Raw genomic sequence first — 55,144 nt, forward strand, 5'->3', positions numbered from 1 at the left:
GGCGCCAGCGAACAGGCAGCTTCCGCCGAAGAGGCTTCCGCCTCGATGGAGCAGATGGCGGCCAACATCAAGCAGAACGCCGACAACGCCGCCCAGACTGAAAAGATCGCCCGCCAGTCGGCCAAGGATGCCGAGATGAGCGGCGAAGCGGTGTCGCGTGCCGTACAGGCGATGCGGACCATCGCCGAAAAGATCGGCATCGTCCAGGAAATCGCCCGCCAGACCGATCTTTTGGCGCTCAACGCCGCCGTCGAAGCGGCACGTGCTGGCGAACACGGCAAGGGTTTTGCGGTCGTCGCTTCGGAAGTGCGCAAGCTTGCCGAACGCAGCCAGTCGGCCGCCGCCGAAATCAGCTCGATGTCCGGCGATACGGTCAAGGCCGCCCAGGATGCCGGCGACATGCTCGGCCGGCTGGTGCCTGACATCCGCAAGACCGCCGAGCTGGTTTCCGAAATCAGTGCCGCCTGCCGCGAGCAGGATATCGGCGCCTCGCAGATCAACGAGGCGATCCAGCAGCTCGACCGAGTGACCCAGCAGAATGCCGGCGCTTCCGAGGAGATGTCGGCAACTTCCGAGGAACTCGCCTCCCAGGCCGAAGAACTGCAGGCGTCGATCGCCTTCTTCAAGATCGACACGGCAGGTGACCGCCAATCCCGCACGCCGGCTGCAAAGGTGACTGTCCGCAGTTCGGCTCCCATCGCCGGCCGCAAGCTCGGCGCCCGGAAACCGGCGGCCAATAGCGTCGCCGGCCAGCAGGCACGGGCAAAGGGTTTCGCTCTCGATCTCTCCATGGGCGGTCCCGATGATGGGGACGCCGAATTCAAGGAAAGCGCCTGATCATGGCTCCAACACCTCTGGAAGCGCAATTCGTGACCTTCAGCCTCGGCGAGGAGATTTTTGCCGTGCCGGTCGAGGTGGTGCGGGAAATCCTCGACTATGCGGAAGCTTTCAAGATTCCGAACGGTCCCGACTACCTGCTCGGCCTGCGCGACGTGCGCGGGCAGGGCGTGCCGACGATCGACCTTCGATTGAAGCTCGGCATGACGAAGACCGAGCCGACGCCGCATACGCGGGTGCTCGTCCTCGACGTGCCGATGGAAAACCGGCTGCTCACCCTCGGCCTCGTCGCCGATCGTGTCTTCGAGGTCACGCCGTTCCGGCGTGACCAAATCGAGACGGCGCCCGACATCGGCGTGCGCTGGCGCTCGGACTATATTGCCGGCGTCGTTCGCCGTGAAAACGGCTTCGTCGTCATCATCGATCTCGCGCGGCTCTTGTCGCGCGAGGACACCTCGGCACTGCAATCGGCCGCCTGACCGCGCGTCAACCCGGAGTACTGCTTTCTATGAGTATGGCAGCGGTGGAAACCCAATTGCCGGGCGACCGGATCAGCAAGCGCAATTTCGAAAAGCTTGCCCGGTTCATCTATGATTATAGCGGCATCAAGATGCCGCCGACCAAGCTGACGATGCTCGAAGGGCGGCTGAGACGCCGCCTTCGCGCAACCAACCATTCGACCTTCGACGATTATTGCGACTTCCTGTTCCACCACGACGGCCTCGCCCAGGAAACGATCTACCTGATCGACGTGGTGACGACGAACAAAACCGACTTCTTCCGCGAAGCCAAGCACTTCGACTACCTGCAGAGCGCGGCGCTGCCGGCGATCGCCAGCAGCGGCGTTCGCACCATCCGCACCTGGAGTTCGGCCTGCTCGACGGGGGCGGAACCCTATACGATGGCGATGGTGCTGGCGGAGTTCACCGAAGGCCGCAACGACGTTTCCTACAGCGTGCTGGCGACCGATCTTTCCACCGACGTGCTGCAGACGGCGCGCCGGGGCATCTATCCGGAAGATCTCATCGCGCCGGTGCCGCGCGATCTGCAGCGCAAATATGTGCTGACGGCCAAGCAGCCGGATCGGCGGGAGGTGCGCATCACGCCGAAACTGCGCAGCAGGATCGGCTTTGCGCGGATGAATCTGATGGACGAGAAATATTCGATCGGGGAGCCGATGCACGTCATCTTCTGCCGCAACGTGCTAATCTACTTCGACAAGCAGACTCAGGCGGGCGTGCTCAACCGCCTCTGCGATTGCCTGGCGAAGGGAGGGTACATGTTCATCGGTCATTCCGAATCGATCACCGGCTTCGATCTGCCGTTGAAGCAGGTCTCCAATACGGTATTTCAGCGTATCTAGTGCTTGTCGATTTTTCCGGGCAATCCCGGGAAAACCGCTTCGCACTTTTCCTGGAATTGCTCTAGGAGCATTCATGGCCAAGAAAATCCGCGTTCTCATCATCGACGATTCCGCCAGCATCCGTCAGACGCTGACGCATGTGCTGGAGCAGGATCCCGATATCGAGATCATGGCGGTGGCTTCCGATCCCTTCGCGGCAGCACGCAAGCTGCTGGAGGAGACCCCCGATGTCATCACGCTCGACGTGGAGATGCCGCGCATGGACGGCATCACTTTCCTGCGCAAGCTGATGGCGCAGCGGCCGATACCCGTGGTGATGTGCTCGTCGCTGACGGAGGCAGGTTCGCAAACGCTAATCCAGGCGCTGGAGGCGGGCGCCGTCGACGTCATTCTGAAATCGAAGATCGGGGCCGCCGACAGTCTTTCCGACGATGCGATGCGCATTCGCGAGATCGTCAAGAGTGCCTCACATGCACGGCTTCCCACTGTCCGCCGCGCCGCCGGAACCATCCGTTCGGCCTCGGCCGACGGGCCGACCAAGAAGCTGACGGCGGATGTCATGCTGCCGCCGCCGACGGGGCGGGCCATGGCGAAGACGACCGAGATGGTCGTCTGCGTCGGCGCCTCCACCGGCGGCACGGAGGCACTGCGCGAATTTCTAGAGGAATTGCCGGCCAATGCGCCCGGCATGGTGATCGTCCAGCATATGCCGGAAAGATTCACCGACGCCTTTGCCAAGCGGCTGAACGGGCTCTGCGAGGTCGAGGTCAAGGAGGCCGTCGACGGCGACCCGGTGCTGCGCGGGCACGTGCTGATTGCGCCCGGCGACAAGCACATGCTGCTCGAACGCCAGGGCGCACGCTACTATGTGAGCGTGAAGACCGGGCCGCTGGTGTCGCGCCACCGGCCTTCGGTCGACGTGCTCTTCCGTTCGGCAGCGCGCTCGGCCGGCTCGAACGCCATGGGGATCATCATGACAGGCATGGGCGACGACGGTGCGCTGGGCATGCTGGAGATGCATCAGGCCGGCGCCTACACGGTGGCGCAGGACGAGGCGAGTTCAATCGTGTTCGGCATGCCGAAAGAGGCGATCGCCAAGGGCGGCGTCGACCGCATCCTGCCGCTCGACCAGATGGCGCGTGAAGTGATGATGACGCAGCAAAAGTTCTGAGGCTGTTTATCCTGATCCGACCGGAATAAATGCCGGTTTCCGGTGCCGCAGGGCAGCCATGCATGCGTCCCCTTGAAATTTCCCCGATTTTGTGGTCTTGAGGCCGCCAATCTTTGCAGCGCTGTCTGTCATGCATGTTCAGGGACACTTCCCGCCCCTGGCAGCGCGCACCTCGTATCAGTCCCAAGGAAAATGCGCCGATGGCCCGTTCAGCTCTTCTCAATGTCATGGTTCAGGCTGCCCTCAAGGCAGGAAAATCGCTGGGACGTGATTTCGGCGAAGTGCAGAACCTGCAGGTTTCGGTAAAGGGGCCCGGCGACTTCGTTTCCAGTGCCGACCGCAAGGCCGAGAAGATCGTCAGGGAAGAGTTGTTGAAGGCCCGTCCGACCTATGGATTCCTCGGCGAGGAAAGCGAAGAGATCAAGGGAACGGACGGAGCACATCGCTGGATCGTCGATCCGCTCGACGGCACGACGAACTTCCTGCACGGCATCCCGGCCTTCGCCGTCTCGATCGCGCTCGAACGCAACGGCGAGATCGTAGCGGCTGTCGTCTTCAATCCGGCGACCGACGAGCTCTATACCGCCGAGCGCGGCGGCGGCGCCTTCCTCAACGACCGGCGCCTGCGCGTCGCGGCCCGTCGCGTGCTGTCGGATTGCGTCATCGGCTGCGGCGTGCCGGCGCTCGGCAAGCGCAATCACGGCAAGTTCCTGGTCGAGCTTCGCCACGTGATGGGCGAAGTGGCGGGCATTCGCCGCCTGGGCTCGCCGACGCTCGATCTTGCCTATGTTGCGGCCGGGCGTTTCGACGGTTTCTGGGAGGCGGAACTTGCTCCCTGGGACATGGCGGCCGGCATCCTGCTCATCCGCGAAGCCGGCGGTTTCGCCACCGATTGGGACGGCGGCACGGCCATTCTGGAGAGCGGCGCGATCGTCGCCGGCAACGAAGCCATCCACAAGGCCCTGGTCGAGGTTATCAAGCGGCCGATCCCGGCCAAGTGAGCGGGTAAAAAACCGGCTGTTGTAAAGTCACGGTTTTCGCCCCGGCATACTTCAATTCGGCACAATGTTGATCTAGTCTCCGCCAGCAATGAGTTCGGAGGCAGCTGAACCTATGGAAAATGTGAATGTGGCGGAGATCGGCTCCACCGAAAAGACGCCGGGCGGTTATGCCTACAGGCTCTCAAGCCCGATGCCGTTCCTCTGGACGATGCTGCTGTTCCTCGTCATCGTCGGCTTTATCGCCGCCATCCTCTTCCGGCAGACGCAGACCGCCTTCATGCACAATCCGGGCCTCAACGGCCTGATCGTCGGCGTTCTCGCAGTCGGAATCATTCTTGTTTTCAACCATGTACTGGCGCTTCGCCCCGAAGTGCGCTGGTTCAACTCGTTTCGGGCCGCCGGTAGCGCCGACAAGGTCAACCGCAATCCGCGGCTGCTGGCGCCGATGCGGGCGCTGATCGGCAGCCGCAAGACCTCCCTGGCGCTGTCGACAACGGCGCTGCGCTCGATCCTCGATTCGATCGCCACCCGCCTCGACGAATCGCGCGACGTTTCTCGCTACCTGATCGGCCTGCTGGTCTTCCTCGGCCTGCTCGGGACGTTCTGGGGCCTCATCGGCACGATCGGTTCGATCAGCATCGTCATCCAGTCGCTCGATGCCGGCTCGAACGGCACGGGGGACGTGCTCTCGGCGCTGAAGGAAGGGCTTTCCACGCCGCTTTCGGGCATGGGTCAGGCGTTCTCCTCCTCGCTGCTCGGCCTTTCCGGTTCACTCATTCTCGGCTTCCTCGACCTGCAGGCCGGGCGCGCGCAGAACCGCTTCTACATGGAGCTGGAAAACTGGCTCTCCTCGGTCACAGATGTCGGCTCCGACCTTGCGCCTGCCCTCGACGCAGTTGCCGGCGCTTCCTCGGACGATATGCGCGCGCTTTCCGATTATCTGCGCAAGGTTTCGGAAGAGGGCGGCAGCGGCACTCAGCGCTCCGTCGCTGCGATGGCGAGCCTTGCCGAAGGCATTCAAGGTCTGGTCAAAAACATGCGCAACGAGCAGCAGATGCTGCGCGACTGGATCGAGGCGCAGCAGGACGAGGCGAAGGCAATGCGCCGGACGCTCGACAGGCTCGCCGAACGTATCGGTGCGCAGGAGCGCGCAGGCGAGCGGGGCGAGCGTTTGCGCGACCGCGCCAGCCAGGCAGAAACGAGCGAGGGCAAGTAGGCCATGGCTCTTGCCCGCAACCGGCGCCGCGAGCGCACGGTGGATTACTGGCCGGGCTTCGTCGATGCGCTGTCGACGCTGCTCATCTCGATCATGTTCCTGCTGACGGTCTTCGTCGTCGGGCAGTTCATCCTCAGCCGCGAGATCACCGGCCGGGATGAGGTGCTCAATCGCCTCAACAGCCAGATCAATGAACTGACCCAGCTTCTCGCGCTCGAAAAGGGCAGCAACCAGGACCTTCAGGATTCGGTTGCCAACCTGCAGGCCTCGCTTGCCGGTGCCGAGAGCGAACGTTCGCGGCTGCAGGCCTTGCTGAGCGCCGGCTCCGGCGGCCAGGATGCGGCGCAGAAGCGGATCGGCGCGATGACGCAGGAGCTTGACGAGCAGAAGCAGGTGAGCGAGCGGGCGCTCAGCCAAGTCGAGTTACTGAATCAGCAGATCGCCGCACTTCGCAGCCAGATCGCCGCCGTCGAAGCAGCCCTTCAGGCGTCGGAGGAGAAAGACCGGGTCTCGCAGACGAAGATCGCCGATCTCGGCAGTCGCCTGAACGTTGCGCTCGCCGCCCGTGTACAGGAGCTGAACCGCTATCGCTCCGACTTCTTCGGTCGCCTGCGCGAGATCCTTTCCGACCGCGAGAATATCCGCATCGTCGGCGACCGTTTCGTCTTCCAGTCGGAAGTGCTGTTTCCCTCGGGCGGCGCCGATCTCAATCCGGAGGGGCAGACGGAGATGGCAAAGCTTGCCGCCGCCCTTCTCGATCTCGCCAAGGAAATTCCGCCGGAGATCAACTGGGTGCTGCGCGTCGACGGCCATACCGACAATGTGCCGCTCGCCGGAACAGGCCGCTATCGCGACAATTGGGAACTCTCCTCGGCGCGCGCGATTTCCGTCGTCAAGTTCCTGATCGGCCAGGGTGTGCCGGCCGACCGGCTCGTTGCCGCCGGCTTCGGCGAATTCCAGCCGATCGCGCCGGGCGATACGCCGGATGCGCGCTCCACCAACCGTCGCATCGAACTGAAGCTGACCGAGAAATGATCAGCCTTGCGTCGCCTGCCGCGCCTTCTTCAGCCGGCCGGTGAGGAAGTCACGCACGGCGGGACTGTCGCTGAGACCGATTGCCGCGATGTAGGCGTCGGCCGCGGTATCGTCACCGGCCTCAGCCAGAAGAAAGGCGCGCACCGCCCAGTAGGGTTGGTAGCTTGCGACCGCGCGGGCATCGAGCTGGTCGAGCCGCTCCAGGCCGGCGGCGGCGCTCGAGGCCCTGCCGATCACCGCAGCCTGGCTCACTCGCGCACCCAGCGTCGGCTTCATCATCACCAGCGCCGCATAGAGTGTTGCCAACGCCTGCCAGTCGGTCTTTCCCGACAGCCGGCGAGCGGCATGCACGGACTGGATCGCCGCCTGGCACTGGAGGGGGCCGAAACGCTCGAAACCTCCGGCCTTTCGCAGCAGCGCATCGGCTTCCGCCATCATGATCACATTCCAGGCCGCCGTATCCTGCTCGTCCAGCGGCACATATCGGCCATCGCTGTCGCGCCGGGCGCTGCGGCGGGATTCGCAGTGAAGCATCAGGGAAAGAAGACCGATCGCCTCCGGTTCGTCCGGCAGTACCGCAAGAAGCGCGCGGCCGAGCCAGATCGCCTCGCCGGCGAGCGAATGGTGCTCTTTCTCGCCGTCGAGACCGTCCCATCCGAGGCCGTAGGCGGCGTAGATCGCCGAAAGCACGGCCGCGAGCCGTTGCGGCAGTGCAGGGCGAGGCGGGATGGCGAAGGGAATGCCGGCATCACGGATCTTTACCTTGGCCCGTACCAACCGCTGGCTCATCGCCTCCGGCGAAACGACGAAGGCCCGTGCGATGGTTTTCGCTTCGATGCCGAGAACGGTCTGCAGCATCAGCGCGGTATGGACGGAGCTGTCGATGGCCGGATGAGTGCAGGCAAACAGCAGTTTCAGCCGCTCGTCGGGAAAGACGGCTGTGCCGGCCTCGTTCATGCGTTCCTCCGCTTCTTCGAAGGCGAGCGATATCGTCATTTGCGCCTTGGCCGCGACGGTGCGATGGCGGGCGGCCTGCATGAGATTGCGCCGCGCGGCCACCAGCAGCCAGGCTTCCGGATTGTCCGGAACGCCGCGCTCCGGCCAGACGCGAAGAGCCGAAGCCAGCGCTTCCGACAATGCGTCTTCCGCCGCCGGCACATCACGCGAGCGGGCGGCGAGGAAGGCGATCAGCTTGCCGTAGGATTGACGCGCCACCTGTTCGGCGACGCGTCCGGCGTCGGGCGGCATCGCACCTCACATCTGCAGGCGCGGGCGCACCTCGACCGAACCCTTGTCGGAGATCGGCACGCGGGTCGCCCATTCGAGTGCGGTATCGATGTCGGGAACTTCGATCAGATAAAAGCCGCCGAGCTGCTCCTTGCCTTCCGGATAGGGGCCGTCCTGAACATCGTGATCCTCGCCTTTGCGGCGTATGACCGTGCCGGTCTCGGGCGCTGTCAGCCCGGCGCCGCCGGTCATGATCCCCGCCTGGGCAAGCGCCTTGCTGTAGGCGACCCAGCCGTCGCGATAGGCGGGGTCGTCACGGCGGGCGAAATCCTCGGGGGCTTCGCGAATGATGAGAGCATATTGCATGGAAAACTCCTGATCTCGTTGTTGGCGTTGATCCAGGCATCCCGATATAGGGAACCAATATTCCATAGTGACGCCCGGCGGAGCGGTTCGGCCGTTCCGAGACAATGAGGCGCGGCCAGCGATCTTTTCGACATGGCCTTCAAAAAATATGCGAAAAAAAGAAATGGCGCCAAGGTCACAAGCAAACGCTTCGGGCTCAAGGCCGATGGCGCTTGGAGGCGCGGGCAGGGCGGCGCTTCGCGCCGCCACTGCTGCTGATCAGGATTCGGCCTTCGTCTGATCGACGACTTCGGCACTGGGCGTGTTCTTCTTGATGGATTCGATGGCGCTCAAGGCGGAGGCCTTCGCCTTGTAGCCCTCGGACGAGAACATGGATTCCCCGTTCGAGGCCTTGAAGCGGAAGCGGAACTCGCCGGCCTTATCCTTATAAACTTCGAATTTATACATGGATGTCTCCCGAAACGCTGAATTGCAACCATCAGCTTAGTGGAGGCTAGACCAAAATGGTGAGCTTTTCCACTGCCTTAATTAGAATTCGATTGCTTAGCGTCCAATTGTCACCACTCTGATTGGACGCAAGCGAAGGGATGGCAAGCGATTGCCTGCTCGTCTCACTCCATCTGGATGTTGGCGCCCTTGACCACCGGTCCCCATTTGGCGAGCTCGGCCTTGACGTGGGTGGCAAGTTGCTCCGGCGTCGAGCCGACGATGGTGGCGCTGAATTCCTTCATGCGCTCAGCAACGGCCGGGTCGGCGAGCGCCTTTTTGGCCGAGGCGTTGAGGCGCATCACCACCTCGTTCGGCGTTTTGGCCGGAGCGAAAAGCGCGTTCCAGGTATAGGTTTCATAGCCCGGAATGCCTGACTCGGCGATTGTGGGCACATCGGGGAAGGAGGGCGCGCGTTCGGCTGTCGTCACCGCCAGCGCCCTGAGGGTGCCGGCCTTAATGTGGCTGGACGAGGAAGGAAGATTGTCGAACATGATCGGCACTTGGTTGCCGATGACGTCGTTCAATGCCGGGCCGGCGCCCTTATAGGGAATGTGCTGCATGGCGACGCCGGCCATCGACTTGAAAAGTTCGCCGGACAAATGCAGCGGCGTGCCGTTGCCGGACGAGGCGTAGCTGTATTTGTCGGGCTCGGCCTTCAGCAGCGCGATCAGCTCCTGGACGGTCTTTACAGGCAATTCCGGATTGACGACCAGCACGTTCGGCACGACGACAAGCAGCGAGACCGGGGCGAAATCCTTCTCCGGATCGTAAGGGGTCGATTTGAGGATCAGCGGATTGAGCGCGTGGGTCGCGACCGTGCCCATCAGGATGGTGTAGCCGTCCGGTTCGGCGCGGGCGACGTTACCGGCGCCGAGATTGCCGCCGGCGCCGGCGACGTTCTGGACGATCACCTGCTGGCCGAGATCCTCCGACATCTTCTGCGCGACGATGCGGGCAACGACGTCGGTCGAGCCGCCGGCCGCGAAGGGCACGACCATGGTGATCGCGCGGTCGGGAAAATCCGCAGCCGTGGCAGACATGGCGAGACCAAGCGTTGCGGTCAGGCCAAGAGCGAGCGCAAGGCCCGTGCGTCGCGTCATATCGGAAAGCGCCATTCCTATCTCCTCCCAAGAATGTCAACGGCAATATCCCCACCCCGGGGAATGAAGAGGGTAGGGCGGGAGGTGCGAAAGACAACCGCAGGAAGGGCAGTCGGGCTCAGACTTTAGTCGCGGTTTGCAGGAGAAGCGCCGCCGGCTATTTCGCGGCGGCGAGCACGTCTTCATTGGCGGCATCGAATTGCAGCTTCGCCAGCCGTGCGTAGATGCCGCCGTGGCGAATCAGGCTCTGATGCGTACCCTCCTCGACGACACGGCCCTGATCCATGACGAGGATGCGGTCGGCTTTCAATACGGTTGCCAGGCGATGGGCGATGACAAGCGTCGTGCGGCCGTCCACCAGCCCGTCGAGTGCCTTCTGCACCAGCGTCTCGCTTTCGGCGTCAAGTGCGGAGGTCGCTTCGTCGAGCAGCAGCACGGGCGCATTTTTCAGGATGGCGCGGGCAATGGCGATGCGCTGACGCTGGCCACCTGAGAGTGTGATGCCGCGCTCGCCGACCTCGGTCTCGTACCCTTGATCCAACCGCGTGATGAATTCATCCGCCTGGGCGGCACGGGCTGCGGCGCGGACCTCGTCGCGCGAGGCGCCGGGACGGCCGAAGGCGATGTTGTCATGGATGGAGGCGGCAAAGATAGTGACGTCCTGCGGCACGATAGCGATGCGCTGGCGCAACTCGTCCGGCGTCGTCAGCTGCGCGTCGACATCGTCGATCTTCACGCTGCCCTGCTGCGGATCGTAGAAGCGTAAGAGCAGCGAGAAGACGGTGCTCTTGCCGGCACCGGAAGGGCCGACGATGGCCACGGTCTCACCCGGCGTGATGGCGAAGCTCAAGCCATGCAGGGCCGACTTGCCGGGACGCGAGGGATAGGCGAAATGCACATCGGAAAATTCGACGCGGCCACGGCCGGGCGAAGGCAGAGACTGCGGGCTGGCGGGGGCTGATATCGGCGAGACCTCGTCGAGAAGCTCGGTCAGCCGGTCGGCGGCGCCGGCTGCCTGGGAGAGTTCGCCCCAGACCTCCGACAGCGCGCCCAGCGAACCGGCTGATATGACGGCGTAGAGCAGGAACTGGCCGAGCGTGCCGGCCGAAAGCGTGCCGGCAAGCACGCTGTGGGCGCCGACCCAGAGCACGGCGACGACGCTGCCGAAGATCAGCGTGATAGCGATCCCCGTCAGCAGCGCGCGCGAGCGGATGGCGGCGCGGGCCGCGTCATAGGCGGATTCGACGGCGGTGCCGTAGCGTGCCGCTGCCGCGTCCTCGCCATTGAAAGCCTGGACCGTGCGTGTGGCAGCGACCGTCTCGTTGGCGAAAGCGGAGGCTTCGGCGAGCGTGTCCTGAGCGGCGCGCGAGCGCTTGCGCACCGAGCGGCCGAAGGCGACGAGCGGGAAGACGATCAGCGGGATCGCACCGATGACGAGGCTCGAAAGCTTCGGCGAGGTGACGATCATCATGCCCATGGCGCCGAGACAGAGGATGAGGTTCCTGAGCGCCACCGAGGCGGTGGCGCCGACGGCGGATTTGATCTGCGTGGTATCGGCGGTCAGGCGCGAGACGATCTCGCCGGACTGGTTGACGTCGAAGAAGGAGGGCGACAGCCGGGTCACATGGGCAAAGACGTCGCGGCGCAGATCGGCGACAATGCGCTCGCCGATGGTGATGACGAAATAATAACGCATCGCACTTGCGACCGCGAGCACGATGGCCATGACCATCAGCATGGCGAAATAGCTGTTGATGAAACGGCCGTCGGACTGGGTGAAGCCGTGATCGATCATACGGCGCACGGCAAGCGGCAGTGTCAGCGAGGTGATGGCGGCAAGCGCCAGCGATATCAGCGCCCCGGCCACCATGCCGCGATAGCGCATGACATATGGTGTCAGTCTGCCGAGCGGCCGCAACGACCGCCTTTTGTTTTCCTCAGCCCGTGCCTGCTCTGCCAAATCGTCTCCGATCACCCGCAGGACCCGCGCAATGCGGCCTGTTGGCTCTTGTTATCTAGGCGTCCTTCATGTATAGGCACGCCATCCTAATGGGAAGCCGTAGCCATCACGACTGCGGCTTCATTTATTCAATCGGTTCGGTGGCCGCAACTGGATGCGGCAAATTGAACTCCGGTATCGCAGGAAGATTGTTATGAAGGCAGGCATCCATCCCGACTATCACATGATCAAGGTGGTCATGACCGATGGCACCGAATACGAAACCCGCTCGACCTGGGGTTCGGAGGGTGCTGTCATGAACCTCGAAATCGATTCCAAGTCGCATCCGGCCTGGACCGGCGGCAACCAGCAGCTCATGGACCGCGGTGGCCGTGTCTCCAAGTTCAACAAGCGTTTCGGCGGCCTCGGCCTCTAATCGCTTCTGCTCGACGGAATTCGAAGAGAGCCCGGTTTCACCGGGCTTTTTTGCGTGCTGCGCCCAGCATGGGCGCGCGACCAGATGGTTCGGGAATAGCGGCGTTCAGCGACAAACAAAAAACCGGCCGCGTGAGACGCAGCCGGTTTATATGGAATGCCCGAGGGCCGATCAGTTGTTGCCGAAGGCGGTCTGCAGCAGGGAAAGCTGGGCCTGGACGCTGTTCTGATTATCATGAACGATCACGGCTTCGGACGGGCGATAGATTTCGCGGTCGAGCAAGGCGATACGATTCTGCAGGCGCAACGAGCGTTCGACGAGGTCGCGGAAAGATTCCGGCAGGTCGCCCCAGCCGGGCGCGGCGCGGTCGACGTTGAAGCCGTCGAGGCGGACCTTGTTCTTTTCGGCCAGTACCTGATCGCGAGACATTTCGCCATTGTTGACGGCGCGCTGCAGCAGCAGCCAGGAGGCCATCTGCATCAGGCGGGTGGTGAGACGCATCGATTCCGCGGCGTAGAGGACCGAAGCCATCCGCGGCAGAACCTTGGAAGCGGCGCGACCCTGGCCATCCAGATAGGCGGCAGTTTCTTCGACCAGCGACATGCCTTCCGCATAAAGTGCCTTGAACTGCGAGGATGCAGCGGCGCGGCCCGCAAAACTGATCGTGTTCAATCCAACTTCCGACATCGCAATAGTCCCTGTTGCACGCAGCTACTTATAATTCAGGTAACGCCGACCCAGACGGAAAAGTTTCCTGTGCCGGTCTTTATGACTTTAAGATGGTATCATTAGCCCAAATGCGCAAGCCGTTTCTTAAGAAAGGGTTAATCTCCACAGTTTCGTGGAAAGGCGCCGGTGATGGGAAAAAGAAGAGCCGCAAAAGCGGCTCTCAAGGTAAAACAGGGAGAAAAATCAGACCAATTCACCGCTTGGAAAACTGTCTGAAATCCAGAGAAAATCTGGATGAGTACAGTAATATCTTATAAAGCTTAATATTTTATTAACATTGTGCCGGATTAAGACTTGAGGCTGGCTCATTTTGTAAGCCTATAGCCTTGTTTTCAGGCGTTTTTAGCAGCAGCTTAGGAGCGGAAGAAGTTTTCCGCCGCCTGCCGCCCGGAGGCTTTGCGAGCGGCTTCGGCTTCGAGTCTTGCGATCTCCGTCTTCAGCAATTCCACTCGCGCCTTCAGCTCATCCACCGAAAGCATGGAGAGATCAGCGCCGATCTCGTGGGCGAGTTTTTTCTGCGGCCGGTCGTCGTCGATGAAGCTCATGGTTCGTCCTCCGTTTGCTGTTCTGGCGTTCTTTAGGCAATTCCCGGCAAAACCGCTTCGCGCTTTGCCTGGGAAAACCGCTTCGCGCTTTGCCTGGAATTGCTCTAGCCGAACTTTACAGCAGGATCGCCGCTTTCGGGAGACTTCCCGGTTTCAGCAGCTTTGCCGGCTTCAGGAGGTTTGGGGCCGCGATCGGCAAGTGACATGCTTTGCGGCGTCAGCATCGGCGAGGTGCCGGTCGGGATCGTTGTATAGGCGTCGCGATCGCTGACCGGGACGGCGGCGCGGATGCGACTCCTGATGATGGCGTAAACGGTGATCAGCACGTGGGCGACTGATGTAACGAGGAAGAGCGCATGCGGGGTGATCACCGACATGACGGGGCCTCCGATCGTCGGGCCGATCACCGTGCCGATGCCGTAGAGCAGCAGCAGGCCACCGGAGACCTTGACGAAATCCTCCGCCGCGGCGAAGTCGTTCGCATGGGCGACGGCGATCGGATAGAGCGTGTTTGCCACTGCGCCGTAGAGAACGACGAGCCCGATCAGCAAGGCCGGAGACGTCGGGTGGAGCAGGAAGATCAGCAAGCCGGCAACGGCTGCTATCGCCGACATTGCGGCGAGCACGTAGCGCCGGTCTATCCGGTCAGAAAGCCGGCCGGCCGGCAGCTGCATCAACGCACCGGCGAAGATGGTGGCGCTCATCATGACGGCGATGCTGGTGTCGGAGAGGCCGGCGCCGGCGCCGAAGACGGCGCCGAGCGTGCCATAGGCACCGTTGGCGATGCCGACGAGCAGGATGCCGAGGCAGGAGACCGGCGAATTGCGGTAAAGCGCCGGCAGGTCGAGGCGCACCGCCTTCAGCGGCTGCGGCGAAGCGGCGGTCGAAAGCGTCGTCGGCAGCATGGCGATGCAATAGAAAATGCCGCAGATCATGAACAGCACCGGCGTGCGCACATCCTCGAGCGGTATCATCATCTGGCCGCCGACGACACCGAGCAGCGTGATGCCGATATAGAGCGAGAAGATCGCGCCACGGCTCTCATTGCTGGCGCGCTCGTTCAGCCAGCTTTCGATGATCATCGAGGTGCCGGCGGTCGAGAAGCCGGTGACGGCGCGCAGGACCACCCACCAGACCGGATGGATGATGATGCCGCTGACCAGCGCGATGATGGCGATAATGGAGATGAAGCCGGAGAAGGCTCTGACATGGCCGACGCGGCGCACCAGTTTCGGCGCCACCAGGCAGCCGATGACGAAACCTCCGGCCCATGAGGTGCCGAGCAGACCGAGCGTCGTCGTGGCGTAACCTTCGAGATTGCCGCGCACGGGGAGCAGGATGCCCTGCAGACCGTTGCCCATGAAAAGAAAGAGCGTGCCAAAGAGCAACGCGGCGACGGACAGCAGGTTTCTCTTCATTTCCCTAGACTCGGTCTCAGTGATTTTGGCATGGACATAAGGCACGACCTGCGTCAGCCCAGCCTCAAGATGATTGATTGTGCCCCGGAATGCCTTTACGGCGTGTGGATATCCTGTGTTGGCGCCTAAAAATGTCCGTCCTGTGACATTCCAGAAAAACGGAAAAATAAAGCATGACAAAGCTGATAGCCTTGTTGCTCATCCTTGCGATGGCGATACAGGTGATCAAGCCGCTCGGGCTTCCGGGCCTCAGGCGGCGGGTGGATTTCTGGAAGATCGCGCTGATCGCTTTCGCCATCTGGGCATTGGCCCTGCTTTCGCGCGATTTCCTGATGTAAGCCCCGGACTCAAGCCTCGATGCGGCTGTCAGTCCCGCAGGATGATTTCACCGCGCATGACCGAAACGGAGCTTCCCGAGATCATGACATCGGTGACGATGCCGCCGGATTTTGCGACGTCGAGGGTGATGACGCTGCGGCGACCCATTTCGACGCCCTGTTCAATCGTGATGCGGACGTTCATATCGGCGTCCGGCGCCAGCGTGACGAGATAGGCGCCGAGAGCTGCCGAAGCACTGCCGGTTGCCGGATCCTCAGGTACGTTGTCGAGCGGCGCGAACATGCGGGCGCGGATCGTCCATGGATTTTCAGCTGTTCTGGCGTAAACGAAGAGCGAGAAGTCGTGGCCGCTCGTCGTCTGGCGGCCGGCGGCGGCCTGGAACCCGGCAAGGTTCGGACGGGCGGCGGAGAGCGCCTCGAGCCCGCTCAATTCGGCAATGGCGAAATTCAGGCCGACGGAGGCAAAGACCGGGGCATGGGTGGTTGCGACGATGGCGTCGGGTTCGAGCGTAATGCAGCGGGCGATGGTTTCCTTGGCAATGGCATCGCCGATCGTCAGCGGCTGCGGCGCGCGGATGGCGGTGGCTGCGATCGTTCCGCCGCTGCGTCTCAGCTCGATTTCGACGATGCCGGCTTCTTCCTCGAAGCGCAGCGTGTCGCCGACCGGCTTGCCGAAGATTTCCGCCTGCTGGCCGAGTACATAGGCGGTGCCGACATTCGGATGGCCGGCAAAGGGGATCTCCATCGTCGGAGTGAAGATGCGCACGCGGGCGGAATTTTCGGGATTTTCAGGCGGCAGGACGAAGGTGACTTCGGAATAGTTGAACTCGGTGGCGATCTTCTGCATCGCCGCATCGCTGAGACCGCGCGCATCAGAAATGACGGCAAGCGGGTTGCCCTCGAAGCGGGTGGAGGTGAAGACATCGACGGTGACGTAGGAGAGGGTGTTCATCGCGGCTCCTGTTGTGGCGGCCGCTATGAATAATCACGGATTTTGACGGGACGAAGCGGTTTCTTGTCGCCGTGACAATGAGGGGGGATGTGTGTTTGGCGCTGATTTCTCCAGAGGGGCGTTGGCGGAGGAAAGCATCTCCCCAGGTTCCCTCATTCCTGTGCTCGTCACAGGAATCCAGCCACGGCGCGTCCGCGCCGTGAATGACTTCTCATACAAGGGCAGTTTCCCGCGCCCAAAGACTTGGGCGCACTGGATTCCTGTGACAGGCACAGGAATGAGGGAGGCGAAGGAACCGGACAGGAGCGGCAACGTTGTGGTTGCCGCTCCGCCCGCAATTTCAAGCCCGAAAACTCAAGCGGCCTTTTCCAGGTCTTTCTTCCAGCTGCCCTTGGCGGCGAGGCTGTTCATCTCGGCGCGGTGGGTGAATTCGCGCTGGCCGGCGGCGACGTTTTCCGGCTTGCCGTTCCAGGCCTTGAGCGCGCTGTCCTGCAGGGCGCGGCCGTAGGAGAAGGTGACGAACCAGGGCAGATCGGCCGTGGCGTTGATGGCGGAAAGGTGTGCGCTCGCTTCTTCGGTCGACTGGCCGCCGGAGAGGAAGGCGATGCCGGGAACTGCTGACGGAACCGTGCGCTTCAGAACCTGCACGGTGCGTTCGGCAACTTCCGCGACTGAGGCCTTGCGAGCGTTCTTGCCGTCGATGACCATATTCGGCTTCAGGATCATGCCTTCGAGGCTGACGCGGGCATCGGCCAGTTCTTCAAAAACGATGCGCAGCGTGGATTCGGTCACTTCGGCGCAGCGGTCGATATTGTGGTCGCCCGGCTTGCCGTCCATCAGGCATTCCGGCTCGACGATCGGAACGATCTTGGCCTCCTGGCAGAGGGCGGCATAGCGGGCAAGCGCCTGAGCGTTGGCGCGGACCGAGCCGCGGGTCGGCAGCGACGACGAGATGGCGATGACGCCGCGCCACTTGGCGAAACGGGCGCCGGCTTCATAATAGCGGGCAAGGCGTTCGCCGAGGCCATCGAGGCCTTCGGTGATGGTTTCGCCCGGATATTTGGCCATAGGCTTGGCGCCGGTATCGACCTTGATGCCGGGAATGGATCCGGCAGCGCGGATGATGTCGACGAAAGGCGTGCCGTCGGCAGCCTTCTGGAACAGCGTCTCTTCGTAGAGGATGACGCCGGAGATATATTTCTTCATCGCCTCGTCGGAGCGGAAGAGCATCTCGCGGTAGTCGCGGCGGCTCGTTTCCGTCGATTCGAGGTTGATCGTGTCGAAACGCTTCTTGATGGTGGAGGTCGATTCATCTGCGGCAAGCAGTCCCCGGCCGCCCGCAACCATCTGCACTGCAATGTCTTCCAATCGTTCGCTCATCTCGTTCTCTCCACAGCATGAAACATCGGCGGTTTAAGAATATAGGACGGCGATAACAGAAGTTTATAGAGAGGAAAATGGAAGGCTAAGTCACTGAAACGATTGAAATCAATTCAATCGTTTGAAAAAATGGGATTTTTTCCGGCTCTTGAGCAAATGACCGCGGAAGCGCCTTGGCTCCCGCGATCTATCCACATGTAAAACCTGTCAAATCGGGTTTTGGTGCTATCGGCCGGCGTTAAGGACGGCGACGCCCGGAAGCTCCTTGCCTTCCATCCATTCGAGGAAAGCGCCGCCGGCGGTGGAGACATAGCTGAAATCGTCGGCAACGCCGGCATGGTTCAGTGCCGAGACAGTGTCGCCGCCGCCGGCAACGGAAGTGAGCTTGCCGGCCGCAGTGCGCTCTGCGGCGTATTTCGCGGCAGCGACGGTGGCGGCATCGAAGGGTTCGATCTCGAAGGCGCCGAGCGGGCCGTTCCAGACGAGGGTCGAAGCGCGCTCGATCCAGGCGTTGATGGCTTCGACCGATTTCGTCCCGACATCGAGCACCATGGCATCGGCCGGAATGGCGTTGATATCGACCGTCTCGTTGGCGGCACCCGCCTTGAATTCGCGGGCAACGACGCCGTCTTCCGGCAGGATGATGGCGCAGCCTGATGTCGCGGCCTCGATCATGATCTGCTTGGCGGTTTCGGCGAGATCATGCTCGCAGAGCGACTTGCCGACATTGGTGCCGCGGGCGGCGATGAAGGTATTGGCCATGCCGCCGCCGATGACGAGCGCATCGACCTTCTTCACGAGGTTCATCAGGAGGTCGATCTTGGTCGAGACCTTGGCGCCGCCGACGATCGCGACAACCGGGCGGGCGGGATCGCCGAGGCCCTTTTCCAGCGCTTCCAGCTCGGCCTGCATGGTGCGGCCGGCATAGGCCGGCAGGTGGTGGGCAAGGCCTTCCGTCGAGGCATGGGCGCGATGGGCGGCGGAGAAGGCGTCATTGACATAAATATCGCCGTTGGCGGCAAGCGCCTTGGTGAAATCGGGATCGTTCTTTTCCTCGCCCTTGTGGAAGCGGGTGTTTTCCAGAAGCAGGATATCGCCGTCATTCATCGCCGCGACGGCGGAGGCGGCGGCCTCGCCGATGCAGTCGGAAGCCGTCAGCACCGCATGATCGAACACTTCCTCGACGGAAGGGGCGATCAGCGACAGCGACAGATCCGGCGAGGGGCCGTCTTTCGGCCGGCCGAAATGGGCCAGCAGGATGACCTTGGCACCCTTGCCTGATAGTTCGAGGATCGTCGGGGCCACACGCTCGATGCGCGTCGTATCGGTGACCTTGCCGTCCTTTACGGGCACGTTGAGGTCGACGCGGACGAGAACGCGCTTGCCGCGGATGTCGTTGAGATCGTCGATGGTCTTGAAAGAAGGCATGGGCAGATCCAGTCTTGGTTGGCGGAAGTTGCGCCGACCATAGCAAGGATCATTCGAGACGCAAGGCGTTCAGCGGCCGTTTTCGCGTGTGCGTTCCTGGTGCCCGGCCGCTGTTTTCGGAGCGGCTTCGGAAGCCTTGGTTTCGCGGTTCCGGCGTCCCTTCAGCCGGTCGCGGATGCGCTGGATGATGTCCTTGAGATTGATGAAGATCGGCAGTGTGATCGCCGGTTCGACCGCTTCGAGCGACATGCCGACGGAGGTGATGTGGTCATGCTCATCGAGATCGCGGACGATGAGGATGATCGAGCCGAGGCGGACGCGGTCGGCATAGTCGGCCTTGCCGCCAAGGCGTTGCCGCATCAGCTCGGCGATTGTCAGGCCCTTTTCGGATTCGTTCAGCAGGCCGGGGCCATAGGCGGCATCGAGGTCGGCGGCGGGGCGGGCGGGGGAGAGCGCGAAGGCACCGAAGAACTCGGCATCGTCTTCATCCACCGGCGCACGGCTGGCGAAGAGCCGGTCGAGCAGGCGGGAGTAACTCGGCACGATGAAGAGATAGACGAGATCGTGCTCCCGCAGCCGCCCGGCATATTGATAGCGCATCGATTTGCCGTCGCGAATGACGAGCGAGGGTGTCGCCCAGCGCGGAATGCGCTCGCCGCGCAGCACCGGGCTGTCCTTGATGACGCGGTAGGAAAGCAATTCGTGGTTGGCGGCCCCCGGCAGGTCGACCTCGACCTTGTCGACGGCGCCGATGCGCGGCGGGATGATCAGTCCGAGCTTTTTGGCGACGGGCTTGATCGTCCAGCCCTGCACGAGCAGGGAGACGAGCACGATGATGAAGGCGGTGTTGAAATAGATCTGGCCGTTTTCCAGCTTGCCGAGGATCGGCATGATCGCCAGCAGGATGGAGACTGCGCCGCGCAGACCGACCCAGGCGACGAAGCCGATTTCCTGCTGCGTATAATCGAAGGGAAGCAGCGACAGCCAGACGGCCAAGGGCCGGGCGACGAAGATCAGGAAGAGGGCTAGCAGGATGGCCGGGACGATGATTGCAGGGAATTGCGACGGTGTGGCGAGCAGGCCGAGCACCAGGAACATGATGATCTGCGCCAGCCACGTCATGCCGTCCTGGAAGCGCTTGATGGTGCCGATCGCCTGCATCTTCCGATTTCCGGCATAGATGCCGGCGACATAGACGGCGAGGAAACCGCTGCCGCCGACAGCACCGGTGAAGGAGAAGACGAGAAGGGCAAGCGCCAGCACGAAGATCGGCGTCAGGCCGCGATCGGTATCTAGCTTGCTGACGATCAGCACGATCATCATGCCGCCGAGCAGGCCGAGAATGACGCCGAGGCCCATCTGCTGCACGAACATGGCCAGCATGCCGATATTGATGCCGGCATAGCGCTCGCCGCTCGCCAGCACCTCGACAAGAGCGATGGTGAGGAAGATCGCCATCGGATCGTTGGTGCCGGATTCGACCTCCAGCGTCGAGCGCACTTTGTCGCGGATGTTGATGCCACCAATGCGCAGCAGGAAGAAGACGGCGGCGGCATCGGTCGATGCGACGATCGAACCGAGCAGCAGGCCTTCCAGCCAGGTGAAGTTCAAAAGCCATGTGGCGGCGAAGGCAAAGAGCGAGGCAGTGATCAGCACGCCGACCGAAGACATCGCCAGAGAGGGTACGGCCGCCAGCCGGAAGGCCTGCATCGGCGTGCCGAAGCCGGAATCGAACAGGATGACGGCCAGTGCGATGGAACCGAGAATATAGGCAAGGTAGTTGTTGCTGAACTCGATGCCGAGGCCGTCGACGCCGGCAGCAAGGCCGATCATCAGGAAAAGCAGCAGCAGGGGGGCGCCGAAGCGAAAGGCGAGCAGGCTTGAAAAAGCGGCAAGAAGCACGAGCGCCGTCGAGACCAGCACCACGATATAGAACGCTTCCATGCCCACCCCTTTCCAACGACTGCTTCGCGAATATAGCCACCCCGGGCCGATCCGCTTTAATTCCAAACTCTCCCTCGCGCGCAGCGGCCTAACAGTAAACGGCAAAACGCCGGAGAAGGGTAGGCCTTGCGGCTTAACCTCGTCGCGTTGCTGCATCATGCTGCTGAACGGCTGCCGGACGGCCAGCCGAATTGGAATGCTACGGGAGAAATTCTCTATAAAGAATGTATAGGAAAATCAGGCGAGAGCAGGGCAAAAGAGAAAGGCACGAATTTTTCCTGCCGGTCTCTGCAAAGGGCAACAGGATAAGACAGGCTCCTGCGTTCACGCGGCCCGTCTAACCTTGTCCAATGACCAGGAATGGATTGCAGGTGGAGGGTTTCTGCCGGCAGCGGCCGGCCGTCGCTCTGCTATCCCAACACGGCCCGAAGTATGACGATGGCGAGAAACGAGAGGCCGATGAAGGCGGCAGCCCGGATGACGAGACGATTAGCCTTTGCCAGAACGGCAGGTCTGACGTCCCGCTTGGGGTGAAACCGCTGCCGCCGCTTGAGGGTGGTGTGGGACAAGCGTTTTTGTGCCTCTGCCATTATCACCTCCGCCTGGATCATGTCAGCCATTGTGCCGTGCTGTGCATTTCCTCAGCTTATCACGGTTGGTCAGCAGATTGCCAACCGTGATTCCATCCTTGCCGAATGATGCAGATCGACTGTCAGTCCTCGGCGTCCTCGCCCTCGTCGGTCAGATCCTCGACCGGGACCAGAAAAACGACGAACTCGTCGTCGATGGTCCGTTCGGGATCGTCGTCGAATTTATAGGCGTGCTCGACCTCGCTTGCTTCCTCAGCGGTCGCCTTGCGCAGGCTGAGCGCCGCCTTGCGGTCCCATAGGGGCTTGCCTTCGGACTCGAGGATGGTCAGGTCGTCGCGAAAATCTTCCGCTTCGAAGAAATGCGTCGCTTCCTCGGCGTTTTTCGAGCGAAAGCTGGCGACGGCGCGGCCGGCGATTTCAACGGTAAAGTAATCCATCTATTCCTCTTCATCTCCCCGGGTGTCGATGCGGTTCCCAGGGGTATCAACGATGCCACGACCGGCTTCGGGGGCCTATAACAAAACGGCCCGGTTTCCCGGGCCGCTTGCGATAGTCACTCGTCGGGCTCTTAGATGAGCTTGGCGAAGGCCACAGCCGTGTCGGACATGCGGCTGGAGAAGCCCCACTCGTTGTCGTACCAGGAGAGCACGCGCACGAAGTTGCCTTCCATGACCTTCGTCTGATCGGTTGCGAAGATCGAGGAGTGGCTGTCGTGGTTGAAGTCGCGCGAGACCAGCGGTTCGTCGGTGTAGCCGAGGACGCCCTTCAGCTTGCCGTTGGCAGCAGCCTTGATGGCTTCGTTGATTTCGCCGACAGTGGTCGCCTTCTTGGCGACGAACTTGAAGTCGACGACCGAGACGTTCGGCGTGGGAACGCGGATCGAGGTGCCGTCGAGCTTACCCTTCAGGTGCGGCAGAACGAGGCCGACGGCCTTGGCAGCGCCCGTCGAGGTCGGGATCATCGAAAGGGCGGCGGCGCGGGCGCGATACAGGTCCTTGTGCATCGTGTCGAGCGTCGGCTGGTCGCCGGTGTAGGAGTGAATCGTCGTCATGAAGCCGTGGTCGATGCCGACGGCGTCGTCGAGAACCTTCACGACCGGCACCAGGCAGTTGGTGGTGCAGGAGGCGTTGGAGATGACCATGTGCTCCTTGGTGAGCTGGTCATGGTTGACGCCGAAAACGACCGTCAGGTCAGCGCCGTCGGCGGGAGCCGAGACGATGACGCGCTTGGCGCCGGCGGTCAGGTGGGCGGCGGCCTTGTCGCGGGCGGTGAAGATGCCCGTGCATTCCATGGCGATGTCGACACCGAGCTCGCGGTGCGGAAGCGTTGCCGGATCCTTGATCGCCGTGACCTTGATCGGCTTGCCGCCGCCGACGATGATCGTGTCGCCCTCGACCTTCACATCGGCCGGGAACTTGCCGTGGATCGAGTCGTAACGCAGCAGATGGGCGTTGGTCTCGACCGGGCCGAGGTCGTTGATGGCGACGACTTCGATGTCGGTGCGGCCAGCTTCGACGATAGCGCGCAGGACGTTGCGGCCGATGCGACCGAAACCATTAATGGCAACCTTGACTGTCATGTTCATTCACTCCCGATAGAATAGGGCCCGATAGGCCGGGCCTGGAATTGAGGAGATGGAGAGCGCCTCAAGGCGCTCTCATTAAAGCTTTGCTTCCGCGGCTGCAACGACGGCGTCTGCGGTGATGCCGAAATGCTTGTAAACGTCCTTCACCGGACCCGAAGCGCCGAAACCCTTCATGCCGATGAAAGTGCCTTCCGGCCCGATGAAGGCATCCCAGCCTTCGCGGACGGCGGCTTCGACGGCGATCTTGACCGGCGAGTTGCCGAGGATTTCCTTGCGATAGGCGTCCGGCTGCTCGAAGAACAGTTCCGTGCAGGGAACCGATACGACGCGGACGCTCACGCCCTTGGCTTCAAGGGCTGTGCGGGCGGCGACGGCGATTTCGACTTCCGAGCCGGAGGCGAAGATCGTCACCTTGGCGTCGGCATTGCCGGCGAGCGTATAGGCGCCCTGTTCGCAGAGGTTCTTTTCGCTGTATTCGGTGCGGGCCGGGCTGAGGTTCTGGCGCGTCAGAGCAAGGCCGGAAGGACGGTTGTGCGTCTTGACGGCGATCTGCCAGCATTCCGCCGTTTCCGTGGCGTCGGCCGGGCGGAAGACCAGCAGGTTCGGGATGGCGCGCAGGCCGGCGAGCTGTTCGACGGGCTGGTGCGTCGGGCCGTCTTCGCCGACGCCGATCGAGTCATGCGTCAGAACGTGGATGACGCGGATGCCCATCAGCGCGGCAAGGCGGATCGGCGGGCGGCAATAATCCGAGAAGATCAGGAAGCCGCCGCTATAGGGGATGAGGCCGCCATGCAGCGCGATGCCGTTCATGGCAGAGGCCATGCCGTGTTCGCGGATGCCCCAATGCATGTAACGACCGGCGAAATCCGTCGGCGTGATCGAATGCATCTGGCTGGTCTTGGTGTTGTTCGACGGCGTCAGGTCGGCGGAGCCGCCGAGCGTTTCCGGCAGGAAACCGTTGATCACCTCGAGCGCGTCTTCCGAAGCCTTGCGGGTGGCAAGCGTCGGCTTGGTCTCGGCGAGCTTCTTCTTATAGGCGCTGATCGCGGCGTCGAAGCCTTCCGGCAGTTCGCCCGCCATGCGGCGGCTGAATTCGGCCCTGGCCGGAGCATTGGCGAGGCCGTCTTCCCATGCCTTGACGAGATCGACGGAGCGGGCGCCGGCCGCACGCCAGCTGTCCAAGACGTCCGACGGGATGACGAAGGCTTCGGACTCCCAGTTCAGCGCCTTGCGGGTGGCTGCAATTTCCTCGGCGCCGAGCGGGTTGCCGTGGACCTTATGAGTGCCCTGCTTGTTCGGGGCACCGAAGCCGATGATCGTCTTGCAAGCGATGAAGGTCGGGCGGTCGGACTTGTGGGCGGCTTCGATTGCGGCGGCAATGGCAGCTTGGTCGTGACCGTCGATCTCGATGGTGTTCCAATGAACGGCCTTGAAGCGGGCGATCTGATCGGTGGAATCCGACAGAGACACGGCGCCGTCGATGGTGATCGAGTTGTTGTCCCAGAACAGGATCAGCTTGTTCAGCTTCAGGTGGCCGGCGAGCGCGATGGCTTCATGGCTGATGCCCTCCATCAGGCAGCCGTCGCCGCAGATCGCATAGGTATAGTGATCCTGAAGCTCGGAGCCGAACTCTTCACGCAGCTTGCGTTCGGCGATCGCCATGCCGACGGAATTGGCAATGCCCTGGCCGAGCGGACCGGTCGTTGTTTCGATGCCGGTGGCGTGACCGTATTCCGGGTGGCCGGCGGTCTTCGAACCGAGTTGACGGAACTGCTTCAGGTCTTCGACCGTCATGTCGGGATAGCCGGTCAAATAGAGCAGCGAATAGAGCAACATCGAGCCGTGGCCGGCCGAGAGCACGAAGCGATCGCGGTTCGGCCAGTGCGGCTTCTTCGGATCGAACTTCAGATATTTGGTGAACAGGACCGTCGCCACGTCAGCCATGCCCATCGGCATGCCCGGGTGACCGGAGTTCGCCTTTTCGACGGCGTCCATGGCGAGAAAACGGATCGCATTCGCCATCCGGTCATGTTGTTCGGGAGAGGTCATGGCTTTTCCGCAAGTTCCGGGTGTCGGGGGGATGGCCTCGAGCCTCCAAGACCATCGAGTGAAAGCGGCAGACACATAGCAGTTGGGGCTGGCAAGTCAATAAATGGGACGCCAAATCCGGGCGGGGTAGGGCGATTTTTGACATTTGATCGCGCGATTGTACAAATGACAAATCTGCTGTGGCTGATGTCTGTAGGATGCTCATCCACAGGATAGGCCGGCAGAGAGGTAACAGGGTTTATTGACGGGCCGTTTGCGAGCGGCATATCCTCTTGAAATCACAGGATCGGCGCCGCGTGTCGATTCGCGGGTCCTGCGCGGGAATCGGGAAGGCATGATGCCCATAGGCAAAACCATGGAAGCAGCGCTGAACGAGCTGAGACAGGCGATTTCGAGCCTCGAAAACGCCGTCGACATGCGTATCGAGCGGCAGCGCGAGCAGGGCGAGATCGAAGGCGAGGTGCGGCGCGTGCACGCCGACCGCTCCCGGCTGGCCCAGGAGCTCGACCAGGCTGAATTCCGCGCCAACCGGCTGGAAGAGGTCAATCGCGAGGTGTCGCGGCGGCTGGTGACGGCCATGGAAACGATCCGCGCGGTTCTGGATCGCTGATAAGAAAGAACTTGGTATGGCGCAGGTGACGGTAACGATCGACGGCAAGGCCTATCGCATGGCCTGCGAGGAAGGGCAGGAGGACCACCTGACCGATCTCGCCACCCGTTTCGACCACTATGTCGGCCATCTCAAGGGGCAGTTCGGGGAAATCGGCGATCTGAGGATCACGGTCATGGCCGGTATCATGATCATGGATGAGATTGCCGAGCTGACGCGCCGGATCGCCGGGCTGGAATCCGAACTCGAGTCTTTGCGCGGTAACCGCGACACGGTGCTTGCGGCAACCGCCCGCACCGAAGAAAATCTGGCGGCGGCACTCAGTGAGGTTTCGAGCCGCATTCGCGGCATTACCGACAAGCTGAACGGTCGGCCCGCCCCCGAACTCAATTGATCTCAATTAAATAAGAACGACCTGCCGCCGCCACTGGCGCGCCGGCGCAAACGACCTTATATATCGCGATGCGGTCTGCGCCTCTCGACAGGAACCACAATCCCTGGGGCCATACTCGATCCAAAGGGAGCTGTCCCTGTCCGGGCTCGTGGGCCTGGACACACGGTGCCCACCTACGTTTGTAGGCACCCAGGATCGTAAACATCCATCGGTGGTCGTGGATCGCACCTTTCCTTTTTCGTTGACGAAGACGACGGCTCCGGAGGCGGGCGCGGCTTTGCGCGTCCGCCTTCTTTCAGCATATCGGTTGCTTTCAGGGGTTACTTCTTCAAGCCGGGGAGGGTGATCTGGAAGACCTGGAACATGGTGTCGACATCGGCACCGCCGTCCGCCTTGTAGGCGGCGCCCACCTGGAAACCGTCCTGCGTCAGGAAGTCGTTGTCATTGGCGACGAACAGGAAGTAGTCGTCCGGCAGGTTCGGGTTGAGAACGCTTGCAAGGCCCATGGCTTCCCATTTTTCCGACAGATTGTTCCTGTCGTTCGGCGCGCCATTGTGCAGGCCGAAGCGGGCAAGGTCGGCCTTGTCGTTGAGGTCGATGAGTGGCGTCAGCGTCGCTGGCGTCAGCGACGGGTCGACGACGCCCTTCGGCGCGATCGGCTTGCCGGCATCGAAATCGCTGCCGGCAATATCGGTCGCATCGGAAAGATCGACGATGTTGATCTTGCGATAGAGCGAGGTATCGCCCTTCAGACCCTGACCGTTGCCGCTGTCACGGGCGAGCATCAGGAAAGTCTTGTCGGAAAGGGCGACGATTTCGCTCTGTGCGGCGATCGTGGTCTTGCTCTTGGCGTCCTTGAAGACCTGCAGCGGCAGGACATATTCGTGCACCAGTTTCAGGTGATCCGGATCGGCGGCGTCATAGATCAGGGCGCGGGTATTCTGACGGGTGGAGCTGGAATCGCCGCCGTCCTGGCGGGCGGCCGACTGCAGCACTGCGATGATGAACTTGCCATCCGGCGTCATCGCCATGCCTTCCAGACCCTGATTGTTCTGGCGGCCGGTCTCCGGGTCCTTCGGGTCCGGAGCGGATGCGCCGGGGCCGGGATTGTTGGAGGCGAAGCTCAGCGCGCCCTTGCGCATCGGCAAAAGCGCCTTCGGCGGCTGGGTGGCCGAGAGCAGGTGGCCGTCGGCGGAGAAGCGGTAGATATAGGGCCCGTATTCGTCGCTGACGAACATGGTGCCGTCGGCCATGCGGATGATGGCTTCATTGTCGAGGGCGATCTTGCCGTTTACCGCCTGCGGCAGCGGCGGAAAATCGCCGGCAGCGGCGCGTACGCCCGATTCCGGGTCCAGACCGGTCATGTCGCCACCCTTGTCGTCGACAAAGAGCGTGGAATCGATGAGCTTTGCGTCGACGCCAGACTGTTCCTTGCCGGCTTCGGGTGCTGCATCCGGTGCGGTCGGCGTCAGGCCGATCGAGATGGTGTTCAAGCGCGGGCGATAGTCGACGGTGCCGACGGCGTTATAGCCCCGGTCGGGCAGCAGATAGAGCGTGCCCTTGTAGCCGGCGCCGGCGCGGCTCCAGGCGGCGGAGTCGATCGCCATGCCGGAGCCGGAACCGAAGGTCTCGCCGAATTTGTCGCGCTGGTTGGCCGGGATGCGGCCGATGCCGACCAGGCCCTTGTTGACGAAGGTGAGGCCGCCGACAGTGGCGGAATTCTCGGCGCGTGCGACGGCCGGAATGGCGGCGGATGCCGCAAGAATGGCGGCGAACAGCCGCGCGTATGATCTGATGTTCTTCATGAAATAGCCTCTCGGTCAAAGCGTTGCTGCAACGGCCCGCCCAAGCAGGGCACCGCTTCAAATGACACCCGGCCTTGGATTCGATCTCCCGATGGCAGACACGCCTCTGGATTTCGTCGCCCCATATCCCCGTCAGACGGTCTATGACGGGATCATGATATCTGGATGACGCTTCCGAAGCTGCAATTCAGGCCGTTGCTTGATCGACCGGATAAGGTCCTTCGGCGAAGTCCTCATCGTGGTAGCCCTTGGAGCCGACGTCGAGCGCCAGCGGGCTTCGCCACTCACGGTTCTCACGCAGGCAATCGAGCAGGAAGCGGAAATCATATCGCGGCAGCCAGCCAAGTTCGCGCCTTGCGCGTTCGTTGACATAGACGCGATCGAGCGTCGGGAACATCTTCCAGCCGCGTTCTGCATAGAGAGAGCCGGCACCGGGAAAGAGCCGTTCGACGACAGCGGGGGCGTCTCGCCGGAGTGCTGCGAGATCGCCCGACGAAAAGGGCGTCGTGGCAGAGACGATATAGCGGCCGAAGCCGATGGCCGGCGCCCTTTCCAGCGCCAGCAAATGGGCGCCGACCACGTCGCTGATATCGACGCGGCGATGAAGCAGCTCGTTGCCGTGCGCATTTTCCGCCAAATATCCGTTGCGGATGCCGGGATCGTCATCGCTTTCGGGAAAGAAACGCGACGTCCTGAGGATGACGAGGGGCAGACGGGATTTGCGGGCGAAGAGTTCGCAGACGCCTTCGGCGGCGAGTTTCGTCACGCCGTAAATGTTCCTCGCTATAGGAAGCACGTCCTCGGTGACCCATGCTGCGGGTTCGCCTTCTGCCGGCGTCAATGCGGCACCGAAGGCGCTGGTGGTGCTGGTGAAGACGAAGCTTGAAACGCCAGCGGTGGCCGCCTCTTCGAGCAGGTTCAGCGTGCCGCCGACATTGGTGTCGAGGAAATCGCGATTGCCGTGCGTCGCCACATGCGGCTTGTGCAGCGTCGCGGCATGGATGACGTGGCTGATGCCCGACATCGCCTGCCTGACGAAGTCGCGGTCGCCGATCGATCCGATCCTGTCGGTAAAGGCCGAGGGCTTGATATCGATACCGCGCGCCCACCGGCTCTGCGCTCTCAAGGTGCGCATCAGCGCCTCGCCGAGATGCCCCGCACTCCCCGTCACCAGTATCGTCATCGCATCCTCTCCTGACTCTTTGGCGGTGGACGCTATAAAGGCCGGTGTATGGGGACAACGCATAAATTATGCACGGGAATACAGGAAAGCTGCAGGCTCAGTCGATTGTGGTGACGAGGCGGCCGGCGCTGCCGTCGGAAAGGGTGATCCGCTCCCAGGTAACAAGGCCGGCTGCGATCGGCATCGATGCATCGTCATTGGCGCCGGTTTCGAACGTCAGCGACAGGAGCCTGCCCTCATGCCAGCCACGCTCCTCCAGAGACTGTTCGGTGGCGGCGATTTCAGCGGATGCGTAGGAGAAAATCGAGCGGCCGAGAAAGGCGGCGAGCGGTGCGCGCCATTCCGCCTGGCGCGGGCGGGAGGCGGACAGCAGTCGGTGGGTGACGTCGCAGATCAGATGCACCGGCCGGATGGAATCTTCGACCAGCCGCTTGAGCGCCGCATCGGCTGCGGCATGTCGCGACGAGGCAAAAATCCGCTCCAGCCTGACGGCCTGCTCCGGCGAGAGGGGGAGCTGATCGCGCTCCCAGCGCGAAACGGTCGTCTGGTTGACGCCGAGGAGTTCGGCGAGATGCTGCTGCTTCATGCTGCGCAGCAGCCGCATGCGGCGAATGCCTGCCCCCGATATCGTCATCTGCGCTGCATCCCGTGTTTTCGGCCAGCATAAGGTTTCGGCGGGCGGGCAGGCAAGTCGGTCCGGCAGCCGGATGTTTATTCCGGCTGGCCCTCGAGATCGCTTCTCAGCCGGTCGAGGATCGATAGGGCGTGGCCGGCATAGGCGCTGATCCAGCGGTCGTAGATCTGTTTGATCGGCAAGCTGTTCAGGTGGTTCCAGCGCTCGCGGCCCTCCTTCCTGGCGATAACCAGATCGGCTTCCTCCAGCACCTTCAGATGCTGCATCACCGTACAGCGGTCCATCTGCGGAAACATCTCGCAAAGCGTTCCTGTGGTCCGCGGGCCATCCTTGAGCAGGTCGAGGATTTCGCGGCGGCGATGATGCGCCAGCGCCTTGAAAACAGGGTCGTCTATTGATTCGCTTGACATGTTATGTTTTTATAACATAATGATACCGGGTACAATGACAAACGGTTGCAATGGAGAAGAGGAGAAGTGCCATGTCTCTCGGAATCCGTGTTTCCGGCCGCATCGGCCGTCCCGTCGCAGAGGTGTTCGACGCCGTCGTCAACCCGAAGAAGCTCAGCAGCTATTTCACCACGATCGGCGGGGCGAGTGCGCCGCTTGTCCAGGGTACGACGGTAACCTGGTGGAAGGATGCGGCGGTCGAGGTGGTCGAGCTTGTGCCTGAAAGCCGCATCGTGCTCCGTTGGGACGGCGGGACCGGCGAAGATAAGACGACCTATAAGACGATGGTGGAGATGAACTTCAGACCGCTGGAGGATGGCGGCACGTTGGTGACCATCGCCGAGACCGGGTGGCGCGAAGATGATGCCGGCCGGCGCGGCACCTATCTCAACTGCGAAGGCTGGACGCAGATGCTCTGCTGCATGAAGGGCTTCGTCGAATACGGCATCAATCTGCGCGAGGGCATGTTCCTCAGCGAAATGAAGGGTGAGCCGGCCAGCGCGCCCGATATCTGACGCGTGCATCGGTCCCCGCGGGCGGCACAATCGTCGCATTTGCCGATAGGGATGAGACTTCGCTTGCCTGTCACACTGCGGGTGCTAATTTCCGGATCGATACTTCATCTCGATTTCCAGGAGATTCATTATGCAGCTTGGCATGATTGGTTTGGGCCGCATGGGCAATTACATGGTCCAGCGTTTGATGCGGGGCGGTCACGAATGCGTCGTTTACGACGCCAGGCCGGAAAGCGTTGCCGAACTCGCGGGCCTCGGTGCGACCGGCAGTGCTTCGCTCGAGGAATTCGTCTCGAAGCTTGCCCATCCCAGAGCCATCTGGTTGATGCTGCCGGCGGCGATCGTCGATAAGGTGTTGGCCAGCCTGGTGCCGCTGCTTGAGAATGGCGATATCGTCATCGACGGCGGCAATTCCTATTATCACGACGATATCCGCCGCGGCGCCGAACTCATCACCAAGGGCATCCATTATGTCGATGTCGGCACCAGCGGCGGTGTGTTCGGCCTGGAGCGCGGTTATTGCCTGATGATCGGCGGCGAGAAGGGCACCGTTCAGCACCTCTCGCCGATTTTCGCGACATTGGCGCCCGGCGCCGGCACGACGGAAGCTTCGCCGAACCGCACCGCCGAAGCGGCTGCGGCCAGCACCGCCGAACAGGGCTATCTGCATTGCGGCCCGCATGGCGCCGGCCATTTCGTCAAGATGGTGCATAACGGCATCGAATATGGCCTGATGGCCGCCTATGCCGAGGGCCTCAATATCCTGAAGCACGCCAATATCGGCGCCGCCTCGCACGAGGCCGATGCGGAAACCGCGCCGCTCGCCCATCCTGAGCATTTTCAATACGACTTCAACCTGCAGGATGTTGCCGAAGTGTGGCGCCGCGGCAGCGTCATCACCTCCTGGCTGCTCGATCTGACAGCCGATGCGCTGCATGCCGATCCGGCACTGTCGAAATATGCCGGCCGCGTCTCCGATAGCGGTGAAGGCCGCTGGACGATCATGGCGGCGATCGATGAAAGCGTGCCGACGCCGGTGCTGAGTGCTGCGCTCTACGGCCGCTTCTCCTCGCGCGATAATGACGAATTCGCCAACAAGGTGCTGTCGGCGATGCGCGCGGGCTTCGGCGGCCATGTGGAAAAGCCGGCTCCGAAATCCTGAAGGCAGACGGCTTGTCGGGCCGTTCCGACAAAACCGTCCTCCTGAAATAGCCGCCGCTTCGTTTCGGGGCGGCGACGTTGCTTTTACTAGCCATCGGTATGGTTTTCCTACTGCTTGCGGGCGGCAGGGGTCGCGAGTATCCATTGCAAAATGTCGGCGCCGCTTTGTACAGGCTACCGACATTTCATTGGAGGCGATCATGGAGCGTGGCATGGCAGGGAGCTTGAAGGCCATCCTATTTGGCATACTGGCATTGCTTGCGCTTCTCTCGGCGGTTTCGCCTGGCTTTTCCCAAACGCCACCGGCGCAAGTGCCGGTCGCCGCGGCCCCGCCGGCCCAGGTGCGTGAGATGATGCAGCTCATGCAGACGCCGGAGGTCAAACAGTGGATGTCGACGCAGATGGCGGCGACGCCTGCGGCCAATGCAGCGTCTGAAAATCAGATGTCGATCCTGTCGGGTCTGCTGCAGCATGCCCGCCGGCATGTTTCGATGGTCTCCGATGCGGCGATGGCATTGCCCTCGCAGATCGGCAATGCGTCCTCGCTGTTCCTCGGCGAAATCACCGCCACCGGCTGGCCGCGCATGGTGGCGCAGTTCCTGGCGATCTTCCTGCTCGGCGGGATCGTCGAAAGCATTGCCCGTTATGCCTTTCGCCGCCGTCGCCGCCGGCTGGCTGCGATGGCGGGGATGCATCTGGCGCCGCGTGTCATTCCGGCATTGATCTTCGCTGCGGCAACGGTGCTCACGCTTCTCAGCCTCACCTGGCCGCCGCTCAGCCAGAGCATCGCGATCCTCTGCGTCGTTGCCCTCATCGTTCAGCGCTTTACGATCTGCCTCGGCGGCGTGCTGGTTGATCTCATCGGGCTGGCGCGGGCCGAGGAAGAGCGGCAAGGCATCACCGCTCCGATTATGCCGGGGCGCGCCGTCGCGCTCTTCTGGTATCGCCGTTGCGCGACCTTCGTCATCTATTTCATTTTCGGCTGGGCGGTGATCCAGTCGATGGAGCCGCTCGGTTATACCCCGAGCGCCCGGCTTCTCATCGGCTATGTCCTCGGCATTGGTCTGCTGCTGATCGCGATCGAGGCGGTCTGGTCGCGGCCCAACAAGGACGAGAAGCGCGGCCACGGAATCTCCTGGGCGTTCACCGTCTATTTCCTGTCGTTGTGGGGAATCTGGGTCGCAGGCTTCAACTGGCTGCTCTGGCTCGGCATCTACGTGTTGCTGCTGCCGCGCGTGCTCGCCGTCTCGACGCTTGCGGTGAAATCGCTGCAGCAGACCGAAGCGAGCTTCCTGGCCACGCGCCGCATCGCCACCGTGCTGCTCGACCGCGGCGTGCGGGCGCTGATTATCGCCTTTGCCGCCATCTGGCTCGGGCGGATGCTCGGCGTCGGCGCCGACACGATGGCTGCCGGCGATACGATGGTCGACAAAATAGCGCGCGGCGTCATCGGGGGCATTGTCATCCTGTTGGCGGCCGATCTGCTCTGGCACGTCGTCAAAGCCTATATCGACGGCAAGCTGCTGGATTCACCGCTGGATGGCACCGCGACGGACGAGGAGAAGGCCAGACGCGCGCGGATACAGACACTGCTGCCGATTTTCCGGAATATCCTTGCCGTCGTGATCGCCGTCATCGCCGTGCTGATGGTGCTCTCCGGCCTCGGTATCGAGATCGGGCCGCTGATCGCCGGTGCCGGCGTCGTCGGCGTTGCGGTCGGCTTCGGCGCGCAGACGATCGTCAAGGACGTCATCAGCGGCATGTTCTATCTCTGGGACGATGCCTTCCGTGTCGGCGAATATATCGAGAGCGGCAGCCACAAGGGCGTGGTCGAGGCCTTCAGCCTGCGCTCGGTGAAGCTCAGGCATCATCGCGGGCCGCTGACGACGGTGCCGTTCGGCGAACTCGGCGCGGTGAAGAACCTCAACCGCGATTGGACGATCGACAAGATCAGCCTCAACGTTAAATACGACACCGACCTCGTCAAGGCGAAGAAGGTGATCAAGCAGATCGGCCAGACGCTGCTCGAAAATCCGGAATTCGGCCCTCATATCATCGAGACGCTGAAGATGAAGGGTGTCGAGCAGTTCGGCGAATTCGCGATCGAAATCCGCCTGTCGATGATGACCAAGCCCGGCGAGCAGTTCGTCATCCGCCGCAATGCGCTGGCGATGATCCGCAATGCCTTCAAGGAAAACGGCATCGAATTCGCGGTGCCGACGGTGCAGGTGGCGGGCGATCGGGACGCGGAGGTCGATGCAGCCGTCGCGCGCTATGCTGCCCATGCGCGGGCGAATGGCGAGCCGGCGGCGTAAATCCTCACATCGCGCCGGCGGCTGCAATCAGCAGGCCGCCGATGATCGCCATATTGGTTTTCCAGGTATTGATCGCGCTTTCGCGGGCCGTTCCCTGCATATCCCAGAAATTCAGCAGCATGATCGTGGCGGCAAGGGTGAAGACGATGAGACCGAATGCCGCTGCCGCGACGAAGAGACCCAGTATCAGCATTGTGCCGGCGACGATCTGAAACAGGCTGCCGGAGACCAGTACCCATTTCGCAAAAGGGATGCCGCGGGCTTCGATCGCGTCGGTCAGCGGCACGATAACGAAAAAATGATGAATGCCGCCAGCGACATAGAGGCCGCCGAGCAACAGACGGCCGAGAACGATCATCATCAGGGCCGGGCTATCGTGCATATCGAACCGTTCTCCCGCGTCTCAAATCGCCTTTGTGGTAAAGCTCGTCGCAAGCTTACGAAAATGCAATGCGCCGGAATCTCGGCCTGCGCAAATTCGCCCCAATTGAGAGTGATGGAGGCCAAGCGGCGGGGCTGGGTAGCGGCGGCATGGCTTCATGGAGCTTACGTGCCTGTCATGTTACGTCTTTCCAAAATGATTCCCGCCGAGCTGGCAATTGCAGCAGGATAAGAGATGTCGGGCCACGACAATTTGAAAGAGATCGAAGACGCGGACGAATTTTCTTTTCGCGCTTTGTTCAGACGTTACAGAACACCGCTGACGGCGGCGGCGACACTCGTGGTCTTCTGCCTAGTCGGCTATGCGATCATGCAGCTCACCAATGAGGTGCGTTATGACGACGTCGTCGATGCGCTGGCGGCGACCAGACCGAGCGCGATCCTGCTCGCGTTGTTTTTCACGGCGCTGAGTTTCCTCTCGCTGATTTTCTACGATCTCAACGCCATAGACTATATCGGCAAGAAGCTGCCCTTTCCGCATGTGGCGCTGACGGCGTTCAGCGCCTATGCGGTCGGCAATACTGCCGGCTTCGGCGCACTTTCAGGCGGCGCGATCCGTTACCGCGCCTATACCCGCCTGGGGCTTTCGCCGGAGGATATCGGCCGCATTATCGCCTTCGTCACGCTGTCCTTCGGTCTGGGGCTTGCGGGGGTCGCAGCGATCGCCCTCATCGTCATCGCCGATGAGATCGGCCCGCTGATCGGCGTCAGCGCGTTCCTGCTGCGATTGATCGCCGGTTCGATCGTCGCCATTCTGGGCGCGGTGATGATCATAGGCCGTGACGGGCGCGTACTCGATCTCGGTCCCGTCGCCATCCGCCTGCCGGATTCGCGCACCTGGTCGCGGCAGTTCCTCGTCACCGCCTTCGATATCGCCGCCTCGGCGTCGGTGCTTTACGTGCTCTTGCCGCAGACGGCGATCGGCTGGCCGGTCTTCCTCGCCGTCTATGCGATCGCCGTCGGTCTCGGTGTGCTCAGCCACGTTCCGGCCGGGCTCGGCGTGTTCGAGACGGTGATCATCGCGTCGCTCGGCAGCGCAGTGAACATCGATGCCGTGCTCGGGTCGCTGGTGCTTTACCGGCTGATCTACCATGTGCTGCCGTTGCTGCTCGCCGTGCTCGCGGTTTCGGCGACGGAGCTGCGTCGTTTCGTCGACCACCCGGCCGCCTCCAGCGTGCGGCGCATCGGCGGAAGGCTGATGCCGCAGCTGCTGTCGGCCTTAGCGCTGCTGCTGGGCGTCATGCTGATATTTTCGAGCGTCACGCCGACGCCGGACCAGAACCTCGAATTCCTCTCCAACTATCTGCCGCTGCCGATGGTGGAAGGGGCGCATTTCCTCTCTAGCCTGCTCGGGCTCGCGCTCGTCGTCGCCGCCCGCGGTCTCGGCCAGCGGCTCGACGGCGCCTGGTGGGTGGCCGTGTTTTCGGCCGTCGCGGCGCTGACCTTGTCGCTGTTGAAGGCGATCGCGCTTGTCGAAGCTGCCTTTCTCGCCTTCCTCATCTTCGGGCTCTTCGTCAGCCGTCGGCTCTTCACCCGCCACGCCTCGCTGCTCAACCAGGCGCTGACGGCGTCCTGGCTGATGGCGATTGCCGTCATCGTCGTCGGCGCCGTCGTCATCCTGCTCTTCGTCTATCGCGACGTCGAATACAGCAACCAGCTCTGGTGGCAGTTCGAATTCACCGCCGAAGCGCCGCGGGGCTTACGCGCCGTGCTCGGCATCACCATCATCTCGTCGGCGATCGCCATCTTCAGCCTGCTTCGGCCGGCAACCTTTCGGCCGGAACCGGCGACGGACGAGGCGCTGGCGCGTGCCGTCGAGATCGTCATCAAACAGGGCAATGCCGACGCCAATCTGGTGCGCATGGGCGACAAGAGCATCATGTTCTCGGAAAAAGGTGATGCTTTCATCATGTACGGCCGGCAGGGCCGCTCCTGGATCGCGCTGTTCGACCCGGTCGGCGAACATCGCGCCGTACAGGAACTGGTCTGGCGGTTCGTCGAAGCGGCGCGTGCCGCCGGCTGCCGCGCCGTGTTCTACCAGATCTCGCCGGCGCTGCTTTCCCATTGCGCCGATGCCGGCCTTCGCGCCTTCAAACTCGGCGAGCTGGCGGTGGCCGATCTCCGAACCTTCGAGATGAAGGGCGGCAAATGGGCGAACCTTCGCCAGACGGCAAGCCGCGCCCAGCGCGACGGGCTGGAATTTGCCGTCGTCGAACCGGAGCACGTGTCCTCGGTCATCGATGATCTCGCCGCCGTTTCCACCGCCTGGCTCGAACATCACAATGCCAAGGAAAAGGGCTTTTCGCTCGGCGCCTTCGATCCCGACTACGTCTCCTCGCAGCCCGTCGGCATTCTGAAAAAGGACGGCAGGATCGTCGCCTTCGCCAATATCCTCGTCACGGAGTCCAGGGAGGAGGGCACGATCGATCTCATGCGCTTCTCGCCGGATGCTCCGAAGGGCTCGATGGATTTTCTCTTCGTGCAGATCATGGAATATCTGCGCGGCCAGGGTTTCACCCACTTCAATCTCGGCATGGCGCCCCTCTCCGGCATGTCGAAACGCGAGGCGGCGCCCGTCTGGGACCGCATCGGCAGCACCGTCTTCGAACATGGCGAGCGCTTCTACAACTTCAAAGGCCTTCGGGCATTCAAATCCAAGTTTCATCCGCACTGGCAACCGCGCTATCTTGCGGTATCCGGAGGGGGCAATCCGATGATCGCGTTGATGGACGCGACATTTCTGATCGGGGGCGGATTGAAAGGGGTAGTGAGAAAATGATCAGGACAATCCTTCTTGCCACGGCATGCGCCTGCATGCTCGCGACCGCACCGGTTCATGCCGCCGAGGAAACCACGCAGAGCTTCGAAGCCGGGCTTATCCCGTCGCCGCACATCTTCCTGCCGGAAGGGGAGGTCAAGGGCACGGTGATGCTGATATCCGATGCCGCCGGCTGGGGCGACTTCGAGAAGGCCGAGGCCGACAGACTGGTTTCCGAGGGCGCGGTCGTCATCGGCGTCGACTTCCCTTCCTATATCCAGGCGCTGAGCCGCTACGACGTCAGCCTCAACGACGGCTGCGTCTACATGGTCTCGGACATCGAATCGCTGAGCCAGCAGGTGCAGCGTGCGACCGGCAATAGCGCCTATCATCTGCCGATCGTCGCCGGCATCGGCGAAGGCGGGGCCCTAGCGCTGGCAATCGCTGCCCAGACGCCGGATGCGACGATCGGCCAGACGCTCGCCGTCGATCCGAAGGCCGGCATTCCGCTTGCCCAGGAGCTCTGCACCCCGGCTTCCAAGAAGGTCGTCGGCCAACGCATCATGTACGGCCTCAGCGACGGCGCCCTGCCGGATCCGATCGTCACCGTCTTCTCGCCCAATGCCGACAAGGACGGCAGGGCGCATGCCGAAGCGCTGAAGAAGATCCATGCGACGATTGAGATCCGCGATTCGACCGACGATGCCCAAACGGTGTTTGGCGATACGCTCGATGATCTCGTCACCGCCTCCGGCGCCTTCGGCAATCCGCTCGGCCTGCCGCTGGCGGTCCTCGAGGCGACGCCTGCCCTTGATACGATGGCGGTGATCTATTCCGGCGACGGCGGCTGGCGCGATATCGACAAAGAGGTCGGCGGCACGCTGCAGAAGGAAGGCATTCCGGTCGTCGGCGTCGATTCGCTTCACTATTTCTGGTCGGAGCGAAAGCCGGAGGAGACTGCCGCTGATCTTTCGAAGATCATCGATTTTTACCGAAAGCAGTGGAAGGTAAAGCATGTGCTGCTTGTCGGATATTCCTTCGGCGCCGACGTCGTGCCGGCCACCTATCAGTTGCTCAAGCCAACCGAAAAGTCGGCGGTGACGCAATTGTCGCTGCTGTCGCTTTCGCACCAGGTCGACTATGTCATCTCCGTTCTCGGCTGGCTCGGCCAGAAGACGGAAGGGGCTGGAGGCGATCCCGTCGCCGATCTGAAGAACATCGACCCGAAGCTGGTGCAATGCATCTACGGTAAGGACGATGATGACGATGTCGCCTGTCCGGCGGTGAAGGAGAGCGGCGCCGAGGTTGTCGAACTGCCCGGCGACCACCATTTCGACGAGAATTACGACCTTCTCACCAAGACGATCATCGACGGGCTGAAAAGGCGGCTGCAGGATTAATTCATCAGCGTTTCTTCGCTCCAGCCGAGAGCGGCGAGCTCGCTGCCGCGAAACCGCGCATCGTCGGCGACGATGAATTCGTCCAATTGCGGCGGGGCGACGCTGGTGCCGGCGAGCATCGCATGCACCTGGCCGCGATGATGGGTCTGGTGCTGGAAAAGGTGAGCGAGCACGTCGTCCATCCGTTCTTCCTGGACGCGGTCGCCGCGATGGAGGCGGACGGTCGAGACCAGCCTTTCCGGCGTCAAGGTCTCGCAAAGCGCCGTCAGGCGCTGATCGACCTTCGCCTGGGCTTGCGCCAGGGATAAAACGTCGTCGAACGGTTCGTCGACCTCGAAGGCCTGGAAGCCGAGCGTGCCGCCTTCCAGGCCATCGACATAGAACCAGTCGACCGTGATGATGTGGTTCAAGGTCTCCTTGATCGAGGGGAAGAAGCTCGTGCGCGGCGCCTCGAATTCACCGGGCTTCAATGCCGCGCAGGCATGAAGCAGACGGTGGTTGGCAAGGGCGTTGTTATAGGCGAGTTTGCGAAATGACCTGACGGGATCGAAGGTCGGCATCGGCGCATCTCCTCTTCACACGCTGCTGGAATGTTAGACTAGCGTCAGTCGTCGTCGAGATTGCCGTCGCGCCAGACGAGGTGACGGAGTGCTGCCGGCAGGTTCTCGATTTCATCAGCGATGAAATAGGGCGGGATGTCGAGCGCAGTCAGGGCCTGGCGCGTCGCAAGCACCCATTTGAATTCGAGATGATTGTCGCCGTCCTCGACGCGATGGACGATTTCGTGTGGCTCGAAGGGGAATTCCGGCGGGATGTCCATCAGATAATAGAAGCCCAGTTCATGCCAGTCGCGTTGTTCGTAGTGGAAAAAGTTCTCGACGACCCAGAGCAGGCGGGAGACGGTGACCTCGACCCCCAGTTCCTCCACCATCTCTCGTTTCAGTGTCTCCTCCGAGGTTTCGCCGATTTCCGCCCTGCCGCCCGGAAAGGTCCAGAAGGGCTCGTGCACGGCGCGATGAACGAGCACGTGGCCATCGCGAAAACCGAGGCCGGCGATGCGATAATTGAAACGCTCAGCGCCCGCAGTCAGGCGGATGAGGGTGCGCTTGGCCATGTCATTCCTATCCGAGATCGATCACGACGATTTCCGGCGGCACGCCGAAGCGCACCGGTGCAATGGAGCAGCCGAGACCGCCGGAGACGATGATATTCCGCCCCTCCTCGACAATATGCCCATAAGCGTAGCGATTGCCGTAACGCGAGGGGACGATCGGCGAACGGCCGAGGAAGCGGATCTGTCCGCCATGGGTGTGGCCCGACAGCGTCAGCGAGACACGCTCGGGCACGCGCGGAAAGATATCGGGCTCATGGGCGAGCAGGATGACCGGTGCGTCATCGCTAATCTGCGCCATCGTTCCATCGAGATTGTCGAGGCCGAGCATGCGCGCGCGGCCCCACTTCCTGCCGGGCAGCAGCGCCAGTTGATCTTCGAGGCCTGCGAGCCAGAAGCCGCGGCCATCCTTTTCGAGCCGAACGGCGCGGTTGCTATAGACCGGGATTCCGACATCGGCGAGCGCCCGGTGCCCGAAGGTTTCCATTCCGCCATTCTTCTGGGCGGTCCTGTCCTCCCACCAATCGTGGTTGCCCATGATCGCATGGACGCCGAGCGGGGCGTGCAGGGTGGCTAGCGCCTTCGACCATTGGCTCGAATGCACATATTGCGTCACCATGTTCATGCCGGAGGCGTAGTCGCCGAGCAGGACGGTGACGTCGCCTTCGAGTTCATTGGCCCGCTGGCAGATCGCGGCAATGCGGCTTGCCGACATCCAGGGTTCGCAGGCATGGATATCGGCGAGCGCGACGACGCGGAGCTTCAGTCCCGGCGTCCATCCCGGCGGCGTCAGCCGGTAGCGGGCGATGCCGAGCCGCGCCAGCGGTTCATAGGCGAAGGCGTAACCGCCGAGCGCCATGACGCCTGCGAAACCGCCGCCAAGAACCTTGAAAAATCCGCGGCGGGTGATCACTCAGTCGTCCTCCTGGAACAGCCGGAACTGCGCCGCCTCCATCTCCTTGGGCGGTTGCATTCCCAGATGTTTCCACGCGATTGCGGTCAGAACACGGCCGCGTGGCGTGCGCTGAATGAAACCCTGCTGGATCATGTAGGGCTCGATAATGTCTTCGATCGCGTCGCGCGGCTCTGAAAGGCCGGCGGCGATGGTCTCGATGCCGACCGGGCCGCCGCCGAAATTGACGGCGATCATGTTGAGGTAACGTTTGTCGAGCTGGTCGAAGCCGACATTGTCGACCAGCAGGCGGGTCAGCGCCTCATCGGCGATCTCGCGGGTGACGGCTTCGGCCTTCGCCACTTCGGCGAAGTCGCGCACGCGCCGCAGCAGCCGGCCGGCGATGCGCGGCGTGCCGCGGGCCCGTCTTGCGATCTCGCGGGCGCCCTCTTCGGTCATCGGCAGGTTCATCAGCCGCGCGCCGCGGCGCACGATCAGTTCCAGCTCCTCGACGGTATAGAAGCTCAGGCGTACCGGGATGCCGAAGCGGTCACGCAGCGGTGTGGTCAACAGGCCGAGGCGGGTGGTGGCGGCCACCAGCGTGAATTTCGACAGGTCGATCTTCACCGAGCGGGCGGCGGGGCCTTCGCCGATGATGAGGTCGAGCTGGAAATCTTCCATGGCCGGATAAAGGATTTCCTCGACGGCCGGGTTGAGGCGGTGGATCTCGTCGATGAAGAGCACGTCGCGCTCTTCGAGATTGGTCAGGAGCGCGGCGAGATCGCCGGCCTTGGCGATCACAGGGCCGGACGTAGAGCGGAAGTTGACACCGAGCTCCTTCGCCATGATCTGCGCCAGCGTCGTCTTGCCGAGGCCGGGCGGTCCGACGAAGAGCACATGGTCCAGTGCCTCGCCCCGGTTCTTCGCCGCCTCGATGAACACCTTGAGATTGGCGCGCGCCTCCGCCTGGCCGGTGAACTCGTCCAGCGATTGCGGGCGCAACGTCATATCAAGGTCTTCGCCCCGCTTTTCCGGCGATATCAGGCGGGCGGGTTCACTCATGCTCTCATTCCGTTTTGAAACCTGTTACAGCAATACACCAAAAGTCGGCTGCCTCGACATCCATTCATTGGTTTTCCGGCGTTCACCGCGCCAGCTCCTTCAATCCCAATCGGATCAGCTTGGCGCTGTCGGCGCCGTCACCGGCTGTTTTCATTGCTGCGGCAACCGCATTTGCCGCCTGGTCTCTGCTGTAGCCGAGGTTGGTCAGAGCGGACACCGCATCGGCAACCGGTGCGGCGGCGACACCTTCGCCGAGTTCCTGTTTGAGGCCGATGTTGATCGCTTCCCCGGCAAAGGCAGGGGCCCGGTTCTTCAATTCGGTCACGAGGCGCATTGCCACTTTCGGGCCGACCCCCGGCGCGCGCGAGACGGCGGTGCGGTCCTGCAGTGCGATCGCATTGGCGAGTTCGCCCGGCGTCAATGTCGAGAGCACGGCAAGCGCCACCTTGGCGCCGACGCCCTGGACGCTTTGGAGCAGGTTGAACCATTCCCGCTCCAGCGCGGTCATGAAGCCGAAGAGCTTCAACTGGTCCTCGCGCACATAGGTCTCGATGAACAGCACGCAGGCTTCGCCGGCCGAGCCGAGCTTGGACAGGGTGCGGGCCGAGCAATGGGCGACGTAGCAGACGCCGTGCACATCGACGAGCACATAGTCTTCGCCGATTTCGTCTATGGTGCCTTTCAGCTTGCCGATCATGGGGTGCGGTCTCTCAAGGGTGCGTTTCGGGAGAAATGATGTCCAATTCCGGGAAATAGGAGCGGTAGCGCGCGCCGTCGCGCGTCAGAAGGCGATGCGATCGAACGAGGGCGTGCGCGCCGATGAAAAAATCCGGCAGAGTACGCTCGCGCAGGCCGCCGCTCCTCAGGTACTGCGCATGTGCCATACCGGCCCGGTAAGCGGCGGAAAACGGCAGGGCCTCGCGGACCAGGTTTAACCGCGACAGCAGAAATGCAAGGGTTTCCTCGCGCGGGGTCATGCTTGCCAGCTCTGCCCAAACAACGGGTGTCATGACGAATTGCGAATCTGGACGCAATGCGCTCAATGCCCGCGCAGACCATTCCCTGAAAGGATTGTCCGGCCCGAAGATATCGATGAAAATGTTCGTATCAACGAGAACCGACGTCATCACGTGGTCCTCTCAACCATTCCATGAATTCGTCGGTCGTCATGCCGCCGGTGTCGAGGGTCCCGCTCATACTGCCGAGCCAGGATTCAAAATCGTCCTGCGATGGCTCTATCCTGCTGGAGAGAACAACCAAGCGGGCGCCCTTTTCATCGGCAACGAAATCCACCTCGGATCCCGGCCCGATCTTCAAGCGGTCCCGGATGTCCTTGGGGATCGTCACCTGGCCTTTTTCCGTCACGCGCATGGTAATACCTCCGAGGTATTACTTATCATCGAATGGGAACAAGTCAAGAACAGACTAGCCGGCCAGCGCCTGTCGCATCCGGTTGCTGCCGCGATTGTGCGCATGGCAGATGGCGATCGCCAGCGCATCGGCGGCGTCGTCGCCCTTGAATTCGACTTTCGGCATCAGGATCTTCAACATCATGTGGATCTGATGTTTTTCGCCGTGCCCGACGCCGATGACCGCCTTCTTTACGGCGTTTGGGGCATATTCGGAGACCGGCAGTCCCGCGCGCGCCGGCACCAGCATGGCGATGCCGCGGGCCTGGCCAAGCTTCAGCGTCGCCACCGCATCCTTGTTGACGAAAGTCTGTTCAACGGCAGCTTCATCCGGCTTATAGCTGTGGACGACCTCCGCCAGGCCGTCATGCAATTGGCAGAGGCGGGAGGCAAGGTCCATGTCTCCATCGGATGTCACGGTTCCGGAGGCCACAAATCGGAGGGAATTGCCAAGCGTATCGATGATTCCCCAGCCGGTGCGGCGAAGTCCGGGATCGATGCCGACGATGCGAATCGTATTTTGCATGGTTCAACCTATAGCGATTGCGAAATAACTGCCATCGATATGTGAACAAAACAAAAACACCCATGGATTTAAGCCGCGCCATTTACCGCGAATTAAAACAGATGCCGGAATTCTAGTCATCAAATACGAGAGGGGCGTCTTTTCACGAAGATTCAAGCTCCCGATGTTCTGTTTACAGGTCAGTCGATCAGGCATGCGCTGGGTGCCGAGGCTGCGAGGCGCGTTCAAAAGGGGTTCGTCGTACATGGCACAGAGATTTCAATCCCTGTCCTTCAAGGTCATTGCCACATTCATCCTGATGACCGTGCTGTCGATCGCGGTGATCGACGTGCTGGCTTATTTCGCCAGCAGCCGGATCTCCGACGAACAGGCGCTGAAGGCCAAGGAAAGCGTGCTGATCTTTCGCGGCGACATGCTGCAGGACCAGCTGACGCAGCTTGAAAACCAGGCCAATTCCATCGCGCGCATCGAGGCGCTGCAGATGTCGATCACCAGCTTGAAGAGCGGCTGGAAGACCATCCAGAAGACTTCGGGCGATGCCCGTGGCGAGCTGAAGAAGGTTTTCATCACGGGCAATCCCAACCCGGCCGACCAGCGCGAGAAGCTGATGAAACCCGAGGGGCCAAGTGGTTTTTATTATTCGAACCATGAGCAGACACAGGGCGAGGTTGCCCGCGACCTCGAGGATACCGCGTTCAGCGATCTGTTGATTGCCGATCTCGACGGTACGGTCCTCTATTCCTACAAGAAGCAGGACGACTTCGCCGAGAACCTGAAGTCGGACGCCTGGAAGGCGACCGGCGCCGGCACCGCTTTCGCCAAGGCAATCGAGAACACGGCCAAGGCGACCGATGACGCCGCGCCGACAGGCTTTTCCGGCCTGCGCGTCGATGCCGCCAGCGGCAAGTCGGCGATCTTCTATGCCGTGCCGATCGTCAAGCTCGGGGCGGCCAAGGGCATCTTTCTATTCAAGGTGCGCGACGACATTGTCACCGGTATCCTTGGCAAGGGCATCGTTCAGGGCAGCACGGCGCGGGCGGCGATCGTCTCCGCCGACGGATCGGCCGTCGGTCTCGATCAGAGCGGCAAGCTTGCGACGCTCGATGCGGCTCCCTTCACTTTCATCAAGGACGCGCTTGCCAGTTCGGCGATGACGGTTGCCGATTTCGACAGGGCGGACGGGCCGGCCCGCGCCTATGTCCGCGGCATCGACTATCGCGGCGACCGCTTCCTCGCGGTCGAGAGCGTGCTGCTTAGCGAGCTCAATGCCGGCTCGATCGAGATCGCCACTTTGCTGACGATGATCGGTATCGGCGTGCTCGTCGTCATGGCGGTTGCGACCGGTCTCGTCACCAATTTCCTGTTTTCGCCGCTTGCGCGGCTTGCCGGCGTCACCCGGGATGTTGCCGACGGCAAGCTCGATAGCGAGATCGGCAGTCTGAACCGCAAGGACGAGATCGGCACGATGGCGAATGCGCTCGCTCGCTTCCGCCAGTCGCTGATCGAAAGCCGCGAACTCGAAGCCGCCAGCGAAGAGACGCGTCTGCAGGCCGAGCAGGACCGCCAGCAGAATCTGGCGGAGCGCGAGGCCGAGGCGAAGACGCTGCAGCAGGTGGTCGAGGCGATCGATGAGGGCCTGCATCACCTTGCCAGCGGCGATCTCGCCTATCAGATCGATACCCGCTTCCCGAACGAGCTCGAAAGCCTGCGCATCAATTTCAACGAAGCGCTCGCGACGCTGAGCGAAACCATGACCGCAATCGGCGGCAACTCGATGGCGGTGCGCGCCGGCTCCGAGGAGATGCGCACCGGCGCCGATGAACTTGCCGGGCGCACCGAGCGCCAGGCCGGCTCGATCACCGAGACGGCGAATGCGATCAGCGCCATCACCCAGTCCGTCCGCCAGCAGATCGAGCGGGCCGAGCAGGCCGAGCGTATCGCCCGCGACGCCAAGAAGGAGGCGACCGGCTCCGGCCAGATCATGCGCGAGACGATCGCAGCGATGGAGGCGATCCAGACCTCTTCGCGCCAGATCAACACGATCATCTCGGTCATCGACGACATCGCTTTCCAGACGAACCTCCTGGCGCTCAATGCCGGCGTCGAGGCCGCGCGCGCCGGTGAATCCGGCAAGGGCTTCGCCGTCGTCGCCATGGAAGTGCGCGAACTCGCTCAGCGCTCGTCGAGTGCGGCCAAGGAGATCTCCAGCCTGCTGCAGAAATCGACGCATGAGGTCGAAAGCGGCGTTGCGCTTGTCGAAAAGGCCGGCGTTGCGCTGACCGGCATCGGCGCCCATGTCGAAGCGATCAACGGACAGATCAACGAGATCATGAGTGCGACCCGCGAGGAGGCCAATACGCTGCGCGAGATCAACAGCGCCGTCGCCGAACTCGACGCGATGACGCAGCAGAACGCCTCGATGGTCGAGGAGACGACGGAGGCGATCCACAGGCTGGCGACGGAGGCCCTGGAAATGGATCGCCAGCTCGGCAATTTCACCTTGCCGCAAGGCCATCACCAGCAAAGCGCCGAGGTGCATGTGCTGCGTCGTCACCGGTAAGCCATCGCGTCAGACATCTCACAAGGGCCGCCTTCGCGCGGCCCTTTTTTGTTGCGCGCATGGTTTGGAATGGCGCAAGCGGGAACCTACATAGGTGGCATCCGTCAACTGCCCGGCAGGTTCCCCATGGTTCCCTTCTCCATACTCGACCTTTCCCCCGTTGCCGAAGGCAGCAGTGTCCGCCAGTCTCTCGAGAGTTCGGCACGGATGGCTCGCAGGGCCGAGGAGTTCGGTTATAAGCGCTTCTGGCTCGCCGAACATCACGGTATGCCGGGGATTGCCAGTGCTGCCACATCAGTCGTCATCGGTCACGTCGGGGCGGCGACGACGCGCATCCGTGTCGGCTCCGGCGGCATTATGCTGCCCAATCATTCGCCGCTCGTCATCGCCGAGCAGTTCGGCACGCTGGAGGCGCTCTTTCCCGGCCGCATCGATCTCGGCCTCGGGAGAGCGCCGGGAACGGACATGCGCACCGCTCAGGCGCTGCGGCGCAACCTGGAGGCCGGCGCCAACAGTTTCCCGAACGACGTGGTCGAACTGCAGCAACTGCTCGGTACGCCGGTCGAGAACCAGGCGATCCTCGCGGTTCCCGGCAATGGCTCGCATATTCCGATCTGGCTGCTCGGCTCCAGCCTTTACAGCGCCCAGCTCGCCGCCATGCTCGGGCTTCCCTATGCCTTCGCTTCGCATTTCGCGCCCGACATGCTGCTGGACGCGATCGCGATCTACCGCGACCGCTTCCAACCTTCGGCGACGCTCGACAAGCCCTATGTGATGGTCGGCGTGATGGGCGCGGTGGCGGCGACGGACGAGGAGGCGCGCTACCATTTCACCTCGGCGGAACAGCAGTTCGTCAACCTGCGCCGCAATGTCCGCGGTCCGTTCCCACGTCCCGTGGCCGATATGGAAAATTTCTGGTCGCCGATGGAGAAGATGAACGTCGAGCACACGCTGCGCTATGCGGTGGTGGGGTCGCCGAAGACGGCGGAGACGAAACTGACGGAGTTTCTCAACGAAACGCAGGCCGATGAGGTGATCATCTCGATGCCGATCCATGACATCGAGGCGCGGCTGAGGTCGGTGGAACTGTTTGCGGGACTGGGAAACTTCATGCGGGCCGCCGCGTAGCATTGCAGACAGCATCCCGAAAACAGAAAACCCGGCGTCGTGGCCGGGTTTTCGAATAGGATCGTTCGAGAAAGTCAGGCGGAGAGCTTTGCCAGCACTTCTTCCGAGACCTCGAAGTTGGAATAGACGTTCTGCACGTCGTCGTCATCTTCCAGGCTGTCGATGAGCTTCATCAGCGACTGAGCCTTTTCTTCGTCCACCGGCACGTTGTTCTGGGCGCGCCAGACGGCTTTGACGGTTTCGGCTTCGCCGAGGCTTGCTTCCAGTGCCTTCGACACTTCGCCGAGGGCCTCAAAACCGCAGGTGATGTAGTGGCCGTCCTCATCGGTCTCGACATCGTCGGCGCCGGCTTCGATCGCGGCTTCCATCACCTTGTCGGCGTCGCCGACGGAAAGCTTGTAGGTGATTTCGCCGACATGATCGAAGGAGAAGGAAACGGAACCAGTTTCTCCGAGTGCGCCGCCGGCCTTGGTGAAGATCGAACGGACGTTGGAGGCGGTGCGGTTGCGGTTGTCGGTCAGAGCTTCGACGATGATCGCGGTACCGCCGGGGCCATAACCCTCATAGCGGACTTCGTCGTAGTTTTCGCCGTCCGCGCCGGCTGCCTTTTTGATGGCGCGGTCGATGTTGTCCTTCGGCATGGACTGGGCCTTGGCGTTCTGGATCGCCAGGCGAAGACGGGCATTCATCGTCGGGTCGGGCAGGCCGGCCTTGGCGGCAACGGTGATTTCGCGCGCAAGCTTGGAGAACATTTTCGACCGCACGGCATCCTGACGGCCCTTGCGGTGCATGATGTTTTTAAACTGTGAATGGCCAGCCATGGCACCCCTGTTCACGTCTCATTGTTCGGAATGGGCCGCCTTATAGGAGCGAAACGGCACCCGTTCAAGGAAAAAGCAGTTTGGAACAAAGGCGAGGGGATGACGTTACAAGAACTCCATCCAACGGAAAGGAACGGTCATGGCAAGTCTCAGCGATGCGCAGGAACAGCCAGCACGTCAGCTCTGGGATCAGGTCAACGATGTCCATGCCGGCATGCTCGGAATTTCCGGGCTTGATATGCACATGCAGCCGATGGCGCCGCATGCCGATCCCACCACCAACACGATCTGGTTCTATACTAAGATCGATGCCGATATCGTGCGGGCCATAAAGCCCGGCAGCCGCGCGCATTTCTGCGTTATCGGCAAGGATCACGACTATCACGCCTGCCTTGCCGGTGTGATCGAAGTGCGTCCCGACCCAGCCAAGATCGAGGAGTATTGGAGTTCGATCATTGCTGCCTGGTATGACGGCGGCAAGAAGGATCCCAGGCTCACCATGCTTGCCCTTCATGTCGACGATGCCGAGATCTGGGTTTCCACGGGCAACAAGCTGAAATTCGGCTGGGAGATCGCCAAGGCCAATCTCGACGACGACAAGATGCCGGATGTCGGCATCAAGCGTCACCTGCGGTTCGCTTGATGCGCGGAGGCGGGGAAGGTAGCCGGTCTTTTTACTGCAGACCCTTCATGACATAGATCAGCGGCTTTTTCGGCAGCGTGCGCATGGAGACGGTGATGCTGTCATCGGGCGCATTGGCGACGTCGAAATCCTTGCCGAACATCGAAACGAAGGCCTCGACCGGCGGACCGCGTCGGTGCATCGGCAGAATCAGCGACGAGCGCAGCCGCTTGATAACGCGGCTCATGCTGTCTGCACCCATGGTCAGGCCGCCGTCGACCGGGACCATGACGACGTCGAGGCGGCCGATCTCGATGTAATGGGCGTCTGTCAGCTCATAGTGCAGGTGGCCGAGATGGCCGATGCAGAGACCGGCGATTTCGAAAATGAAGATGGAATTGCCGTTCTCCTGCGAGCCGCCAAGGCCATAGCTGAAGCGGATATCCGTCGGGACATTGCGAATATAGGCATCGCCGATGACGAGATCGATGTCAGCCTTTTCGCCGGGAACGTCGCTCCACCCATGCAGGACATGTTTGATGCCGGGATCCGGCGTCAAGGTGAAATGGCTCGTATGCGCCTTGTTCATGGTCACGACGTCGGGCAGCGTCGCCGGCCTATACCAGCCGTTATAGTCCGTCGCGATGACGATACCGCCGGGGGTTTCGATCTCGAAGGTGGAATGGCCGAGGAAGGTCAATTTGACGTCTTCGCCCTCAGAGACGGCAGGCGTCAACGGTGCCGCGCCGGAAAAGCTTGCGAAGGTCGCCTTGGGCGTATTCTGCGCGATTGCCTGGCACTGGCTGACGGGCGTTCGCTGTTCCTGTGCTCCGGCGGAAGCTGGCGCGACGAATGCGATAGCGAGGACAAGATATTGCGGCTTCATGCCACCCCTCCGGCGCTCCATCACTTTGGATTGGCGGCGGGAGGATGCGGCATGAGGTCGCAGCGGTCCAGACCAGGCATGCTCACAATTGCGTGTTGCGGAAGGCTCTACCGCCAGAACTCCGGCACCGTTTCGGCCAGCCGCGGTCCGAGCCGAAGCGGCGCGATCTTTTCGGCCAATCCGGTTCTATCGGAAATCTCCACGCCGACGCCGCAGATCGTCGCGGGGCCGTTCGCCGCTTCCATGCGGCCCTTCGGCATTTTGGAGATGAAGCGGTTCAGCGGTTCTTCCTTATCCATGCCGAGAGAGGAGTCGTAGTCGCCGCACATGCCGGCGTCCGACAGATAGGCGGTGCCGCCGTTCAGGATCTGGGCATCGGCCGTCGGAACATGCGTGTGGGTCCCGACGACGAAACTGGCGCGGCCGTCGACGAAATGGCCGAAGCATTGTTTCTCGCTGGTCGCCTCCGCGTGGAAATCGAAGATGATCGCATCGGCCTGCTCTTTGAGCGGGCAGGCGGCGAGGATCACTTCCGCCGATTTGAAGGGGTCGTCGAGTTCCGGATGCATGAAGACCCGGCCCATGACGTTGGCGACGAGCACGCGCGCGCCGTTCCTGGCATAGAAAAGACCGGAGCCGCGTCCGGGCGTGCCTTGCGGATAGTTGGCCGGGCGCAGGAATTGATCGTGGCGCCCGGCAAAGGCAACAGCTTCCTTCTGGTCCCAGACGTGATTGCCTGTCGTCACCACGTCGGCGCCGGCATTGATCGTTTCCAGAAAGATGTCTTCGGTGATGCCGAAGCCGCCGGCGGCGTTCTCGCCGTTGACGACGACGAAATCGAGCTTGAGGTCGGAAATCAGGCCGGGAAGGCGGTCCCAGACCGCCGTGCGTCCCGTCTTGCCGACCATGTCACCCAGAAAAAGCAGCCGCATTCCCTATCCAATCCAAGAGGCAAAAAAGCGAAGGCCGCTTTCTGTCAGGATGGCATCCAGGCTTATGTCGTGCGGCTCATCGGGCACATGTGCCACTTCCTGGCAGTCGAATGCAATGCCGATCAGCTTCGGATGCAGGCCTTTTTGCCTGAGCCGGCCGATGGCGCGGTCGTAATGGCCGGCGCCATAGCCGATGCGATGGCCTCTGGCATCGAAGGCCGAAAGCGGCACCAGCAAGATCTCCGGGTCGAGAATGGCGGCATCCGCCCCAGGACCCACGGTGCCGAAGCCGGTCTCGGTGAGTGGCGCGCCTTCCGCCAATTCGCGAAAGACGATAGTCTGCTTATCGAGGATCGCCGGCACGCAGAGCCGCGCGCCGCGCGCGGCAAACCGCGTCATGAGCGGCCTGAGATCGGCCTCCGAACGGATCGGCAGGAAGCCGGAGACGATCGTGCCCGGCGCAAAGCCGACGGCCTCGCCGGCATGATCGGCCATCGCCACGCTTTTGGCCGCACGGTTCTCGGAGGAAATAGCGTCGCGAGCGGACAGCCGTTCATTGCGCAACTGCGCTTTCAATTCTCTAGCGGTCATTCGATCTGCCATATCAGAAAGGTCGGGCAAGCATAGACGGCTCAGTGTTCGATGCAATGCCGGCTGCGACAGCACCGCACCCACTTCACGCCGTGGCGGGTGCGGATTGGGAAACCTGCCATCATTGCCGGTACGGGATAGGCGCCGAAGATTGCGGCTGCGCAACGGCCAGCCGTTGCATCGTTTCCTCGAACAGAGGAGTCCCGCCGGGCACCCAGCCGAGCGCGCGGATTTTCGCTGTGCTCATTGCAGTGAGCGCTGCTTTGTCGGCGGGGGTGGGCAATGCGTGCCGACAGCCCGTCTCGCGGCGGATGAAGGAAAGAATATCGCTGGTGTCGACCGCGATGTCCGAGACGTTGAAAATCTCGCCGGAGATGCGGTTGCTTTCCGTCTCCAGCATCAGCCGTACCGCCCGCCCGAGGTCGCGGCCGTGAACTTCCGTTCCCACACGTGAAGCAACCGGCCGGCCGGCGAGGTAATCGGCGATCAGGCCATCCCATTTGTTCGGGAAGAAATCGCCATAGATGCCGGTCGCCCTCAGGCTCACGCCGGCAAAACCCGGTGTGGAGAGGTGGGCAAGCGCTCGCTCGGCATCGAGCTTGACCTGGCCGTAGAGCGTTTCGGGCTTGGCCAGCATCGTCTCCGTCAGTTCGCTTCCCCCGGCATGTTCGCCGTAGGCAGCGCGGCTGGACAGGAAGATGCAGCGGCGTGTGCCGGCGCGTTTGGCGGCCTCGAAAAGCCGGACGGTGCCGTCGAGATTCAGCTTGTGGAAGGTCTTCGGATCGTCGCCCTCGCCGCCGCGATATTTGCCGGGAACATGGCTGAAGGCGGCGTGGACGAAAAAATAGGCGTCGTCGAAAATGTCGATCTGATCCTTCTCGGGATCAAGCGAAAGGGCTGCAAACTCGACCGCGCGGGAGAAGAGGCGCGGATGCGGCGCACGGCGTCCGCCGACGATCACCTGATAGCCGGCAGTCAGCAGCTCTTCGACGATATACCGTCCGACGAGACCTGTTCCGCCAGATACCAGTACCTTCATGCTGCCCCTTCCGGATTGTCCAGTGCCGCGATCTCGGGCACATCGCCGCCATCATGGAAACGGTGCCACAGATCGATCAACGGTTGTAGCCGCGCCGCCTTGGGATGATTCTTTTCCCAGGGTTTTTCATACTGGTAGTGCAGGATCGAAATGCTCTTCCAGTCCCAAAGCTCCGGCATGGTGAACCATACATATTGCAGCATGTTGAAATAGATCGGCAGGCCGTGCCAATCCGGGAAGAACGTCTCGAGAAAGGTCTGATCGGTGCGGCGCCAGAAAGCATCCGGCCTGTCGAGCCTTTCGAGCATGTGCCGGAATGTGTCATGCGAGGGCGTGGCGACGAACACGCCGGAATTCATGCGGCGGAAATCGGCGAGGCCTTCATAGACATTGGGAGCTGCGGAAAATTCCGGATAGAGGAACAGCCTGTCGATGTTTTTCAGCACGAGGGCGTCGGCGTCGATGAAGACGCAGCGTTCGTATTCGACGAGCTGCCACAGCCTGAGTTTGCAGAAATTGTCGAGCGGCGAATGGAAATCCGGCTTGCGGCCCTTGGTGAAGGGGGCAGCGGAATGCAGCTGACCGCGGGCGTGGCGCTCGTTGAAGGTATCGGAAAGCGGCAGGTGTTCGACTTCGATCAGCCGACAGTCAAGGGTCTTGAGCGGGGCGAGGGCGGTCGCATCGACGCCGCCGGTGTGGAGGACGACGATGTCGGCGCTCGTGCCGGTGCGGCGAAGGGAGCGGGCAAGGGCGGTGGCGCCCATGGCGTAGTCGGCATTGGTGACGAGGGTGACGTAGGCAAGGATTGAGGTAGAAGTCATCGTTGCCGACCACCTCTTCGCTCATTCCTGTCTGGGCGTTCCGATGCAGTCATTCGCTCACGACACCGACTTCAACCGCTTGCCTTCCGGATCGTGATTGATCGTCGCGGCAATGTCCTTGGTCCAGGCGGAGACGGCCGGGACGCGCGCGCGATCGACGCGATAGGCGAATTTCTTTGCGACGTCGACGATCTCGCCGAGCAAGCCGGCTTCCAGGGTGATCGGTTCGAGGCCGAGATTGCGGAACTTTTCGTTCTGGACGATCAGCTCGTTCTCGGCGGCTTCCTTGCGCGGGTTGGGCAGCCAGGCGATCTTGGCGCCGCTGATCCTCGCGATCATCTCGGCGAGGTCGCGCACCCGGTGGGTTTCCGTCATCTGGTTGAAGATCTCGACGCGGGCGCCGCGGGCCGGCGGGTTTTTCAGCGCCAGCTCGATGCAGCGCACCGAATCCTGGATATGGATGAAGGCGCGGGTCTGGCCGCCGGTGCCGTGCACCGTCAGCGGATAGCCGATCGCCGCCTGGATGAGGAAGCGGTTCAGCACCGTGCCGTAATCGCCGTCGTAATCGAAACGGTTGATGAGCTGTGCGTGGCGGCGCGTCTGCTCGGTATGCGTGCCCCAGACGATGCCCTGGTGCAGGTCGGTGATCCTCAATCCGTCGTTCTTGGCGTAGAACTGGAAGAGAAGCTGATCCAGGCACTTGGTCATGTGGTAGATCGAGCCGGGATTGGAGGGATAGAGGATCTCCTGGCTGACCGTCTTGCCGGCTGCAGTTTCGATGCCGACCGGCAGGTAGCCTTCGGGGATCGCCGCGCCGACCGTCGAATAGCCGTAGACGCCCATGGTGCCGAGATGGATGAGATGGGCGTCGAGATTGAGCTCGGTCAGCGCGTTCAAGAGGTTGTGCGTGGCGCTGACATTGTTGTTGACCGTGTAGTTCTTGTGGCGGTCGCTCTTCATCGAATAGGGCGCCGCCCGCTGTTCGGCGAAGTGGATGATCGCATCCGGGCGGTGCTCGGAAAGCCAGTTCTTCAGGAGTTCGTAGTCTCTGGCGAGATCGATCAGATTGAAGTGGATGCGGCGTCCGGTTTCGGCATGCCAGATGCGGGTGCGCTCCTGGATCGAATCCATCGGCGTCAGCGATTGAACGCCGAGCTCAGTGTCGATCCAGCGACGCGACAGATTGTCGAGGATATGGACGTCGTGACCGACATCGGAAAGATGCAGCGATGTTGGCCAACCAATGAAACCGTCTCCGCCCATCACCGCAATCTTCATCGCATCGTCTCCTGATCGGTTCGTTCGTTATCGGGAATAATTAGAAATTATGACAATCATTCAATGCCTACCGGCGGGGCATTCAATGCCTGCCTGCCGAGCATTCAATGCTTGCCTAGCGGGAAGCGTTGCGCCAAAGAGGGCGCCGAAGTTTGGAGAAAATTATGACGGAACGGCCTTTTTCGATTTCGGGAGAGCTGACGGAGGCCGGGCACCGCCTCGTCCAGCGGGTCTATTATGAAGACACGGATTTCTCCGGCCTGGTCTATCACGCTCGCTACCTGCATTTCCTTGAGCGCGGCCGGACCGATTATCTGCGCTGCCTCGGCGTCGAACAGCGCGAGCTTGTCAGCGCCGACGAGGAGGGCCTCGTCTTCGTCGTCCATCGCATGGAGATCGACTTCAAGAGCCCGGCGCGCATGGACGATGTGCTGACGATCCTGACGCATACGGAAAAAGCCGGCGGCGCCAAAATGGTGCTCAACCAGCAGATCCGTTCGGGCGAGACGCTGCTGATCGCCGCCAAGGTGATCATCGCCGTCATCAACGCCAGGGGGCGGCCGCGGCGGCTGCCGGAAACGCTGGCGGCGAAATTTCTGGAAGGCAGCACGCCGCTTCGAGCATGATGCCGAAAAGTGTGAGCGGTTTTCGGACGGCATCATG

Annotated in this window: 56 protein-coding genes and 1 other RNA gene; 21 read left to right on the top strand and 36 right to left on the bottom strand. The window is 62.1% G+C overall.

The features are described 5' to 3' along the window. From CO666_RS26210 to CO666_RS26240, 7 genes are all read left to right on the top strand, one after another. Positions 1–837 (top strand): methyl-accepting chemotaxis protein (locus CO666_RS26210; protein ID WP_245436871.1); only part of this gene is annotated, 837 nt, incomplete at its 5' end. A gap of 2 nt (positions 838–839) precedes the next feature. Beyond that, positions 840–1,316 carry a chemotaxis protein CheW gene (locus CO666_RS26215; RefSeq protein WP_097614964.1) on the top strand — a complete coding sequence of 159 codons (477 nt, stop codon included), beginning with the start codon at positions 840–842 and terminating at the stop codon, positions 1,314–1,316. Positions 1,317–1,345: 29 nt separating this feature from the next. Then, positions 1,346–2,200, top strand: coding sequence for a CheR family methyltransferase (locus CO666_RS26220; RefSeq protein WP_097614965.1), 855 nt, complete (start codon positions 1,346–1,348; stop codon positions 2,198–2,200). Between the two features lie 73 nt (positions 2,201–2,273). Continuing rightward, a complete protein-coding gene (locus tag CO666_RS26225; protein ID WP_097614966.1) occupies positions 2,274–3,371 on the top strand; it encodes a protein-glutamate methylesterase/protein-glutamine glutaminase in 1,098 nt (365 codons plus the stop codon). A 200-nt stretch (positions 3,372–3,571) separates the two neighbouring features. Further along, positions 3,572–4,372, top strand: a complete 801-nt coding sequence (locus CO666_RS26230) for an inositol monophosphatase family protein (RefSeq protein WP_085738313.1) — start codon at positions 3,572–3,574, stop codon at positions 4,370–4,372. 112 nt (positions 4,373–4,484) lie between these two features. Further along, complete coding sequence (locus tag CO666_RS26235) at positions 4,485–5,588, top strand: MotA/TolQ/ExbB proton channel family protein (RefSeq protein WP_097614967.1); 1,104 nt, start codon at positions 4,485–4,487, stop codon at positions 5,586–5,588. Positions 5,589–5,591: 3 nt separating this feature from the next. Beyond that, complete coding sequence (locus CO666_RS26240; RefSeq protein WP_085738311.1) at positions 5,592–6,623, top strand: peptidoglycan -binding protein; 1,032 nt, start codon at positions 5,592–5,594, stop codon at positions 6,621–6,623. On the opposite strand, the gene CO666_RS26245 is transcribed toward CO666_RS26240, so the two are convergent. From CO666_RS26245 to CO666_RS26265, 5 genes are all read right to left on the bottom strand, one after another. Further along, positions 6,624–7,871, bottom strand: a complete 1,248-nt coding sequence (locus tag CO666_RS26245; RefSeq protein WP_097614968.1) for an RNA polymerase sigma factor — start codon at positions 7,869–7,871, stop codon at positions 6,624–6,626. A gap of 6 nt (positions 7,872–7,877) precedes the next feature. Beyond that, complete coding sequence (locus CO666_RS26250; protein ID WP_097614969.1) at positions 7,878–8,216, bottom strand: YciI family protein; 339 nt, start codon at positions 8,214–8,216, stop codon at positions 7,878–7,880. Between the two features lie 258 nt (positions 8,217–8,474). After that, positions 8,475–8,663 carry a YegP family protein gene (locus tag CO666_RS26255; RefSeq protein WP_097614970.1) on the bottom strand — a complete coding sequence of 63 codons (189 nt, stop codon included), beginning with the start codon at positions 8,661–8,663 and terminating at the stop codon, positions 8,475–8,477. A 164-nt stretch (positions 8,664–8,827) separates the two neighbouring features. Further along, a complete protein-coding gene (locus CO666_RS26260; protein ID WP_097614971.1) occupies positions 8,828–9,820 on the bottom strand; it encodes a Bug family tripartite tricarboxylate transporter substrate binding protein in 993 nt (330 codons plus the stop codon). A 142-nt stretch (positions 9,821–9,962) separates the two neighbouring features. Then, complete coding sequence (locus CO666_RS26265; protein WP_097614972.1) at positions 9,963–11,765, bottom strand: ABC transporter transmembrane domain-containing protein; 1,803 nt, start codon at positions 11,763–11,765, stop codon at positions 9,963–9,965. A gap of 193 nt (positions 11,766–11,958) precedes the next feature. On the opposite strand from CO666_RS26265, the gene rpmE reads away from it, so the two are divergent. Then, positions 11,959–12,180, top strand: coding sequence for a 50S ribosomal protein L31 (gene rpmE, locus CO666_RS26270; RefSeq protein WP_003566413.1), 222 nt, complete (start codon positions 11,959–11,961; stop codon positions 12,178–12,180). A 171-nt stretch (positions 12,181–12,351) separates the two neighbouring features. On the opposite strand, the gene rcdA is transcribed toward rpmE, so the two are convergent. From rcdA to CO666_RS26285, 3 genes are all read right to left on the bottom strand, one after another. Further along, a complete protein-coding gene (gene rcdA / locus CO666_RS26275) occupies positions 12,352–12,867 on the bottom strand; it encodes a protease adaptor protein RcdA (RefSeq protein WP_003542804.1) in 516 nt (171 codons plus the stop codon). 395 nt (positions 12,868–13,262) lie between these two features. After that, positions 13,263–13,454, bottom strand: a complete 192-nt coding sequence (locus tag CO666_RS26280) for a DUF1192 domain-containing protein (protein WP_097614973.1) — start codon at positions 13,452–13,454, stop codon at positions 13,263–13,265. A gap of 104 nt (positions 13,455–13,558) precedes the next feature. Next, on the bottom strand, positions 13,559–14,872 hold the full coding sequence (locus tag CO666_RS26285; protein WP_097614974.1) for an MFS transporter: 1,314 nt from the start codon (positions 14,870–14,872) through the stop codon (positions 13,559–13,561). Between the two features lie 173 nt (positions 14,873–15,045). Between CO666_RS26285 and CO666_RS34295 the strand changes: the two genes are divergently transcribed. Next, positions 15,046–15,210, top strand: coding sequence for a hypothetical protein (locus CO666_RS34295; protein ID WP_097614975.1), 165 nt, complete (start codon positions 15,046–15,048; stop codon positions 15,208–15,210). A gap of 28 nt (positions 15,211–15,238) precedes the next feature. Here the strand turns inward: CO666_RS34295 and CO666_RS26295 are convergent, their stop codons facing one another. The 8 genes from CO666_RS26295 to tkt form a co-directional block, all read right to left on the bottom strand. Continuing rightward, entirely contained in the window at positions 15,239–16,162 is a 924-nt protein-coding gene (locus tag CO666_RS26295; protein WP_097614976.1) for a PhzF family phenazine biosynthesis protein, read from the bottom strand. 354 nt (positions 16,163–16,516) lie between these two features. Beyond that, positions 16,517–17,542: a class I fructose-bisphosphate aldolase gene (locus CO666_RS26300; protein ID WP_097614977.1), complete on the bottom strand. Its 1,026-nt coding sequence runs from the start codon at positions 17,540–17,542 to the stop codon at positions 16,517–16,519. Between the two features lie 225 nt (positions 17,543–17,767). Further along, the gene (locus CO666_RS26305; RefSeq protein WP_097614978.1) at positions 17,768–18,970 is read right to left on the bottom strand and encodes a phosphoglycerate kinase; all 1,203 of its coding nucleotides are present in this window, start codon (positions 18,968–18,970) and stop codon (positions 17,768–17,770) included. 69 nt (positions 18,971–19,039) lie between these two features. After that, a complete protein-coding gene (locus CO666_RS26310) occupies positions 19,040–20,914 on the bottom strand; it encodes a potassium/proton antiporter (RefSeq protein WP_097614979.1) in 1,875 nt (624 codons plus the stop codon). A 410-nt stretch (positions 20,915–21,324) separates the two neighbouring features. Next, positions 21,325–21,504 (bottom strand): hypothetical protein, encoded by a 180-nt coding sequence (locus tag CO666_RS26315; protein WP_097615046.1) that lies wholly within the window; start codon positions 21,502–21,504, stop codon positions 21,325–21,327. Between the two features lie 122 nt (positions 21,505–21,626). Then, positions 21,627–21,941, bottom strand: a complete 315-nt coding sequence (locus tag CO666_RS26320) for a hypothetical protein (RefSeq protein WP_097614980.1) — start codon at positions 21,939–21,941, stop codon at positions 21,627–21,629. 131 nt (positions 21,942–22,072) lie between these two features. Continuing rightward, entirely contained in the window at positions 22,073–23,083 is a 1,011-nt protein-coding gene (gap, locus tag CO666_RS26325; protein ID WP_097615047.1) for a type I glyceraldehyde-3-phosphate dehydrogenase, read from the bottom strand. A gap of 81 nt (positions 23,084–23,164) precedes the next feature. Next, entirely contained in the window at positions 23,165–25,138 is a 1,974-nt protein-coding gene (tkt, locus tag CO666_RS26330; RefSeq protein ID WP_097614981.1) for a transketolase, read from the bottom strand. Positions 25,139–25,472: 334 nt separating this feature from the next. On the opposite strand from tkt, the gene CO666_RS26335 reads away from it, so the two are divergent. The 3 genes from CO666_RS26335 (at position 25,473) to ssrS (ending at position 26,370) form a co-directional block, all read left to right on the top strand. After that, positions 25,473–25,748, top strand: a complete 276-nt coding sequence (locus tag CO666_RS26335; protein WP_097614982.1) for a DUF4164 domain-containing protein — start codon at positions 25,473–25,475, stop codon at positions 25,746–25,748. Positions 25,749–25,764: 16 nt separating this feature from the next. Beyond that, complete coding sequence (locus CO666_RS26340) at positions 25,765–26,142, top strand: cell division protein ZapA (RefSeq protein ID WP_097614983.1); 378 nt, start codon at positions 25,765–25,767, stop codon at positions 26,140–26,142. Positions 26,143–26,211: 69 nt separating this feature from the next. Next, a non-coding RNA gene (gene ssrS, locus CO666_RS26345) (6S RNA) lies at positions 26,212–26,370 on the top strand. 92 nt (positions 26,371–26,462) lie between these two features. On the opposite strand, the gene CO666_RS26350 is transcribed toward ssrS, so the two are convergent. The 4 genes from CO666_RS26350 to CO666_RS26365 form a co-directional block, all read right to left on the bottom strand. Next, positions 26,463–27,947 carry an esterase-like activity of phytase family protein gene (locus CO666_RS26350; RefSeq protein ID WP_097614984.1) on the bottom strand — a complete coding sequence of 495 codons (1,485 nt, stop codon included), beginning with the start codon at positions 27,945–27,947 and terminating at the stop codon, positions 26,463–26,465. Positions 27,948–28,134: 187 nt separating this feature from the next. Beyond that, positions 28,135–29,130, bottom strand: coding sequence for an NAD-dependent epimerase/dehydratase family protein (locus CO666_RS26355; RefSeq protein ID WP_097614985.1), 996 nt, complete (start codon positions 29,128–29,130; stop codon positions 28,135–28,137). 97 nt (positions 29,131–29,227) lie between these two features. Next, positions 29,228–29,764 carry a helix-turn-helix domain-containing protein gene (locus tag CO666_RS26360; RefSeq protein ID WP_097614986.1) on the bottom strand — a complete coding sequence of 179 codons (537 nt, stop codon included), beginning with the start codon at positions 29,762–29,764 and terminating at the stop codon, positions 29,228–29,230. A gap of 77 nt (positions 29,765–29,841) precedes the next feature. Then, positions 29,842–30,174: an ArsR/SmtB family transcription factor gene (locus CO666_RS26365; protein ID WP_097614987.1), complete on the bottom strand. Its 333-nt coding sequence runs from the start codon at positions 30,172–30,174 to the stop codon at positions 29,842–29,844. Positions 30,175–30,245: 71 nt separating this feature from the next. On the opposite strand from CO666_RS26365, the gene CO666_RS26370 reads away from it, so the two are divergent. The 3 genes from CO666_RS26370 to CO666_RS26380 all read left to right on the top strand — a co-directional run bounded on the left by CO666_RS26370 (position 30,246) and on the right by CO666_RS26380 (position 34,204). Continuing rightward, positions 30,246–30,728: an SRPBCC domain-containing protein gene (locus CO666_RS26370; protein ID WP_097614988.1), complete on the top strand. Its 483-nt coding sequence runs from the start codon at positions 30,246–30,248 to the stop codon at positions 30,726–30,728. Positions 30,729–30,858: 130 nt separating this feature from the next. Continuing rightward, positions 30,859–31,890, top strand: coding sequence for a phosphogluconate dehydrogenase (NAD(+)-dependent, decarboxylating) (gnd, locus tag CO666_RS26375; RefSeq protein WP_097614989.1), 1,032 nt, complete (start codon positions 30,859–30,861; stop codon positions 31,888–31,890). A 199-nt stretch (positions 31,891–32,089) separates the two neighbouring features. Then, the gene (locus CO666_RS26380) at positions 32,090–34,204 is read left to right on the top strand and encodes a mechanosensitive ion channel family protein (protein WP_097614990.1); all 2,115 of its coding nucleotides are present in this window, start codon (positions 32,090–32,092) and stop codon (positions 34,202–34,204) included. A gap of 4 nt (positions 34,205–34,208) precedes the next feature. Here CO666_RS26380 and CO666_RS26385 read toward each other — a convergent pair whose 3' ends face one another. Continuing rightward, positions 34,209–34,586, bottom strand: a complete 378-nt coding sequence (locus tag CO666_RS26385) for a DoxX family protein (protein WP_097614991.1) — start codon at positions 34,584–34,586, stop codon at positions 34,209–34,211. A gap of 234 nt (positions 34,587–34,820) precedes the next feature. Between CO666_RS26385 and mprF the strand changes: the two genes are divergently transcribed. Then, positions 34,821–37,424 (top strand): bifunctional lysylphosphatidylglycerol flippase/synthetase MprF, encoded by a 2,604-nt coding sequence (mprF, locus tag CO666_RS26390; RefSeq protein ID WP_097614992.1) that lies wholly within the window; start codon positions 34,821–34,823, stop codon positions 37,422–37,424. After that, complete coding sequence (locus CO666_RS26395) at positions 37,421–38,803, top strand: virulence factor family protein (protein WP_097614993.1); 1,383 nt, start codon at positions 37,421–37,423, stop codon at positions 38,801–38,803. The genes mprF and CO666_RS26395 overlap by 4 nt, the downstream gene beginning before the upstream one ends. Here the strand turns inward: CO666_RS26395 and CO666_RS26400 are convergent. The 8 genes from CO666_RS26400 to ruvC form a co-directional block, all read right to left on the bottom strand. Then, positions 38,800–39,363 (bottom strand): DinB family protein, encoded by a 564-nt coding sequence (locus CO666_RS26400; RefSeq protein WP_097614994.1) that lies wholly within the window; start codon positions 39,361–39,363, stop codon positions 38,800–38,802. The genes CO666_RS26395 and CO666_RS26400 overlap by 4 nt on opposite strands. Positions 39,364–39,407: 44 nt before the next feature. Beyond that, positions 39,408–39,917: an NUDIX hydrolase gene (locus CO666_RS26405; protein ID WP_097614995.1), complete on the bottom strand. Its 510-nt coding sequence runs from the start codon at positions 39,915–39,917 to the stop codon at positions 39,408–39,410. Between the two features lie 7 nt (positions 39,918–39,924). Continuing rightward, the gene (locus CO666_RS26410) at positions 39,925–40,827 is read right to left on the bottom strand and encodes a metallophosphoesterase (protein ID WP_097614996.1); all 903 of its coding nucleotides are present in this window, start codon (positions 40,825–40,827) and stop codon (positions 39,925–39,927) included. Continuing rightward, positions 40,828–41,868 (bottom strand): Holliday junction branch migration DNA helicase RuvB, encoded by a 1,041-nt coding sequence (ruvB, locus tag CO666_RS26415; RefSeq protein ID WP_097614997.1) that lies wholly within the window; start codon positions 41,866–41,868, stop codon positions 40,828–40,830. It abuts the gene before it with no gap. A gap of 82 nt (positions 41,869–41,950) precedes the next feature. Beyond that, on the bottom strand, positions 41,951–42,565 hold the full coding sequence (ruvA, locus tag CO666_RS26420; protein ID WP_097614998.1) for a Holliday junction branch migration protein RuvA: 615 nt from the start codon (positions 42,563–42,565) through the stop codon (positions 41,951–41,953). A gap of 13 nt (positions 42,566–42,578) precedes the next feature. Beyond that, entirely contained in the window at positions 42,579–42,995 is a 417-nt protein-coding gene (locus CO666_RS26425; RefSeq protein WP_097614999.1) for a type II toxin-antitoxin system VapC family toxin, read from the bottom strand. Continuing rightward, positions 42,976–43,239: an AbrB/MazE/SpoVT family DNA-binding domain-containing protein gene (locus tag CO666_RS26430; protein WP_097615000.1), complete on the bottom strand. Its 264-nt coding sequence runs from the start codon at positions 43,237–43,239 to the stop codon at positions 42,976–42,978. The genes CO666_RS26425 and CO666_RS26430 overlap by 20 nt, the downstream gene beginning before the upstream one ends. Before the next feature lie 54 nt (positions 43,240–43,293). Next, a complete protein-coding gene (ruvC, locus tag CO666_RS26435) occupies positions 43,294–43,803 on the bottom strand; it encodes a crossover junction endodeoxyribonuclease RuvC (protein WP_097615001.1) in 510 nt (169 codons plus the stop codon). Between the two features lie 244 nt (positions 43,804–44,047). Here ruvC and CO666_RS26440 point away from each other — a divergent pair, with 244 nt between their 5' ends. Together CO666_RS26440 and CO666_RS26445 are read left to right on the top strand one after the other, a co-directional pair. Then, positions 44,048–46,363: a methyl-accepting chemotaxis protein gene (locus CO666_RS26440; protein WP_097615002.1), complete on the top strand. Its 2,316-nt coding sequence runs from the start codon at positions 44,048–44,050 to the stop codon at positions 46,361–46,363. 126 nt (positions 46,364–46,489) lie between these two features. Beyond that, the gene (locus CO666_RS26445) at positions 46,490–47,491 is read left to right on the top strand and encodes an LLM class flavin-dependent oxidoreductase (protein ID WP_097615003.1); all 1,002 of its coding nucleotides are present in this window, start codon (positions 46,490–46,492) and stop codon (positions 47,489–47,491) included. A gap of 74 nt (positions 47,492–47,565) precedes the next feature. On the opposite strand, the gene CO666_RS26450 is transcribed toward CO666_RS26445, so the two are convergent. Next, positions 47,566–48,312, bottom strand: a complete 747-nt coding sequence (locus CO666_RS26450; RefSeq protein WP_097615004.1) for a YebC/PmpR family DNA-binding transcriptional regulator — start codon at positions 48,310–48,312, stop codon at positions 47,566–47,568. 139 nt (positions 48,313–48,451) lie between these two features. On the opposite strand from CO666_RS26450, the gene CO666_RS26455 reads away from it, so the two are divergent. Beyond that, complete coding sequence (locus CO666_RS26455) at positions 48,452–48,955, top strand: pyridoxamine 5'-phosphate oxidase family protein (protein WP_097615005.1); 504 nt, start codon at positions 48,452–48,454, stop codon at positions 48,953–48,955. 31 nt (positions 48,956–48,986) lie between these two features. Here CO666_RS26455 and CO666_RS26460 read toward each other — a convergent pair whose 3' ends face one another. From CO666_RS26460 to CO666_RS26485, 6 genes are all read right to left on the bottom strand, one after another. Then, a complete protein-coding gene (locus CO666_RS26460; RefSeq protein WP_097615006.1) occupies positions 48,987–49,820 on the bottom strand; it encodes an MBL fold metallo-hydrolase in 834 nt (277 codons plus the stop codon). Positions 49,821–49,927: 107 nt separating this feature from the next. After that, positions 49,928–50,752 (bottom strand): TIGR00282 family metallophosphoesterase, encoded by an 825-nt coding sequence (locus CO666_RS26465; protein ID WP_085738279.1) that lies wholly within the window; start codon positions 50,750–50,752, stop codon positions 49,928–49,930. A 3-nt stretch (positions 50,753–50,755) separates the two neighbouring features. Continuing rightward, positions 50,756–51,343: a 5-formyltetrahydrofolate cyclo-ligase gene (locus tag CO666_RS26470; protein ID WP_097615007.1), complete on the bottom strand. Its 588-nt coding sequence runs from the start codon at positions 51,341–51,343 to the stop codon at positions 50,756–50,758. A 121-nt stretch (positions 51,344–51,464) separates the two neighbouring features. Next, a complete protein-coding gene (locus tag CO666_RS26475; RefSeq protein WP_097615008.1) occupies positions 51,465–52,382 on the bottom strand; it encodes an NAD-dependent epimerase/dehydratase family protein in 918 nt (305 codons plus the stop codon). Next, positions 52,379–53,203 carry a glycosyltransferase gene (locus CO666_RS26480; protein WP_097615009.1) on the bottom strand — a complete coding sequence of 275 codons (825 nt, stop codon included), beginning with the start codon at positions 53,201–53,203 and terminating at the stop codon, positions 52,379–52,381. Before CO666_RS26480 ends, CO666_RS26475 begins: the two co-directional genes overlap by 4 nt. Positions 53,204–53,260: 57 nt before the next feature. Next, positions 53,261–54,481 (bottom strand): NAD-dependent epimerase/dehydratase family protein, encoded by a 1,221-nt coding sequence (locus CO666_RS26485; RefSeq protein WP_097615010.1) that lies wholly within the window; start codon positions 54,479–54,481, stop codon positions 53,261–53,263. Positions 54,482–54,645: 164 nt separating this feature from the next. Here CO666_RS26485 and ybgC point away from each other — a divergent pair, with 164 nt between their 5' ends. Continuing rightward, positions 54,646–55,107, top strand: coding sequence for a tol-pal system-associated acyl-CoA thioesterase (gene ybgC, locus CO666_RS26490; RefSeq protein WP_097615011.1), 462 nt, complete (start codon positions 54,646–54,648; stop codon positions 55,105–55,107). The last annotated feature ends 37 nt before the right edge of the window (positions 55,108–55,144 follow it).

This window comes from Rhizobium chutanense, assembly GCF_002531935.1.
In the GTDB taxonomy this organism is placed as follows: Bacteria; Pseudomonadota; Alphaproteobacteria; order Rhizobiales; family Rhizobiaceae; genus Rhizobium; species Rhizobium chutanense.

Excerpts from the sequence above, each read along its gene's own strand:
- CO666_RS26215 (WP_097614964.1), top strand. The coding sequence starts at position 840 with ATGGCTCCAACACCTCTGGAAGCGCAATTCGTGACCTTCAGCCTCGGC.
- CO666_RS26220 (WP_097614965.1), top strand. The coding sequence starts at position 1,346 with ATGAGTATGGCAGCGGTGGAAACCCAATTGCCGGGCGACCGGATCAGC.
- CO666_RS26225 (WP_097614966.1), top strand. The coding sequence starts at position 2,274 with ATGGCCAAGAAAATCCGCGTTCTCATCATCGACGATTCCGCCAGCATC.
- CO666_RS26230 (WP_085738313.1), top strand. The coding sequence starts at position 3,572 with ATGGCCCGTTCAGCTCTTCTCAATGTCATGGTTCAGGCTGCCCTCAAG.
- CO666_RS26235 (WP_097614967.1), top strand. The coding sequence starts at position 4,485 with ATGGAAAATGTGAATGTGGCGGAGATCGGCTCCACCGAAAAGACGCCG.
- CO666_RS26240 (WP_085738311.1), top strand. The coding sequence starts at position 5,592 with ATGGCTCTTGCCCGCAACCGGCGCCGCGAGCGCACGGTGGATTACTGG.
- CO666_RS26245 (WP_097614968.1), bottom strand. The coding sequence starts at position 7,871 with ATGCCGCCCGACGCCGGACGCGTCGCCGAACAGGTGGCGCGTCAATCC.
- CO666_RS26250 (WP_097614969.1), bottom strand. The coding sequence starts at position 8,216 with ATGCAATATGCTCTCATCATTCGCGAAGCCCCCGAGGATTTCGCCCGC.
- CO666_RS26255 (WP_097614970.1), bottom strand. The coding sequence starts at position 8,663 with ATGTATAAATTCGAAGTTTATAAGGATAAGGCCGGCGAGTTCCGCTTC.
- CO666_RS26260 (WP_097614971.1), bottom strand. The coding sequence starts at position 9,820 with ATGGCGCTTTCCGATATGACGCGACGCACGGGCCTTGCGCTCGCTCTT.
- rpmE (WP_003566413.1), top strand. The coding sequence starts at position 11,959 with ATGAAGGCAGGCATCCATCCCGACTATCACATGATCAAGGTGGTCATG.
- rcdA (WP_003542804.1), bottom strand. The coding sequence starts at position 12,867 with ATGTCGGAAGTTGGATTGAACACGATCAGTTTTGCGGGCCGCGCCGCT.
- CO666_RS26280 (WP_097614973.1), bottom strand. The coding sequence starts at position 13,454 with ATGAGCTTCATCGACGACGACCGGCCGCAGAAAAAACTCGCCCACGAG.
- CO666_RS26285 (WP_097614974.1), bottom strand. The coding sequence starts at position 14,872 with ATGAAGAGAAACCTGCTGTCCGTCGCCGCGTTGCTCTTTGGCACGCTC.
- CO666_RS34295 (WP_097614975.1), top strand. The coding sequence starts at position 15,046 with ATGACAAAGCTGATAGCCTTGTTGCTCATCCTTGCGATGGCGATACAG.
- CO666_RS26295 (WP_097614976.1), bottom strand. The coding sequence starts at position 16,162 with ATGAACACCCTCTCCTACGTCACCGTCGATGTCTTCACCTCCACCCGC.
- CO666_RS26300 (WP_097614977.1), bottom strand. The coding sequence starts at position 17,542 with ATGAGCGAACGATTGGAAGACATTGCAGTGCAGATGGTTGCGGGCGGC.
- CO666_RS26305 (WP_097614978.1), bottom strand. The coding sequence starts at position 18,970 with ATGCCTTCTTTCAAGACCATCGACGATCTCAACGACATCCGCGGCAAG.
- CO666_RS26310 (WP_097614979.1), bottom strand. The coding sequence starts at position 20,914 with ATGGAAGCGTTCTATATCGTGGTGCTGGTCTCGACGGCGCTCGTGCTT.
- CO666_RS26315 (WP_097615046.1), bottom strand. The coding sequence starts at position 21,504 with ATGGCAGAGGCACAAAAACGCTTGTCCCACACCACCCTCAAGCGGCGG.
- CO666_RS26320 (WP_097614980.1), bottom strand. The coding sequence starts at position 21,941 with ATGGATTACTTTACCGTTGAAATCGCCGGCCGCGCCGTCGCCAGCTTT.
- gap (WP_097615047.1), bottom strand. The coding sequence starts at position 23,083 with ATGACAGTCAAGGTTGCCATTAATGGTTTCGGTCGCATCGGCCGCAAC.
- tkt (WP_097614981.1), bottom strand. The coding sequence starts at position 25,138 with ATGACCTCTCCCGAACAACATGACCGGATGGCGAATGCGATCCGTTTT.
- CO666_RS26335 (WP_097614982.1), top strand. The coding sequence starts at position 25,473 with ATGATGCCCATAGGCAAAACCATGGAAGCAGCGCTGAACGAGCTGAGA.
- CO666_RS26340 (WP_097614983.1), top strand. The coding sequence starts at position 25,765 with ATGGCGCAGGTGACGGTAACGATCGACGGCAAGGCCTATCGCATGGCC.
- CO666_RS26350 (WP_097614984.1), bottom strand. The coding sequence starts at position 27,947 with ATGAAGAACATCAGATCATACGCGCGGCTGTTCGCCGCCATTCTTGCG.
- CO666_RS26355 (WP_097614985.1), bottom strand. The coding sequence starts at position 29,130 with ATGACGATACTGGTGACGGGGAGTGCGGGGCATCTCGGCGAGGCGCTG.
- CO666_RS26360 (WP_097614986.1), bottom strand. The coding sequence starts at position 29,764 with ATGACGATATCGGGGGCAGGCATTCGCCGCATGCGGCTGCTGCGCAGC.
- CO666_RS26365 (WP_097614987.1), bottom strand. The coding sequence starts at position 30,174 with ATGTCAAGCGAATCAATAGACGACCCTGTTTTCAAGGCGCTGGCGCAT.
- CO666_RS26370 (WP_097614988.1), top strand. The coding sequence starts at position 30,246 with ATGTCTCTCGGAATCCGTGTTTCCGGCCGCATCGGCCGTCCCGTCGCA.
- gnd (WP_097614989.1), top strand. The coding sequence starts at position 30,859 with ATGCAGCTTGGCATGATTGGTTTGGGCCGCATGGGCAATTACATGGTC.
- CO666_RS26380 (WP_097614990.1), top strand. The coding sequence starts at position 32,090 with ATGGAGCGTGGCATGGCAGGGAGCTTGAAGGCCATCCTATTTGGCATA.
- CO666_RS26385 (WP_097614991.1), bottom strand. The coding sequence starts at position 34,586 with ATGCACGATAGCCCGGCCCTGATGATGATCGTTCTCGGCCGTCTGTTG.
- mprF (WP_097614992.1), top strand. The coding sequence starts at position 34,821 with ATGTCGGGCCACGACAATTTGAAAGAGATCGAAGACGCGGACGAATTT.
- CO666_RS26395 (WP_097614993.1), top strand. The coding sequence starts at position 37,421 with ATGATCAGGACAATCCTTCTTGCCACGGCATGCGCCTGCATGCTCGCG.
- CO666_RS26400 (WP_097614994.1), bottom strand. The coding sequence starts at position 39,363 with ATGCCGACCTTCGATCCCGTCAGGTCATTTCGCAAACTCGCCTATAAC.
- CO666_RS26405 (WP_097614995.1), bottom strand. The coding sequence starts at position 39,917 with ATGGCCAAGCGCACCCTCATCCGCCTGACTGCGGGCGCTGAGCGTTTC.
- ruvB (WP_097614997.1), bottom strand. The coding sequence starts at position 41,868 with ATGAGTGAACCCGCCCGCCTGATATCGCCGGAAAAGCGGGGCGAAGAC.
- ruvA (WP_097614998.1), bottom strand. The coding sequence starts at position 42,565 with ATGATCGGCAAGCTGAAAGGCACCATAGACGAAATCGGCGAAGACTAT.
- CO666_RS26425 (WP_097614999.1), bottom strand. The coding sequence starts at position 42,995 with ATGACGTCGGTTCTCGTTGATACGAACATTTTCATCGATATCTTCGGG.
- CO666_RS26430 (WP_097615000.1), bottom strand. The coding sequence starts at position 43,239 with ATGCGCGTGACGGAAAAAGGCCAGGTGACGATCCCCAAGGACATCCGG.
- ruvC (WP_097615001.1), bottom strand. The coding sequence starts at position 43,803 with ATGCAAAATACGATTCGCATCGTCGGCATCGATCCCGGACTTCGCCGC.
- CO666_RS26440 (WP_097615002.1), top strand. The coding sequence starts at position 44,048 with ATGGCACAGAGATTTCAATCCCTGTCCTTCAAGGTCATTGCCACATTC.
- CO666_RS26445 (WP_097615003.1), top strand. The coding sequence starts at position 46,490 with ATGGTTCCCTTCTCCATACTCGACCTTTCCCCCGTTGCCGAAGGCAGC.
- CO666_RS26450 (WP_097615004.1), bottom strand. The coding sequence starts at position 48,312 with ATGGCTGGCCATTCACAGTTTAAAAACATCATGCACCGCAAGGGCCGT.
- CO666_RS26455 (WP_097615005.1), top strand. The coding sequence starts at position 48,452 with ATGGCAAGTCTCAGCGATGCGCAGGAACAGCCAGCACGTCAGCTCTGG.
- CO666_RS26460 (WP_097615006.1), bottom strand. The coding sequence starts at position 49,820 with ATGAAGCCGCAATATCTTGTCCTCGCTATCGCATTCGTCGCGCCAGCT.
- CO666_RS26465 (WP_085738279.1), bottom strand. The coding sequence starts at position 50,752 with ATGCGGCTGCTTTTTCTGGGTGACATGGTCGGCAAGACGGGACGCACG.
- CO666_RS26470 (WP_097615007.1), bottom strand. The coding sequence starts at position 51,343 with ATGACCGCTAGAGAATTGAAAGCGCAGTTGCGCAATGAACGGCTGTCC.
- CO666_RS26475 (WP_097615008.1), bottom strand. The coding sequence starts at position 52,382 with ATGAAGGTACTGGTATCTGGCGGAACAGGTCTCGTCGGACGGTATATC.
- CO666_RS26480 (WP_097615009.1), bottom strand. The coding sequence starts at position 53,203 with ATGACTTCTACCTCAATCCTTGCCTACGTCACCCTCGTCACCAATGCC.
- CO666_RS26485 (WP_097615010.1), bottom strand. The coding sequence starts at position 54,481 with ATGAAGATTGCGGTGATGGGCGGAGACGGTTTCATTGGTTGGCCAACA.
- ybgC (WP_097615011.1), top strand. The coding sequence starts at position 54,646 with ATGACGGAACGGCCTTTTTCGATTTCGGGAGAGCTGACGGAGGCCGGG.